Here is a 57,671-nt window from a genome sequence, read left to right on the forward strand (position 1 = left end):
TCCAGTTTTCCATACGAATTGGTTTTGGATGATTGTCTGGGAAGTTTCTAAATCTTTGTTTTGTATCCTCTAGCATTTCTGGATACTTTGTAATCATTGCTTTTGAAAGTATACCCATATCGCGAGCTGACATAGAGTTTTCTGCATTTGGATCAGTACCCTCGGGATGTTTCCCTTTTAAGTCAGCGTTATTTAAACCAGTAGCGTTTACAAATTTATATTTCTTTAATCCTAGCTTTTTTGCATGTTCATTTGCAAGATTTAAGAAGTTTTTCTCACTTCCTGCAAGAAGTTCTGCTAAAGCAATACTAGATCCATTTGCAGAGAATATAACAATAGAATGATATAATTCTCTTACAGTATATTGACGTCCTTTTTCGAACGGTACATTAGAGAATTCATTATTACGAGAGACTTCATAAGCGTAATCGGAAATATTTACTTTCGTATCCCAAGTAATTTTCCCTTCTTTAATTGCTTCTAAAACAGCGTAAACAACAATTAATTTTGACATACTAGCAATAGCTAGCAGTTCGTCTGGGTTTTGTTCATGCAGTATTTTCCCTGTATCTGCATCAAATAGAAGTGCAGCAGCAGCTTCTATTTGTATTTTTTCTTCCGCATGGGATGTTGTTACTTCTAAGGAAGAAATTGACAACAGAAGCGCTAGTAAAATAGACAAGATTTTCTTCATATAAATTATCACCTTCGCATCGTTATTAGCATATAGCTCGTACCATTTTAGCATGAATTTGGATATAGAAAAGTTACAATTTTGTAAGGAATTTGTCGGTTTTTGTTCGAATTTGCGGGAAAAAGGAGTTTTTTGAGGAGAAATATAGAGGGAAATAAAAAAAGGGACGAATTTCGTCCCTTTTTCAATATTATATGTGTAAAAATTTCTCTACTTTTTCGTCTGGTAAGATGTTTCCAACGAAGAATGTTCCGAATTCACCATAACGAGCACTTACTTCATCAAATCGCATTTCATATATAAGTTTCTTAAATTGAAGAACATCGTCAGCGAATAATGTTACGCCCCACTCGAAATCATCGAATCCAACAGATCCTGAAATAACTTGGCGTACTTTCCCTGCGTATTGGCGACCAATCTTGCTGTGACTGTACATCATTTTTTTACGCTCTTCCATAGGAAGCATGTACCAGTTGTCATCACCTTGGCGACGCTTATCCATTGGATAGAAGCAAATATGATTTGCTTTCGGTAATTCAGGATATAAGCGAGCTAAAATTTGTGGATTTTGATATGGATCCTCATCAGCTGGAAGGTAGTTGCTTAGTTCAACAACAGATACGTAAGAATATGCAGGAACCATATATTCAGCTAATGTTGTTTTATTCAATTCTGTCTCAATTTCATTTAACTCTTCCATTGTTGGACGTAAAATCATAAGCATAATATCAGCTTTTTGACCAACAACTGTATACATTGCGTGACTACCTTTTTTCGCAGTAGCTACTTCGTTCCATTTTTCAACGACATTTAAAAATTCAGACACTGCTTGTCCGCGTTCGTCGCTAGATAATGTTTTCCATGCAGCCCAATCAATAGAACGTAAATCATGTAAACAATACCAGCCATCTAACGTTGTTGTTGCTTCACTCATTCTATTCACCTCAGTTAATGATAGTTTTACACGTTAACTATAGCATATATAGTTTTAAAATCATCTATATAAAACCTTGGCGCATAAAATTGTCACATTTAAGTGTTTAAGCGAGGTGAATTTAACGGCTGAATTTTATGAAAATATAATCATTTTTATTTTATCTATTTTTTGGGAGCTATAAGTTTAAAATATAGAAGAAAAGCAGTATTCTTAAAGATAGAGTTTTTTAACATATGTAGGAGGGTTTATTCGTGAGCAACTTATTTACAACAGTAAAAGAAAAAGTTCAAGGAAAAGGCATTTCTATCGTACTTCCTGAAGGAACTGATGAAAGAATTTTAGGCGCTGCAGAGCGTTTAGCAAAAGAAGAGTTAGTAAAACCAATCTTAGTTGGTAATAAGGAAGAAATTAGCGCAAAAGCTGCTAGCATGAATTTAACATTAGCAGGCGTTGATATTTACGACCCAGCTACATACGAAGAAATGGATGCAATGGTAGCATCTTTCGTTGAACGCCGTAAAGGTAAAGCAACTGAAGAAGACGCTCGCAAAATCCTTAAAGACGAAAACTACTTCGGTACAATGCTTGTATACATGGGCAAAGCACACGGTTTAGTAAGTGGTGCAGCTCACTCTACAGCTGATACAGTTCGTCCGGCACTTCAAATTATTAAAACAAAACCAGGCGTTACAAAAACTTCTGGCGTATTCATCATGGTACGTGAAGAAGAGAAATATGTATTCGCTGATTGCGCAATTAACATTGCACCAAACAGCCAAGATTTAGCTGAAATCGGTATCGAAAGTGCGAAAACTGCTGAGTTATTCGGCATTGATCCACGTGTTGCTATGTTAAGCTTCTCTACAAAAGGTTCTGCGAAATCTCCAGAAACAGAAAAAGTTGGAGAAGCAACTCGCATTGCAAAAGAAATGGCTCCTGAGTTAACTTTAGATGGAGAATTCCAATTCGATGCTGCATTCGTACCATCTGTAGCTGAGAAAAAAGCTCCAGGTTCTACAATTAAAGGTGATGCTAACGTATTCGTATTCCCAAGCTTAGAAGCTGGTAATATCGGCTACAAAATCGCTCAACGTTTAGGTAACTTCGAAGCAGTAGGACCAATCTTACAAGGTTTAAACATGCCTGTAAATGACCTGTCTCGTGGATGTAACGAAGAAGAAGTGTACAAGTTAGCTTTAATTACAGCAGCTCAAGCACTTTAATTCTAAAATGAATTAGTATGGAAAATGACCACCCTTAGGGTGGTCATTTTTATTTTTCTAAGCCAAGTGCTTTATTATTACGATCAATAATACGTTGTAAATTCGTCTCATATAAAGGAATCTCATCTATTGTTAATTGAGATGGTGTTAACTTTGGAGCGAATTGCTGCAATGTTTTTAAAAGACGCATCATTAAATCTTGTACTGTAATGGTTTCGCCAAGTAATTCTGAGAGTGAGGCCATCGTACTTGGTACAATTTCAGGGTACGTAAAGCGTGTTTCTTTTCCTTGAATTGCTAGGTTGTAGAAATCACGAACGAGTGCGGCACGCTCAGAGCCACTTCCGGTAGCACAGAGATAAATTTGGACAGCGACACCGCCGCGAATACGACGTTGTGAAATACCAGCGAATTTTTGATTGCGAATACTTAAGTCATAACTACCAGGACAGTAAGAGCCAACAATTTCTTTTGCCTCGATAGTAACGTTGTAATCCTTTAACATCTCCTTAATTAAATGCCACATCGTATCGTATCCAAGATCAATATCGATACCTTTTTCTGTTTCTTGGAATAAAAGTGATACGTTTAAAACACCTTCATCAAGCACGACTGCAAGCCCGCCAGAATTACGAACAATAACATTGAAGTTGTGTTGTTTTAAAAAAGAAATACCTTCTTCTAAATGCGGAAGGCGTGAATCTTGAATGCCAAGGACAATTGTATTGTGATGAACCCAAGAACGCATTGTTGCGGCTGAATTGCCATTTCCAATGCTTGTGCATAATGTGTCATCCATTGCGAATGACTGAAGTGCGTGGAATGTTGGTCCCAAACTAGACTGATCTACAATGCGCCACTCTGGCTGAGATAAAATGGAACGGGAATTGCTCATATAACTAACCCCTTATCTTTAAAATGACAATCTCTATTATAGCAAAAAATGAAGAATGGAGTTTTCTCACATATAAAGGGGGAGCTTAAAGGTGAAATAATAAAAAGGATGCATTACATGCATCCTTTTTATTCTGCAATTTTTTCTAAATTACCGTTTCGGTCCATTCGGAAAGATGTTTGAGAACGTTCTTCGTCATCCATGACTGCCAATTTACGAGCTCGGTTCATAATGTTCATAAGTGTTTCGTAATCTTCTTGTACAGTATGAGATTGCTTTTCTAACTTTTCTAGTTTCTTTTCTAGTTCCTCATTCCGAAGGATTTGTGCTTTAATTTCTTGTTTCAATCTCGTATTCTCGTTTTCAAGAGCTGTCACTTTTATATTTGAAGATCCGACTGTTTGTAAAAAATAAATAACATCTTGCATTGTCATAGAGCTTCTTGCAGCAGGAGCAGTAGATTCTTGATATGGAATAGCTTCTTTATATTGTACGATTGATTCCTCTTGTACTAATTCTTCATAATCAGTTATCGAATCTGAAGCTGGTGGTGTATAAAGTAAACGTTTTTTCGCTTGTTCACCGCTTGCAGCACGCATTTTATCTTTACGATGTTTTTTTGCTAGTTGAAGAGCTTGTTCATAGCTATAGCGAACGACAGCATTCCAGCGGAAACCACAAGCAGCAGATGTACGATTTAACTGATCTCCTACTTCCTCAAATGCATTTAATTGCGTACTTCCTTCTCGAACATGACGAAGTACCGTTTCAGCAAGTAATAAATCATCCTCATCTGTCCAAGCATCTTGTCTTACTTTCATAGATTCAACTCCCTTTCTTTTTATGAACTTCCTATTTTTATAATGGGCAAAAAAATAAACTTTTATACAAAGCTTTTAAAAATATGGTAGATTTCGATGAAAGGTAAAAATTTTCCCATGAATGGTGAGCGCTTCTGTAGGAGAGCATATAAATATGTAGCATTATGTAGAGAATAGGCTTTGTAGGGAAACTTGCAACGAGCTTCAAAGAGCGGTAAAATACCATTTAGTGTTTATTTTTAAACGAACTTGAGAAAAGTTTAAAATAGAGGAAGTGTTATATAATGGGAAACGAATTTCGCGTGTGCGATGACTGTCAGGCAACGAACGTTAAAACGTTAGTTCCGAAGTTAAAAAAAGTAGATTCATGTGCAACGATTGAAGTTGGATGTCAGTCTTACTGTGGTCCTGGTCGTAAAAAATCATTCGCATTTGTAAATAACCGTCCAGTTGCGGCTCCAACAGAAGATGAGTTAATCGTAAAAATTGAAGCAAAGTTAAATAAGTAAGAAAAAGAAGAGTGAAAAGATTACTCTTCTTTTTTTATGCCCATAAGAGGAAAGATTTATTCTGCGAAAGTACTCTTGTGTGGACGAACGTTTTCTAAAGGATGGATATAACTTTTGTATTAAAGTTCCAATTTATATAAATTTATATTTCAAAATAATGGTTGACAGTCTTTTAAAGCGATAGGTAGAATAGAAGTGTCTGATTCTGAGAATCATTATCAGGAAAATAACAATTCACCTAATTTTTTTATTGCTATTTGAGAATAAATTTCATTTTAATAAATATATGTTGTTGGTTAGGATGGTTGAGGGATGGAAGCGAGCGCAAGCAGTATAGAACAGCAAGAAGAGAATGTTAAAGAGATTAAGAGCAGACCGCTCATCGCTTCTATTATTTTAGTAGCGGGTACAGTTTTGTTAGCTTTAAGCATGGCAGTTTCTATTTCTTTTGGGGCTGCAGATATTAGTTTAAAGACTGTATGGCAAGCTGTATTTCAGTTTGATGGATCTATTACACATCATAACGTAATTCAAGAGCTTCGCATGCCTAGAGCAATAGGGGGCGTAGTTGCAGGTGCCTTTTTAGCGGTATCAGGAGCAATTATGCAAGGCATGACGCGAAATCCACTTGCTTCACCATCGTTAATGGGAATTACAGATGGGGCTGTATTTGGAATTGCAATTATGTATGCATTTTTCCCTAATTCACCTTATTTAATGTTTGTTATCGCATCTTTTATTGGAGCTGCGTTTGGTGCAAGCATTGTATATGGAATTGGGTCTTCTTCACCAGGTGGATTAACACCTGTGAAATTAGCTTTAGCAGGTGCAGCTATTAGTGCTTTATTAGGGGCAATTTCATCTGGAATCGCATTGTATTTTAATCTTGCCCAAGAGGTGAGCATGTGGAATGCAGGCGGAGTTGCTGGAGTGAAATGGCAAAGTATTAATATGTTAGTGCCAATTGGCCTTGTTTGTCTTTTTATCGCAATTATGATGTCGAGATATATTACAATTTTGAGCTTCGGTGAAGAAATTGCAATTGGACTTGGTCAAAATACGACATTAATTAAATTTATCGGAACAGTACTTGTTCTTGTTTTAACGGGTTCCGCAGTTTCCATGGCAGGATCAGTAGGGTTTGTTGGTCTTGTAATCCCGCATATGACTCGTTTCCTTGTAGGCTCGGACTATAGATGGGTTATTCCATGTTCTGCGGTCTTAGGCGGGCTGTTAATTGAATGTGCAGATATGTTATCTCGCGTTATTAACCCGCCATTTGAAACGCCAATTGGAGCAATTACAGCGCTAATTGGGGTTCCATTCTTCCTCTACTTAGCACGTAATGAAGGGAGAGGAAAGATGTGAGGACGAGTGTCTTAACAAAAAAGAACATTTCTATATTAACGATTTTAGTAGGACTAATCGTTTCTATATTTCTTATTAGTTTAAATACAGGAACTTTTAAAATACCCCCAATGGACGTATTAAAGTCATTGGTTGGACTAGGGGCTGAAGATCAGTCTGTTATTTTATTTGAATTCCGTATGCCGCGTATGGTAATTGCTATACTAGTCGGATCTGCTTTAGCTATGTCAGGTGCGATTTTGCAAGGTTTATCACGAAATCCACTTGCTGATCCAGGTATTATAGGGATTAATGCTGGAGCGGGATTAACAGTTGTTATATTCGTCTACTTCTTCTTCGGGAAAGTAGGGACTGGTACATTTTTATCTGTATTCATTCTTCCATTTTTCGCACTAGTTGGAGCGATATTAGCAGCGGTAATTATTTATTTATTAGCATGGAAAGACGGCGTTTCATCGACTCGATTAATACTAGTCGGTATTGCCGTTGCAGCTGGATTTGGAGCTGTTAGTTTAATTTTCTCTATGAAGATGACATCTAACGATTTTCGTTTTGCTACGATTTGGCTGGCGGGAAGTCTGTGGGGTACAGATTGGAAATTCGTATTAAGTGTACTTCCATGGATGGTTATTTTCTTACCGCTTGCTATAAGTAAAGCACACATATTAAATGTAATGAACCTAGGCGATTCTACAGCAGTTGGCCTTGGTGTAAATGTAGAAAAAGAAAGACGTAAATTATTATTTATTGCAGTTTGTTTAGCGGGTGCATCTGTTGCTGTTGCCGGTGGAATTGGCTTTATCGGTTTAATGGCCCCGCATTTAGCAAGGCGCCTTGTTGGTGGCAAACATCAAATCATGTTGCCCACAGCTGCGCTAATAGGAACGTTTTTACTTTTATTCGCAGACGTAATTTCAAGAAGTGTACTAACAACTTCAGAAATACCAGTCGGTCTTGTTATTTCTGTAATTGGTGCACCGTATTTCATTTATTTACTTATGAGGACAAAATAAAGGGAGGCTTTTCGTATGGCAACTTTAGCGGTTGATGCGGTATCTGTTGGCTATAATGAAGGTTTAATTATTGATGGATTAACAGTTGAAATTCCGGAAGGGAAAATTACAACAATTATTGGGCCAAATGGTTGTGGGAAGTCCACATTATTAAAAACGGCGTCTCGTATTTTGAAGGCAAAACAAGGTACTGTTTATCTTGACGGAAAAGCAATTGAGAAACAGCCAACGAAAGAAATTGCAAAGAAAATGGCGATTTTACCACAAACTGCAGAAGTACCAACGGGTCTTACTGTATTTGAGCTTGTGTCATACGGAAGATTCCCTCATCAAAAAGGGTTTGGCACGTTGAAAGAAGAGGATTATCGCTACATTAACTGGGCACTTGAAGTGACAGGAATGAAAGAATTTGCGAATCGTCCAGCAGAAGCGCTATCTGGTGGTCAACGTCAACGTGTTTGGATTGCAATGGCTCTTGCACAAGGAACAGAATTACTTGTATTGGATGAACCAACAACGTACTTAGATATGGCTCATCAATTAGAAGTATTAAACTTATTGAAAAAGTTAAATGAAGAAGAAGGTAGAACGATTGTTATGGTTATCCATGACTTAAACCACGCTTCTCGTTTCTCAGATCATATGATTGCATTAAAAGCAGGTAAGTTAATGAAACAAGGAACACCAGATGAAGTTATGACAAGTGAAACACTTCGTAACGTATTTGAGATTGAAGCTCAAATCGTTCCATGTCCAGTAAACTGTAAGCCAATTTGCTTAACATATGATTTAGCGATGATTAGTAATCAATTGCGTAAAAAAGCTTAAGTAGAACCCCCTCGTGAAGAGGGGGGACTTCTAATGGACGTTGAGCTTCTTATATAAGAATGGGAAGTTGAACGCCCGTTAGAATGGGGTATTAACAACAATTAATAAAAATATATTGATTAATTGTTATCTTCGTTTCTTATAGTTCATTGCAACTTATAAGATAAATACAGCTAGAAGGAGTGGGAACATGAAGAATTTTAAAATGGCACTATTAGCAATGGTATTAGTTGTGACTTCTGTACTATTTGCTGCTTGTTCTAACAAAGAAGAAGAAAAGAAAGCAGATGCAAAGACTGAAGAGCGCACTGTAAAACATGCAAAAGGGGAAATTAAAATTCCTGCAAACCCAAAGAAAATTGCTGACCTTAGTGGTTCAACAGAAGAATTATTAATTTTCGGTATGAAACCGGTTATTACTGCTAATACATCTCAAGAAAAAATTGATGCACATATTGAAAAGAAACTAAAAGACGTTAAACCAGTTGGTTCTGCTTGGGGCGATAAAATTAACATCGAAGCAGTAGCTGCTGCAAAACCAGATTTAATTCTTGTAAATAATCGTCAAGAAAAGATTTATGATCAATTATCTAAAATTGCACCAACAGTTATGTTAAACACTCCATTAGATCAATGGCGTCCAAAATTCGAAGAAGTAGGTCAAATCTTCGGTAAAGAAAAAGAAACAAAAGAATGGTTCAAAAAGTATGATGAAAAAGCAAGCAAATTACATGACAAAATCGTCGCTAAAACTGGTGAAGCAACATTCATGAAAATGGCTGCGTATCCAAATGCTTTCCGCGTATACGGTGACTACGGTTACGGTAGCGTAATCTTTAATGATTTAAAACTACCAGCAGTTAAAGGTACACCAACTGATAAACCACTAGTACAAGTACAAAAAGAAGCTTTAATCGATTACAACCCAGATTACTTATTCGTATTTACAACTGGTGACGGTTCTCAGCGCTTAAAAGAATTCCAAGAAGAATCAATTTGGAAAAACATGAACGCTGTTAAAAACAACCACGTATTCACAATTAAAAATGAAGACTTAAACAAAGGTTACTTCCCATTAGGGAAAGATATGATCTTAGACGAAGTTGCTGAATTCGTTTTAGGTAAATAATGTATAAAGGAAATCACTTTTACTTCGGTAAAGGTGATTTTTTCTTTTTATAAAGGTAATTAATACAGTCTTTCATTTCTTTCTGTTTCTCATTTCGTTTATAATATAAAGTAAGAATGTAGTAAAGAAAGGGGGATGTCGGAAAGTGGTATATTTAAACGACAAACTCAGCGAAACAAAAGTGTTTAAAGACCCAGTACATAAATATGTGCACGTGCGTGATCGTGTTATTTGGGATTTAATCGGAACGAAAGAATTTCAACGCTTGCGCCGTATTAAGCAGCTTGGAACGACATTTTTTACATTTCACGGTGCAGAGCATAGTCGCTTTACTCATTCGTTAGGTGTATACGAAATTATTCGTCGTATGATTGATGATGTGTTTGATGGCAGACCAAATTGGAATGCTGAAGATAGATTGTTATGTTTATGTGCGGCATTACTTCATGATGTCGGTCACGGCCCATTTTCTCACTCGTTTGAAAAAGTATTTTCATTAGATCATGAGAAATTTACGCAAAAGATTATTGTTGGCAATACGGAGATTAATGATGTATTAAGTCGTGTTGATAAGGAGTTTCCACAAAAGGTAGCAGATGTAATTGCAAAAACGTCTACTAATAAATTAGCAATTAGTATGATTTCGAGCCAAATTGATGCGGATCGTATGGATTATTTATTAAGAGATGCTTATTTTACAGGCGTAAAGTATGGAAACTTCGATATGGAACGTATACTGCGTGTAATGCGCCCGTATGGGGATCAAGTAGTCATTAAAAATAGTGGTATGCATGCTGTTGAGCATTACATTATGAGTCGTTATCAAATGTATTGGCAAGTATATTTCCATCCGGTAACGCGAAGTGCAGAAGTTATTTTAACGAAGATTTTACACCGTGCTAAATCATTGCACGAGAAGTATTATACATTTAAAAATCATCCTGTTCATTTCTATTCTTTATTTGAAGAAGAAGTAACAGTAGAGGATTATTTAAAGTTAGACGAGAACGTTATGTATTACTACTTCCAAGTATGGCAGGAAGAAGAAGATCCAATTTTAAGCGATCTATGCCGCCGTTTTATGAATCGAAATCTATTTAAATATGTAGAGTTTACAGATAAACACGGTTTAGATAATTGGATGGAATTAAGTAGTTTATTTAAAAAGATTGGACTTGATCCGGAGTATTATTTAGTAGTTGATTCAACATCAGACTTACCGTATGACTTTTATCGTGCAGGAGAAGAAGAAGAGCGTTTGCCAATCCTACTTCTTATGCCAAACGGAGAGCTTAGAGAGCTTTCACGTGAATCGGATATTGTTGAGGCGATTACAGGTAAGAAAAGAACGGACCAAAAGCTATTCTATCCACATGATTTAATCTATGAAGATGGAAGAAAAGGAAAATATAAAGAGAGAATTATTGAGTTGTTAGAAGGAAAGAAATAAGAAGCAGCTAGTGGCTGCTTCTTATGAAAAACTTGAAATTATTTGTCGCTTAAGCGTTTTCCGCCAACTGCATAATGATTCTTAGACATTTCTTCGATGAAAACAACGATGTTTTCTTCAGGAGCACCAGTTGTTTCGCTTACTGCTGCTGTTACTTTCTCAGCAAGAGCTTTCTTTTGTTCTTCTGTGCGTCCTTCTAGCATTTTCACTGTTACGTATGGCATGTACAATCGCTCCTTTTATGTAAGTTACACTCTTATTATAGCGGATTATGGGGAAGAACAATCGAAAAAACAAATAATTTCTTTTTTTGACATATGGAAGAGGAGATGAAGTATGGATCAGTTATTTAGATATCCATTGCACGAAATTCCGTTGGTAGCAATGGCGATTATTATTGCATTATCCGTTCATGAATTTGCACATGCATATGTTGCATATAAATTTGGGGACGATACAGCAAAGAGACAAGGGCGTTTAACGCTATCACCGATGGCTCATTTAGACCCTATCGGTTTGATTGCAGTATTAATTCTTGGATTCGGTTGGGCCAGACCGGTTCCTGTTAACCCATATAACTTTAAAAGACCGCGTCTTGCAGGCATATTAGTTTCAATTGCAGGGCCGATTAGTAACTTAATTTTAAGTGCAATTGGTTTAATTATTTTGTATAGCTTAGCAGTATTTGGAGTGTTAGATGCAGTTCCAGTTGCAGTAGCTGAAACATTAGGAAAGTTTTTTGAGCTCTTTATTATGTTAAATATTGTTTTACTTGTATTTAATTTATTACCGATCCCGCCACTTGATGGGTATCGTGTAGTGGAAGATTTAGCACCAGCAAATATTCGCGCGAAAATGACACAGTATGAAAAATATGGAGCGATTGCGTTATTAATTCTCGTTATTACACCGCTTAGTAATTACACAATTCAACCTATTTTCCAGGTAGTTATTCCGCATGTATTAATGTTTTTACAAAGTATCATTGCGCCTATTTTTGGCCTTTTATAATTTTTAAGTGAGGAGGATTTTACATATGACAGAGAAAAAGAAAAAAATCGGTTTTAATATTGTGAAAAATGATTCAACAGATGGACATGGTGGATTTGGTGTTGGGGCATTAAGCCTAGAAAACATTTCACCTGTATTTGTTGATGTACTAGAGAAAACCGCATTCGTTGATATCGGTGCGATGCATGCGCGTAGTACAGTAGAAAAAGGTATTAAGTTTTTAACAAATAAAGATGAAGTTCCAAACGGAAAACCATTTTGGCTTGTTTGGGTAACGATTGAAAGAACTGCAACTGGTGCTTATTACGCAGGTGTAACAGCTTGTGAAATGACAGTAGACCGTGAAATTCGTCGCGGATATAAATCACTTCCAGAACACGTAAACAAAATGGATAAATCAATGAAGCGTCACATTATGGTTGACCATATGGATGAATCATCTAAAAAAGTACTTGGTACGTTCTTGAAAGAACATAATGAAGCGATTTGGAACGAATCTAGTGAAGAATTGCGTCGTGCATTATTAAGTGAATAAAAAATAGCTGACGGATGCCCGTCAGCTATTTTTTTTACCAAGGAAGATATTTTTTCCACCAACTTGTTTTTTTCTTTTCTTCAGTCGTTTTTTCAAATTCTTCTTTATCATCGACGTGATCCATACAATATTCAGTCGGTTCGGTACCTTTAGCGAAATACATTTTCACAGAAATAGGACAATTTTTTGTAGCAATTTTACCGTTCTCTGGGTTGATATTAACCGCTACGACGTCACCTGGTTGTTTAAATTCTTTTTTGGGCTGTCCATCTAAGCCTTTCTCCATCGTATCAGTCCATATTTTCTTCGCATATCCTTGTTCTGCTACGTTTGAAATAGATTTAGGTTGATCATATCCGACCCATACACCTGTTACGATTTGCGGAGTAAATCCGATCATCCAACTATCCGTTTCAGTAGAACCAGATTTTCCGGCATATGTTCTTGATAATTTTGATAACATCGATTGGCCAGTTACAGCAGCATAACTGCTTAGTTTCTTATTAAACATACCGGTCATCATTTCTTCCATTACAAACGCTTTGCTCTTGTCGAGAACTTGTTTACTCTCTAAATGAGCATCGTATAATATATTTCCTTCATGATCCATAATGCGGCGAATGAAAGTAGGTTTTACTTCTTTTCCACCGTTTGCGAACATGCTATAAGCGTTAACCATTTCAATTGGTTTTACGGGTGATGTGCCGAGAGCTAGAGAAGGCACATCTTTTAATGCACTTGTAATTCCAAATTGTTTTGCTGTTTTTGCGAGTGCGTCATCTCCTAAAAATAAATTCGTTTTTACAGCATATATGTTATCAGAGACTGCGAGAGCTTGTGCCATCGTTACAAAATCATCTGCATAATAATCTTTATAGTTTTTTGGTTTATACTTTGAAACGCCGTCACCTAAAGTAAATACAGTATATTCGCTTTTTAAGCGCGTAGCAGGCGTGAATCCTCGTTCTAATGCTGCATAATATAGAAATGGCTTAAATGTAGAACCAGGCTGACGAACGGCTTGTGTAGCCCTGTTAAATTGACTCGTAGTATAATCAGTTCCGCCAACAAGAGCAGCCACTTCACCTGTCGTTGGATTCATAGAGACGAGAGCAGTTTGTATGTTTGTTGTGTCAGGTATATGATCTTTTACAGCTTGCTCTGCTACAGCTTGTAGTTTAGGGTCTAGCGTTGTATAAATTCGCAAGCCACCCCGTTGTAAAGCTTGTTCGTCTAATCCAACATCACGAAGAAGCGAAGCTTGTACAGCATCTTGGAAATATGGTGCGACCTCTGCTACTTTTTTCGTATCTAATGAGGCAAAAGTTAGTGGCTCTTTCTTCGCTAAGGCTGCTTGTTGCTTCGTAATATATCCTTGTTCGACCATTTCATCTAATATGAGAGCTTGTCGTCCTTTAGCACGATCCTCTTTCAAAAAGGGAGAATAGACACTTGGCCCTTTCGGGATACCTGCGAGCATACTAGCTTCTGCTAATGTTAAATCTTTTGCTGTTTTATCGAAATATAGACGGGACGCAGCTTCGATTCCATAAGCGCCATGTCCGTAATAAATTGTATTTAAATATCCTTCTAAAATATGATTTTTATTATAGTTTACTTCAAGGCGGACAGTGTACATTGCCTCTAATAATTTCCGTTTCCACGTTTTATCATGATCTAAATACAGATTACGCGCGTATTGTTGTGTAATTGTACTAGCTCCTTGTACCTTTGCCATCGCTTTTAAATCAGCAACAATTGCACCTGCAATCCGTTTCACATCGAAGCCGTGATGTTTATAAAATCTTTGATCTTCAATAGAAAGGGTCGCTTCTTTTACATAAGGTGAAATTTCATTAAGAGAGACATTGTAACGTTTTTGAATTTCATTACTTTGTCCAATAACAGTATCATCGTTTGCGTAAAAGACGCTTGTTTGTGGGACCGCAACAGGAGGAGGTCCCATAATTTTTGCAACTATAATAATAACAAAAAAAGAAAAAACGAAGAAAAGGACGCAAGAAAACATTGCGGTGAAGAAAAGACGTTTATATTTTTTAAGTTTTGGATTCATAGTTTGATCCATCTTTTTTCAGCCCCTCATTAATACAAGCGTTATTGTATTAGTATTGAGGGTTTTCATTTATTTTAAACAATGAAATTTCGAAAATAAAAAGCTCCTTCCATTAAGAAAGGAGCTCAAAGGCACGTGCTGGCCAATCGGTAATGATGACATCTACACCATAATCAATCATAGTTTGTAAATCTTTGTATTCGTTAATTGTATATGGACGGAAAACATATCCTTGCTCTTGTGCTAATTGCACAAATTCTTTCGTTAATAGCTGGAAGTTTGGATGTAATCCACTTGCTTTTCTCTGTTTTGCTTCGGCAATTGGATCAGCAATCGTTGTATCATATAAAATTGCTCTTGGGATTTCAGGAGCAATTTCTGCTAATAATGAAACAGAGTCATGGTTAAATGATGAAAATACAATTTGATTAGAAAGATGATATTCGCGCACAAGTGCAACAGCTTTTTCCTCAATATTTGGGTAATGAATAACATCTGTCTTTAATTCAATATTTAGTTGTAAGTTCGTTGTGGAAAGCCAAATGAAAATCTCACGCAACGTTGGGATTTTTGCTTCATGGAAAGAAGGGTCTTTATAGCTACCAGCGTCCAATGATTGTAGTTCCTCTACCGTTTTTTCCGAAACAAGTCCAACGCCATTTGTTGTACGATCGACGGTTTCATCGTGAATTACGACAAGTTCACCATCTTTTGATAAGTGGACATCGAGTTCAATTCCGTGAGCGCCAATGCGTTCTGCTTCTTGGAAGGCAATCATCGTATTTTCGGGATGTGTACCTTTTACTCCGCGGTGAGCGAAAATAAGTGGTTTACTCATGTGAAATTCTCCTTATTATCTCTTTTCTTTCATTATGAAACTGCTTTAGGGAAAATACAATTGAATATGATAAACATTTACAAAAGTCTAACAGTTGCAGAAAAGTTAACGTTAACGTAAAATGTAATAATCAAGTGAAGGGAGGAATAAACATGTATAAAATTGATGAAGTAACAAAGCAAGTCGGTTTAACAAAACGTACACTTCGTTATTATGAGGAAATTGGTTTAATTCATCCCCCAGAACGTAGTGAGGGGAATATTCGTCTGTATACGGATGAGGATATTGCCAGAATTAAAAGAATTGTAGAAGCGAAAGAAGTGCTAGGAATCACACTTCAAGAAATGCAGCATTTCTTATCACTAAAAGAAAGAATGGAGCAAAGAAGAAATAGCGAGAACCCTCGTGATCGTGAAGTGATTCAAGAAATTAAAGATATGCTTGAAAAACAAGTGCAAACGTTAGACGAAAAAATGGAGCAAATGCAACGTGTAAAGGCAGAACTTGAAGATAGTTTACATCGTGCAGTAACATTTTTAGAGAGCACAAAAGGAGAGTAATCAAAATGGAGAGCAAACAAAAACTAGGGAGATTGATTACAGTGGTGGCTACCTTCCTGGCCTTTTCGGGTATAGGAGTAGTCGACCCAATTTTGCCGATTATTGCAGAGAAAATTGGTGCAACGCATTGGCAAGTTGAAATGTTATTTACTGCTTATATTTTAACGATGGCAATCATGATGTTACCAGCTGGTATATTTGCATCAAGATTTGGTGATAAACGGATGATGACAATCGGTCTTGCGATTGTGACTGTATTTGCGTTTATATGTGGTATATCGCAAACGATTGCTCAATTATCTCTTTTCCGTGCTGGATGGGGATTAGGAAATGCGATGTTTTTTGCTACAGCGATGACGCTGTTAATAGCATTAAGTAAAGAAGTTCATGAAGCAGTAGGATTATACGAAGCAGCGATCGGCTTAGGTATGGCTGGGGGGCCGTTATTGGGTGGAATATTAGGTGGACATTCTTGGCGTTATCCATTTTTCGCGACGAGTATTTTAATTTTCTTAGCATTTATTTTAGTATTCTTTTTTGTAAAAGAACCGGAGCGAAAAGTGAAGCGTAAGGCTGCTGGCGTAGGAGAATTACTTAACCTGGTGAAGTATAAACCGTTTATGCAAGGTGCGATTTCAGGAATGTTATACTACTACGGATTTTTCGTTGTGTTAGCATATTCACCACTTATTATGCATTTATCAGCTATTCAATTAGGCTTTGTATTTTGCGGATGGGGATTAGCGTTAGCTTACGGTTCTGCAATTTTAGCACATAAGCTAGAAGGGAAATATGAACCAAAAACATTATTGAAGGGTAGTTTACTTGTATTTGCGATTTTCTTAATTGCACTATTCTTTGTGAAAATTATGTGGTTACAAATTACCCTTATCGTTTTATCAGGATTAGCATCGGGCTTAAACAATGCATTATATACAAGTTATGTAATGGATATTTCACCTTATGAAAGATCTGTTACGTCAGGTGTTTATAACTTTGTTCGTTGGTTAGGGGGTGCAATTGCTCCGATTTTATCAGGAATTATCGGTCATACTGTTTCACCACAAAGTCCGTTTTTAGTAGGTGGAATTGTGGTGTTAGTTGGTTGTATTATGATCCTAATTCCAATTCGTAAACCAGTAGAAATAGAGACAAAAGCCCTTTCTTAAGAAAGGGTTTTCTTTATACATATATGTTAGAACCCTCTGACTAAAATATATTTTCGGTATTTTTGTACTTTTAACTATACATTTTGGATGTTTTGTTTTATTTTTGTTAGGGGACATTAATGATGTCCCTATTATAAATTTGCATTGAAAGGCGTGATTGTACGATGGAACTATGGTTCACTGAAAAACAAACAAAACATTTTGGGATTACGGCGCGTATTAACCGCACATTACATACGGAGCAAACAGAATTCCAAAAACTTGATATGGTTGAAACGGAAGAGTTCGGAAACATGCTTATTTTAGATGGCATGGTTATGACAACAGAAAAAGATGAGTTCGTTTATCATGAAATGGTAGCGCACGTACCTTTATTTACACATCCAAACCCTGAAAACGTATTAGTTGTTGGTGGCGGTGATGGTGGTGTTATTCGTGAAGTGTTAAAACACCCAAGTGTAAAGAAAGCAACTCTTGTTGAAATCGATGGAAAAGTAATTGAGTACTCTAAACAATACTTACCATCAATTGCAGGCGCATTAGATAATGAGCGTGTAGAAGTAAAAGTAGGAGATGGTTTCCTACATATCGCAGAAAGCGAAAATGAATACGATGTAATTATGGTAGATTCTACTGAGCCAGTAGGACCAGCAGTAAATCTATTTACAAAAGGCTTCTATGCTGGAATTTCAAAAGCGTTAAAAGAAGATGGTATTTTCGTTGCACAAACGGACAACCCTTGGTTCACACCAGAGTTAATTACGACTGTGTTTAAAGATGTAAAAGAAATTTTCCCAATTACTCGTTTATACACAGCTAATATTCCAACATACCCAAGTGGTCTTTGGACGTTCACAATTGGATCTAAAAAACATGATCCATTAGAAGTAAGTGAAGAGCGTTTCCACGAAATCGAAACGAAATACTACACAAAAGAATTACACAACGCAGCATTCGCATTACCGAAATTTGTTGGCGATTTAATTAAGTAAGAAAATCGAGCTTGAACAAATAAAGTGTGAATAGCTCATTTAAGGTGTTTGTCCAGAAGACTTGAACATGCTAGCTACTTACACTTCTGTAGAGAAAATCGTCTTCTTGTTGTTAAAAAGAAGACCCGGTAAATCGAGAAAGAGGAGCAATTCGCTCCAAATTTGAGAAATAGTGAAAGGTTGGGATACCTTAAGTTCCACATAAGGAGGAAAAGAATATGCGTTTTGATGAAGCTTATTCAGGTAAAGTATTTATTAAAAGTCATCCAAGTTTTGAAGAGTCAAAGGTAGTTATTTATGGGATGCCTATGGATTGGACAGTAAGTTACCGTCCAGGATCTCGTTTTGGCCCTGCACGTATTCGTGAAGTATCAATCGGTCTTGAAGAATATAGTCCGTATTTAGATCGTGAATTAGAAGAGGTAAAATATTTTGATGCGGGTGATATCCCATTACCATTCGGAAACGCACAACGCAGCTTAGACATGATTGAAGAGTATGTATCAAAACTTTTAGATGCCGATAAGTTTCCACTAGGTCTCGGCGGTGAGCACCTAGTGTCTTGGCCAATTTTTAAGGCAATGGCAAAAAAATATCCGGATTTAGCAATCATCCACATGGATGCTCATACTGATTTACGTGAATCGTATGAAGGGGAGCCTTTATCCCACTCTACACCAATTCGTAAAGTGTGTGATTTAATTGGTCCGGAAAACGTATATTCTTTCGGAATTCGTTCTGGAATGAAGGAAGAATTTGAATGGGCGAAAGAAGTAGGTATGAACTTATATAAATTTGACGTATTAGAACCGTTAAAAGAAGTATTACCGAAACTTGCTGGACGCCCAGTCTATGTCACAATCGACATTGATGTATTAGACCCAGCTCACGCTCCAGGGACAGGAACGTTAGAAGCTGGTGGTATCACATCTAAAGAATTATTAGATTCCATCGTAGCAATTGCAAATTCAAATATAAATGTAGTTGGAGCAGACTTAGTAGAAGTAGCCCCAGTCTACGACCATAGTGATCAAACACCAGTCGCAGCAAGCAAATTCGTGCGGGAAATGCTGCTCGGTTGGGTAAAATAAAAGCGGAAGCCGACTGTTTAGACCCGGTGACTAAGGTTCTTTCCTGCAAAAGGTGCTTTTTACCTTTTTGCAGGGAAGGTTCTTAGACGCAAGGGTCTAGGAGGCGTAACTGGATAGAAATAAAAGCGGAAGCCAGCCGCTGCAGCTAGATAAAGTAAGAGCCCTCTATATGATTAGAGGGCTCTTATTTTGTCGTTATGTGTCGGTAAGTCGATATATTAAAAAAATCGCCGATATAATTTCATTTACCGTTATGCAACACAAAAAAAGCTATTCTCAAACGATGGGAATAGCTCTTTTTCTTATGCAACCTTCTCTTCCGAAGTAACTCCACGAATTTCATCAGCAGAGCGGATCGGATATTTACGGAACACAATAGACCCGATGTATCCGACAATAGTGGTAACGATTCCACATAGTACAGCAGCAATCGTTACTTTTATAACGTCATTAAATCCGAATAGGACAAGAAGACCTGGAATTGGTGATGCTGTTCCTGGTGCATTATTAACAAGCTGGAATAGCGATGTAATAATACCGGCAAGTGCACCGCCAACGAAGTTTGTTGCATAAATTGGAATTGGATTTGCTGAAACAACATCTGCTTGTGTTAAAGGCTCGATTGCTACAGCGATTGTGTCTTTCTTTGAGCAAATTTTTAGTCGCTTAAAGAAAATAAAGTTCATCGGGGCTGAGGCTGCTACGGCAAGACTACCAATTGCCATTGGTAAACCTGTTAATCCAAGCATTGCAGTTAGTGCCATAGAACTCAGTGGAGAGGTAGAAATAACTGTTATTAATCCACCAAGCATAATACCCATAATGATAGGACTTTCTGTAGTTGCAACTGATATCATAGAACCGATTTTACCAAGTGTTGCGTTAACGAGCGGATCCATAAGCATTGCCATTCCACGTGAGATTGGTGCAGCGATAAATAGGATTGCTAAAAATTCCACACCAGCCGGTAATTTCTTTTCGAGAAATTTCACGACGAAGGCACAAACGTATCCGGCGAAAAATCCTGGTAAAATACCGAATCCACTAGTAGCGATACCAATTAAAACAGCGTATACGGGGGAAACACCGATTGCTAATGCGACTAAAATCGCTGCTGCGACACCGCTCATACTACCAGAAGCTTCTCCTACTGATTGTAAAAAGTCATTATGAAACATTTCTCCACCTATATAACGGTGAAATGCTTCAATAAGAAAACTTGCGATTGCTGCATTAGCTAAAGCGCCCATCGCCTTCATTCCGTAAGGCGCACGGTAACTGAAAAGTGTAAATAGACAAAGTACAACAAGTAATAGTGCTAAACCTTGCAAGATAGCCATTTGAAAACTGTCTCCTTTGATTTTTGTAATAAAAATTCGTATCATTCAATAATAATATAAAAGTGTATGAAACGGAAAAATTTTTTCTTGGGAACTTGCTTTAAGAAAAAATCCCTTACAATAATGTAAGGAAAGTGTAAGACTTTTAGATAGAGTATAGTATGCTCTTTTCCGTATAATACAAGTATAGATATAATACTAGTGAGAAAGAAGTGCAAACAGGAGGCGCATGTATGAAATTGGTAATTAAAGTTTTAGCTGTATTCGCCATCATTTTAGGGGGAACAGCATATTATTTAAACACAAAAACAGAAGGTGTACATGCTTTTGTAGACAACTTCTTTTCGAATAAAGAAATACAAGATTATTATGCGGTTGTAGATAAAGGTGAGAAAAAAGACGGTGAATATTTGTATACATTTAAAGGGTATACAGAGGACGGAAAGCAACAAATTATTAAAAGAATGGTAAATCGTGAATTGCATGCAGGTGCTTTTATAAAAATTTATGCAAAAGGTATGCAAGGAAAAGGATGGGCTGAAATAACGAAAGAGTCAATCCCGCAAAAAGCGTTGCAAAAAATAGAAAAATCATAAAAGGAGCGAATCGTTCGCTCCTTTTTTAGTGCGTTAAAATAGTGATAGATGTATTTTCTTTGTTAGAAATGATTTTGGCATGTCCACCAATTGGAAAAGTAAAAATTGGAGTTGTATGTCCAAAATTTGCATTTGCAATGATAGGAATATGTGCAAGTTCAGGTTTTGAAGAAATCATTTCTTGAATGTCCGCTATCGTACATTCTGCTTCTTTTTGCATTCTTCCTATTACAATACCTGTTATATGTTCAAAATCAGGTTGCTGCATAAGGGAATGTAGATAGCGATCAAAAGTTTTAAGCGTTGATTTTCCTGTTAAACTGTCTTCTTCAAGGAATAAAATTTTGCCCTTTAAGTTTGGCATATATGGTGTGCCTTGTAGTAAATTAAGTGTGCTCATATTGCCACCGATAATTTCTCCTGTCGCTTCCCCCTCTTGAATTGGAACATACCCTTCATTTTTTATAAATTCTCGATTTTCCTGATCCATATACCAAGAATCATCGCTCCACGTTTCCGCCGGAATAATTTCAATAGGCTCATTAGTGGTTAAGCATTGTAAAAAGTAATCGTTTGTATACTCGAGCCCTTTCTCCATTCCAAATGAAGAGAAGTGGGGACCCGAATATGTAACAAGCCCTGTTTTTGTGTAAATTGCATTATTTAAGGCAGTAATATCAGAATAACCACAGAAAAATTTCGGGTTTTTACGAATTAGATCATAATCGAGATGTTTCAATAAACCATTGGAGTTGTATCCGCCAAGTGTCGTCAAAATAGCTTTTACATTAGGGTCTCCAAATGCTTCATGGAGGTCTTGAATGCGGGAAGAAATAGAAGAGGAAGCAAATTGATCTATCTCATCGGCATATTTTGAGAATGTAACTTGAAAGCCCATGTCAGTTAATCTTTTTGTAGCAAGTTTTCTATTTTCATTTGAAACAATACTTAAACTACACGATGGTGAAATCACGCGTATTTCATCACCCTTTTTTAACTTTGTTGGTATCACTGAATTCACCTCTATAATTAAAAGAATATTTAGATTTAAAAAATATTTTATCACATGAAATAAAGTAGAAGTGAATTATTTTTTGAAATGGAGTTTTCCTGATTTTTCAGCAGACAGACAGCGTCTTTTTTTGATATGATAGGAAAAGTGATTTATTATAAGTAGTATTTAATATCTATAACATTTGAAAGGTGTGCAAGACGTGAAGAAACAACTTGCAGGCTTGCCGGTACACGTTCATTTCGTAACAGAAATCCGTGAAGGGGCGAGGAAGGAAACCGTTGCTTTTGAAGCAAATGGTCAATACTATGTAAAAGGTCAAGGTACATATGTAACATTCCAGGAGCCGAACGAACAAGGCGAAGTGAAAACAATTATTAAAATTCAAGATGAACAAGTTCTCATTATGCGTTCAGGTGCTATTTCTATGCGTCAGACGCATGTGAAAGGTGAATGGACAACGGGTACGTATACGAGTGAACTTGGTACGTTTGCACTGCAAACGAAAACTGATAACGTTCTTTTTAAATGGTCGGATGAAAAGAAAAAAGGACAACTCTTCTTAACGTACGCATTGCTTCTAAGTGAACAAGAAGCTGGCAGATATACAATTACAATTAATTTGAAGGAGGCAAAATAATGAATTCCTTAGAACAGGTAAAAGGATTGATTAAAGAAGAAATTCAAGCTGCTGTATTAAAGGCAGAATTAGCGACAGAAGAACAGATTCCAAACGTTGTATTAGAATCTCCAAAAGATAAAACAAATGGTGACTTCTCTACAAATATGGCAATGCAACTTGCACGCGTTGCGAAAAAAGCACCTCGTATGATTGCAGAAGAACTAGTTGCAAACTTCGATAAAGCAAAAGCTTCTATTGAAAAAATCGAAATCGCTGGTCCTGGTTTTATTAACTTCTATATGGATAATAGCTACTTAACAGATTTAATTCCAACAATCGTAAACGCTGGTGAAGCTTACGGTGAAACGAACACTGGTAAAGGTGAAAAAGTACAAGTTGAGTTCGTATCTGCGAATCCAACAGGTGACCTTCACTTAGGACATGCACGTGGTGCGGCAGTAGGTGACACTTTATGTAACGTATTAGCAAAAGCAGGATACGATGTATCTCGTGAGTACTATATTAATGATGCTGGTAACCAAATTCATAACTTAGCTCTTTCTGTTGAAGCTCGTTACATGCAAGCATTAGGTTTAGAGAAAGAAATGCCAGAAGACGGTTACCATGGTGCGGATATCATTGGAATCGGTAAACGTTTAGCTGAAGAGTTTGGTGATCGTTACGCAAAAGCTGATGAAAAAGAAAGCTATGAATTCTACCGTGAATATGGTTTGAAATATGAGTTAGCAAAACTTCAAAAAGACTTAGAGAGCTTCCGTGTTAAATTTGATGTATGGTTCTCAGAAACATCATTATACAAAAACGGAAAAATTGATGCTGCACTTGCTGTATTAAAAGAGCGTGATGAAATCTTTGAAGAAGGCGGAGCAACTTGGTTCCGTTCAATGACTTACGGTGACGACAAAAACCGTGTATTAATTAAAAATGACGGTTCTTACACATACTTAACGCCAGATATCGCTTATCACCGTGATAAATTAGAGCGTGGTTTCGATAAGTTAATCAACATTTGGGGTGCTGACCACCACGGTTACATTCCTCGTATGAAAGCTGCTATTCAAGCGCTAGGTTACGATAAAGAAACACTTGAAGTAGAAATCATCCAAATGGTACAACTGTACCAAAATGGTGAAAAAATGAAAATGAGTAAGCGTACAGGTAAAGCAGTTACACTTCGTGAGCTTATGGAAGAAGTAGGCGTGGACGCAATGAGATACTTCTTCGCGATGCGTAGCGGTGATTCTCATTTAGACTTCGATATGGACTTAGCTGTATCAAAATCTAATGAAAACCCAGTATACTATGCACAATATGCTCATGCTCGTGTATGCAGTATCCTTCGTCAAGGTGAAGAGTTAGGATTAGCTGCAGATGGAGACGTGAATTACAAACTTGTTACTTCTGAGAAAGAAGTAGAGTTACTGAAAAAACTTGGTGAATTCCCAGCTGTAGTTGCGGATGCAGCACAAAAACGTCTGCCACACCGCATTACAAGCTATGCATTTGAATTAGCAGCAGCATTACACAGCTTCTACAATGCAGAAAAAGTATTGAACCAAGATAACTTAGAATTAAGTAAAGCTCGTTACGAGTTAATGAAAGCAGTACGCACTACACTTCAAAATGCATTAGCAATCGTAGGAGTATTTGCACCAGAAAAAATGTAATTAAGAAAAGCGAAAGCGGCTCGTTTAGAATAGGAGGGGGATGGAGCTCCTGACAGAGAGGCTTATGATGGAAGAAAAGGTAGAAGAATTAATTGATATATATAAGCAGCAAATATATTCCTTATGCTATAAGTTAGCGAAAACGAAAGAAGATGCGGAAGATATTTTTCAAGAGACGTGGATAAAGGTTTTTTCATCAAGGCACCAACTTTCTTATGTGGATAATTATAAAAAGTGGATTACTGCAATTTGTGTTCGTACGTTTTATGATTTTTATCGTAAGAAAAAAAGGTGGAAAGATCGAATATTGGATTTGTTTCATAAAGAAGATGGTGGAGAAATAGATTTCGCAGATGAAGTGAATATATCAGGAGAATTTATTCGAAAAGTGGAAGCGGAAATGATATGGGAAGTAATACAGTTATTAAATGAAAAATATAAAACGGTACTCGTACTCTATTACTATGAACAATATTCTTACAAGGAAATGAGTGAAATATTAAATATACTGATTGGTACGGTGAAGTATCGTCTCAATTATGCGAAAAAGAAAATGCGAGAACATTTGGAGGGTTTCGTGCATGAAGGAAGATAAATTTGAACAGAAAATAAAGAGCAGTTTAGCGGGAGAGATGATTCCTAGCGAAGAGCTGATAAATCATACGAAACAGAGCGTGCGAAATGCTCGGAAATTAGAAAAGAGATGGGTTGTTTTCATTCATGCTATTTGGATGATTGTATTAACAGTCACCCTAGAGCAGTTTGTTAGTCATTTGGATCATAAAATATCTGTCATTATAACGATAGTTATTATGATGCACCTATACATTCCTATATACGTTGTCATACAGTCATTTTTAAAGAAGGAGTATAAATTACATGATAGAGTTCGCTAATCCATTTGTAGTATTTGAGATAGCTGGGATTACAATATTTTTGGCTTTTATAGCACTTTTAGTATGTGTAGCATCATGGGTGTATACAGATGCGAAAACGTGTGGAATAAGTAAGTGGTGGAGTGTTATAGCGATTGTATTGCCATTTTTTATTGGAGTTTTGTTATATATGATACGAAGAAGTAACAAGAAAATAGAAGGCGAACATACGATGAAGGTTATGAAAAAACAAAAGATAACATTAGTTGTCATATTTGCAAGTGCGATGTTTGTATTACTTAGCGGCTTTGCTTTTGTTCAAACGCTAGATGATATGTGGAGAGCTGGTGATATATATTTAGAAAATGAGAAGCGAGGGGAGACAAGTTACGAGGCAAAATTCTCATCATGGGATATTGCTGGGAAAGGTATTGAACTTGAGTATGCAAAAGATACAGAAGTAACATTTTCTTATGAAACAGATGCAAAACGTGGTAATTTATGCTTTAGCTTATATGAAAGGAAAGGAGAAGGTATAATAGAGTTAAAAGAAATCTGTGAATCGAAAAAAGGTACTTTTAAAGCTACATTAAAAGCAAATGAAAAGTATGTATTTAATATAAGTGGTTTAATGGTGAAAGATGGTTTTGTAAAAGTGAATTGGGAAGCAAAATAAAGGGCCCTTGAGAAAGGCCCTTTATTTTATTGGATTGTATAAGTAACAGAAAAACTAACAGGACTATAGTAAACGTAAGGTGCATGAAATTGAACGTACATATTTCCATCTGTTTTTGCAGTGAAAATTCGGCCGTAACCATCAGAATAACGTCCAATAAGGTTATGATTTGAGTCATAAACACTGTAACTAGGAGTTTTGCTGTTAGGTTGAATTGTTAACTCTTGTCCCTTTTGAAGGAAAACAGGTTCTTGTTCAGAACTACCTCCAGTTTGCAAAGAATAAAATTTTGTAAAGCTTTGTTCTTGAGCGGCAGCAGCGACTTTTGTTTCAGGAATAAACGCGGTAGCGCCGGTAATTCCTGCTAAAGTTAACGCACCTGCTAAAATCATTTTTTTCATAATAGAAAAAGCCTCCTTATAAGTTGTAATCGATATTGTTACAGTTAATATTGTATACGATAATGAGTAGGATAAAATATGCTTTTATTGATTAAGCAGCTTTCTGCTCAGTTTGAGTAACAGGTTTTTGAAGCGAGTTATAAACCCCTGTTCCGATAACGTCTAATGCCATTTTCATTCGTTCAGGTGAAATGTTTTCTAATACGTTATCTTGAGGTGTATGGTATACCTTCTCAATATGATAGATTAATGGATTCCAACTATCGACACCCATCCAAATAAATAGAGCAGCAGGAATACCAGCTTCAGCAAATGGAACATGATCACTAGAACCGAATTTACCTTGTAGGACGAGGTCATTATTTAGTTGTTTACCTGCTTGCAAGGCAGCATCTGTTACAAAGTTTGTAGAGCCATCAGGTGTCATAGCGTATAAATTCTTTGCTTTATCATAATTTGTTGCAACCATGTCTGCGTTAAAGACACCTAAAATTCGATTGCGTTCTTTTTGGGATAGACTATTAACGTAATAATCGGAGCCAAGTAAGCCAGTCTCTTCAGAACCAAAGGTAATAAACCGAATTTCCTTATCAGTTTCTACATTTTGAAAAGCACGAGCTAGTTCTAATACTAATCCAGTTCCAGAAGCATTATCATTTGCGCCAGGTGCTCCGACAACACTATCATAGTGCGAACTTACAACGACTGCTTTTTCATTACCGGTACTCTTTTTTGGTTTCTTTGTGGCGATAACATTTAGAGATGTTAATTTAGATTCATGTCTCGCTTTTAGGGAAAGAATTGTTGTCCCTTTTTTAGCGATTTCTTCTTTAAATGCATTTCCTTGCGCATAAGCAAGACCAAAGACAGGGATAGATTGCTTTTTCGTTAGGCGGGGATTGAAGGTTTGTCCATAATTTCCGCGTCCGCCAATTAAACTGTATAAAAGAACACCTTTTACACCTTTGCTAACAGCATTTTCAACTTGTTTATTATAGTCTGTAATTGTCGTTCCTCTTTCAAATAAAACAATTTTACCGTTTACTTCATTTGGAATATCTTCTAATTTTGTCCCACCTTGAACAAAGATAAGGGGAGCTGTAACAGCTTCTGTAGAAATTAGTGAATTAGGAGCAGCACCAGCTTGCCAATTACGTTTTATTGATAGTGGTGATTCAATGAATCCAACGTACTGATCGGGCACCTGAAATGGCTGATATTCTACTTCATAGCCCATCGATTTAAGCTGCATACCAATGTAACGAGAAGCCCATTCTTCGGATTTTGTTCCACCGGGTCGAGGACCAATTGTTTCAGATAAGAAACGAACATGTTCAATTGCGCGGTTTGGATCAATCTGTTTTGTAATAGATGGAGTTTGTGTAACCTCTGACGTGGAATCCGCTTTTGCTTGCCCAATTGGAGCTAAGCTAACAGCGAGTGATACAGCAAGCAAAGAGCTTACTATTTTTTGTTTCAATGATTTTCTCATTTTTTCCTCTCCTATTCTTCTATTCTCTGTGACTGACAAAAGAAGACGGATAATGATTTTATTTTACCTTCGCGTCTTTTATTTTTCAATATTCTGATATTGAGAAATAAAAACAATATATGCATATTTGCATATTTTTGAGGAAGATATGTATGCTATCATTTTAAACGAAGGTTCGCTTTCTACTCTGAAAGCTCCTACATTGCATGAATCTAGTGTACCCAAACTTTAGATTATGTAGAGAAATGGAACCACTGTAGGGTTTCATTTCTCATGTTTGAATCAGTTGATGGTAATTATGTTTCCGCATTTCATAATTATTATCAGTGATATATGTAAGGCATCCATATGAAAATAAGAGGCTGTTCAAAGGTTTTCCGTACTTTTGGGCAGCCTCACCCCGTTAAAAGGACGATACTTTATGTATCGTCCTTTTTGTATAAAAAAACATCCAATCAATTGAGAGATTGATTGGATGTAAAAACATTATTAATAATGTTTTTTGCGTTTTGTAGCTAAAATACTTAATAATCCAGCTAGTAGAAGGACGATACCTACTGTTTGTGTAGGGTCTTCTTTATGACCTGTATTTGGAAGGTGTTTATCCGTATTTCGATCATCTTGTTGTTTGTTATCTGTTTCATTTGATGTTTCTTCGGAAGTTCCGTTTTTGTGTTTCTCAGATGTTTCATTGCCTTTGTTTTCTTCTTTATTTGGAGGAGTAACTGGCTTGTCATCTCCACCTGACGAAGATTCAATCTTTTTATTTGAAACTGTAATTTGTAGTGGTGTAGCTTGGGCTTTATCAATTGTAAAGTTTATTGGTGATGCATCTAATTGATAGCCTTTAGGAGCCTGTGTTTCTACTAATTGATAATTACCAGGTTTCAAATCATTTACGATTACTTTTCCGTGTTGGTCTGTTTTTAAACTCTCTCGGATGATTTTTCCATCTTGGTCTAAAATATTGAAAATGGCACCTTCAAGTGTTCCATGGTGATCAATATCAACTTTAGTTAACTCAATTGAACCTGTTGTTAAACTATTTAAAGCTGTAACAGAGGTAACCTGAGATTGTCCTTTCGTAATTGTGAAAGGAATTGGTTTAATGTTTAAATCATAGCCAGTTGGAGCTTTCGTTTCAATAAACTGATAATCTCCTGGACGTAAATCAGAAACAGAAATCTTCCCATCTTTATCAGTAGTTAAATCAGAACGAATATCCTTGCCGTCCATATCTACAATTTTAAAGATTGCTCCTTCAAGAGTAGTACCATCGATGTCATCAACTTTAGTTAATTCAACGGCGCCTTTAGTTAAGCTATTCGTAGCAGTAACAGAGGCGATTTTTTCTTGGCCTTTTTTAACTGTGAACTTAATAGGTGTTTTGTTTAAGTCATAGTGTTCAGGAGCTTTTGTTTCGATAAACTCATAGTCTCCTGGCGGTAATTCATCCACAACTAAACGGCCGTTTTTATCAGTAGTTAAATCGGTACGAACATCGTGTCCATCCTTATTAACAATTTTAAATACTGCACCTTCAAGTGTTGTGTTTTGCTTGGCATCATCAACTTTAATTAACTTAACACTACCTTTCGTTAAGCTATTAATAGCTGTAACGAAGACATGCTTTGTTTGACTTCTTTCGATTGTGAACTTAATTGGTTCTTCATTTAAGTCGTAATGTTTAGGAGCTTTTGTTTCAATAAATTGATAGTCTCCTGGTTGTAAGTCTTTAGCGGTGATTTTTCCGTCTTTATTGGTAACTAAATTCGTACGAATGTCGTTACCGTTCAGATCAGTAATTTTAAATACCGCACCTTCTAGCATTTCTTTCTTATCTATAGAGTCAACTTTCGTTAATTCCACGCCACCTTTTGTTAGGCCATTCTTAGCAGTAACAGAAGCGTGAGTTAGTTGACTTCTCTCGATAGTGAAGCTAATAGGTGTTTTATTTAAATCGTAATGCTTAGGAGCTTTCGTTTCAATGAATTGATAGTCTCCTGGGCGTAAGTTCGTAGCAGTAATCTTACCATCTTTATCAGTAGTTAAATCAGTGCGAACAATTTTACCTTTCGCATCGATGATGTTAAACACTGCATCAGAAAGTTTTGTATCTGGATTTATATCATCCACTTTTATTAATTCTACAGCACCCTCAGTTAAGCTATTTGTAGCAGTAACTTGGAGCTTTTCTTTTTGGCTTTTCTTAATTGTAAACTTAATAGGTGTACTATCTAATTTATAGTGTTCAGGAGCTTTCGTTTCAACAAACTGATAGTCCCCAGGACGTAAATCAGAAACAGAAATTTTTCCATGTACATCTGTTGTAAGCTCAGTACGAATCTCGTTACCATTCAGATCAGTAATTTTAAATACCGCATCTTTAAGAGCAGTACCATCTACATCATCCACTTTAGAAAGTTCCACAGCGCCTTTCGTTAAGCTATTTGTAGCTGTAACGGAGATAGGATCAGCTTGGCTCTTTGTAATTGTGAATGGAATTGGCTCTTTGCTTAAATCGTAGTGTTTCGGAGCCGTTGTCTCGATGAATTGATAATCACCAGGACGTAGGTCAGAAACGCTAATTTTACCTTGTTGATTAGTAACAAGATTTTTGCGAATTACAGTACCATTCATATCCACAATTTTAAATACTGCGCCTTCAAGAGTAGTGCCATCGACGTCATCCACTTTAGAAAGTTCCACGCCGCCTTTTGTTAAACTATTTTTCATAGTAACGGTAGCAATATCTTTTTGGCTTTTTTTAATTGTAAATATAATTGGTTTTTTGTCTAAATCATAGTGTTCAGGAGCCGTTATTTCAACGAATTGATACGTACCAGGACGTAAGTTTTCGATAACGATTTTACCTTCACTGTTTGTTTTTAAATCTGTTTTAAGTACTTTGCTATCTTGATCCAGTAAATTAAATACCGCATCAGCAAGTTTTGTTTGAGTGTTTAAATCATCAACTTTAAGTAATTCGATACTACCTTGTTTTAAGCTATTTGTAGCAGTTAAAGAAATAGCTTTCTTCTGTCCTTTTTCAATAGTGAATTTGATTGGTGTTTCATCTAAAACGTAATGCTTAGGAGCTTTCGTTTCGATAAATTGGTAATCACCAGGACGTAGGTTGTTAATTTCGATTATTCCTTGTTCATTTGTAACAAGGTCTTTATGAACTACATCACCGTTCATATTAACAATTTTAAATACTGCATCTTTAAGAACAGTGCCGTCAACATCGTCTACTTTAGAAAGTTTAACTGCACCCTTTGTTAAAGCATTTGTAGCAGTGATATGAAGAGTTTCAGTTTGGCTCTTTTTAATTGTAAATACGATAGGTTTTTTATCTAAATCGTAATGTTCAGGAGCAATTGTTTCAACGAATTGATACGTACCAGGACGTAGGTTTTCAACAACAATTTTACCTTCATCATTTGTTTTTAAGCCTTCTTTAACTAGCTCTCCGTCTGCATCTAATAAATTAAATACGGCGTTAGCAAGTTTTGTAGTTATATCAATATCGTCAATCTTTGTTAGTTCAACGCTACCTTTTTTCAAAGCATTTTTGCCTGTAACATTGATCTCTTTCGTTTGACTTCTTTCAATTGTAAATGGAATCGTTGTTTCATCTAATACATAGTGCTCAGGAGCTTTTGTTTCAATGAACTGATAGTCTCCAGGGCGTAAATCAGAAACAGAAATTTTACCGTTTTTATCTGTAACAAGATTCGTATGAACTTCCTTACCATTCATATCCACAATCTTAAAGATTGCACCTTCGAGCATCGTACGATCGATGTCATCAATTTTTGTTAATGTTACTGCACCTTTCTTTAAACTGTTAGTAGCAGTAACAGTAATATTCTCTTTTTGACTTTTTTCGATAGTGAACGGAATAGGGTCTTTGCTTAAGGTATAGTCTTTTGGAGCTTTTACTTCAATAAATTGATAGTCTCCAGGACGTAAATCAGAAGCAGTAATTTTACCGTTTTTATCAGTTGTTAAACCTTTTCGAATTACCTTTTTAGTATCATGAGCGTCAACGATTATAAATTCTGCACCTTCAAGAGTAGTGCCATCAACATCATCAACTTTTGTTAAAGTGACGCCACCTGTAAGTAAACTATTTTTTACAGTAACAGGGATAGGAAGATCTTCCTTACTACCTTTTTTAATTGTGAACTTAATAGGTGTTTTGTCTAATTTATAATGTTCAGGGGCTTTTGTTTCGATAAATTGATAATCCCCTGGTGCTAAATCAGGAATAACTAATACTCCGTAATCATCTGTTGTTAAATCTTTCATAATTTCTTTGCCAGTTGCGTCTTGCAAGGTGAATACAGCGCCGGCAAGAGCTTTACTACTTTCCACATCATCTTCTTTAATAAGTTTAACTTTTCCTTTCGTTAAACTATTTTTAAATGTAAGTGGAAGGAGTTTTTGTTGTCCTTTTTCGATTGTAAATTCAATTGGTTCTACATTTACATCGTAATAAGTTGGAGCCTTTGTTTCGATAAGCTTATAGTTACCAGGACGTAAGTCATCTACAACTAGCATTCCTTTACTATTCGTAACAAGGTCCGTACGAACATCTTCATTAGTATCTCTATTAACGATTTTAAATACTGCACCTTCAAGTGTTTCCTTTTCATCTGCAGCATTCACTTTTGTTAACTCAATACCGCCTTTTGTTAAGCTGTTTTTAGCGGTAACAGTAGCCTGAGTTGTTTGACTTTCTGTAATCGTAAATTTAATTGGTTTTGTATTTTTGTCGTAATACTTCGGTGCTGTTACTTCAATAAATTTATAATCGCCAGGGCGTAAGCCAGTAGCGATAGCTTTACCATCCGCACCAGTTTTTACATTTTCGCGAATGACTTTCTTTTCATCATTTGCATCAACAATTTTAAATACAGCACCTTCAAGAGCTGTACCATCGATATCATCAACTTTTGTTAATTCAACATCTCCTGGTTTTAAAGCATTTTCAGCTTTCACAAGTAGAGTTTCTTTCTGACTTCTATCGATTGTAAATTCAATAGGTTCTTCTCGTAAAACGTAATGTTCAGGAGCAGCTATTTCAATAAATTTATACGTACCAGGACGTAGGTTACTAACTTTAACTTTACCGTGTTTATCAGTAGTTAAGTTAGTGTGAGGGGAAACGTCATTATTATTTGTATCGACAAGTTTGAATACAGCACCTTCTAGTGGTTTTTTCTCACCAAACTCATCAACTTTTAATAATTCAACCTCGCCCGTTTTTAAGCTGTTATTTGCCGTAACAGTAGCAAGAGCTTGTTGGCTTTTATCAATTGTAAACTCGATAGGGTTTGTACTTAACGTATAATCCTTAGGAGCTTCTGTTTCGATAAATTTATAAGCACCAGGCTCTAAATCTTTAACGGTAACTTTTCCATCTGAACCTGTTTTTATATTTTCACGAATTACTTGTTTCTCGTCATTCGCATCGACAATTTTAAATACAGCACCTTCAAGGGCAGTGCCATCGACATCATCGACTTTCGTTAAAGTGACACCACCTTTAATGAGGTGATTTGTCGCTGTAACAGTAAGTGCTTTCTTTTGACTTTTTATAATTGTAAACTCAATTGGTTTTTTATCTATGTCGTAATCTTTAGGTGCTTTTTCTTCGACAAATTGATAGTCTCCAGGGCGTAAATCTTTTGCTTCGATTTGTCCTTGATCATTTGTCGTTAATTTTTCATATCCACGAATTACTTTGTTATATCGATCGCGTACACTGAACTCCGCACCTGCTAAAGTTTTTCCATCTTTATCGAATTTTGTTAAAATGGCCGATCCTGGAATCAAACTGTTTGTTGCAGTTCGGTTTATTACTGTTGTTTGATCTTCTTTGATTGTGAATTGAATAGGTGTACTGTCTAATTTATAATGCTCAGGAGCAGTTGTTTCTTGTAAGTAGTAAGTTCCTGGTTTTAAATTATCTACAGTAATTTGTCCTTGATCATTTGTTGTTAATTTTTCGTGTTCTGAAATTATTTTTTTGTCTTTATCAAGTAGTGTGAAAACGGCACCTTGCAGTGTGACGTTTTTATTCAGGTCATCAGACTTTGTTAAAACTACTTTACCGACAAACTTCTTATTTGCAAGTTTATATGTTGTAGTCTCTTGTGTACCAAGTTCAACAATTTTCCCTTGTTTTAAATCCCAGCTAATTACATAGCCTTCAGGAGCCTTTGTTTCTTTTAATAAATATTTATCGCGCTTTAAATTATTAAATTTAGCGATACCGTCTTTGTCTGTTGTAATTTTACGGATAACAGTTTTACCTGTACGATCGTATAAAGTAAATTCTGCCCCAGCTAATAGTGCGTTCTTATTGTCGTTATCTACCTTTATAATTTCAAGGTTTCCACGGCCTTTAGTAGCAGATCCTCCGCCTGAACCAGAAGACATTCTCACTTCAATCGTTTCAGTAGTTTCTGTGTTTTTAACTGTCAACTTATTGCCTGTGATTTTCGCTTTATTACTTACTTTTTCTTTATCGTCTGCATTAATAAGTGAGCGATATTCTAAAATATAAGCTCGATCAATTTTTTTCAAGAAGGCAATTTCGAAATGTTGCTTTCCGGTATTATTGTCTGTTGTTATTTTGAGTTTATAGTCTGTTCCTTCTTTTAATTCGTTTACTGTATCTTTTGTTAAATTTCCATATGGATCAACAGTTGTAGGATATAAGTGGAATGAATCTTTCACAATTACCTGATTTTCGGTTGGGTCATCTGTTACAACGGCATCTGCAATGGTTGATTGGCTTTCGTTAATTGCGATACTCCAATTAATATAGTTGTCGTCTTGCACAGCTTTTTTAGTAACGAAGCTGCCACCTTTATTTACTTGAGTGTCACCTGTAAGGGTGTTTACGATTTTAGAACCATCTTTTAAATCTGCCTCGTTTTTGTAGGTGCCTTGGATAAGTTCACCATCAAGGCTTGTTTTAAAGATAATATAGTAAGGTGAATTAATTGATTGTTTGAAATGAACCTTTAGGGTGTTTTTATTTTTCTCTGTAGGTTCTTCAAGTTCATATTTCTCAGTTGGTACAGCATTACCAGGTTGTGCATTATCAGGATTTCCATTTAGAATCATATCGCGCACTTCAATGGATCCAGGCACTAATTTTTGTTTATCTTGTATTACGTCTATAACATAAGGATCTTTAATCTCAACATTATTATAGTTAAAGCCTATTATCCAAGTAATTTCCTTCGTTTGGGCGTTATAAGAACCGTATTTATAACCATTTGCCTTTGTGAAAGTATCAGGATCGAAATTAGCTTCAACTTTATTTGATTGTGGATTAGAATCCGTATCTATCCAAGAAAGGTTACCTGTATTTTTAAATGAATTTTTACCACTTTCTAGCTTTGTATAATCAAAGTCTGTCGTATATTTTACGACTAATGTCTTTGTCATATTAGACTGATACGTGCCTATAAGAGTAATTTTGAAGCCTTTATCTGTTACATCTAAAACATAGTCAGTCCCAGCTTGAAGGGTATAATTTCCGTCTTTAATTTCTAGTTTCTTATCTTTTAATTGTAATCCACCATGATCAAAGGTGTCCGTAATAATCGCGTTGCTTAATGGATAGTTGTTATTATTTACTATAATTGTCCAAGTTGTTGTTTTGTCTTTATAATTTGTTTCAGCTTTATTATTAGATTTAATAATATTTTGCTGCTTGAAGCTAGCTTCATTTTCTTTACTTGAATCATTATCAGCTGTAACTTTATTTTTTACTTTTCCATCTTCTATAACTTTATTGGTTGGCTTGGTTTTATAGGTAATCACATAAGCACTATTAATATCATCATTAAACTGTAAATCGAATCCATTCTTCTTGTTACTTACATTGTAATTATTAACAGCGTCTCCTGTTACAAGCGTTCCTTTTTCATTATATGAAGCGTTTTTTACAACAATAGAATTTGCATCTAGTTCGTGTGTATCGTCAAAAATATCTTTTAAAATCGCATCTGCTTTTTTGATCTCTCTTTGATCACCATTGTAAGTAATTGTCCACTCAATTGTTTGCGTCTTTGGATCATATTTACTTGTTTTATTTAAGTGTGTACCACGAGAAACCGTTACAGTAGAACTTGCGTTTTGTTGCTTTTGATTATCACTCGTTATCGTAACGTTATTTCGGAAACTTTTAATATTTTCATCAGTAATCTTTGTGGCATATTCGATTTGATATGCTTTATTGATAGAGTCTTTGAAAGCAATCTCCAATTTTGAGCCATCTGATGAAATAATATTGTAATCTGTTGGCTCAGCTTCTGCACCACGCGTTACATTCCCATTAACATCAACTTCTAAATAATAAACTTTAATAGAATCTTTATTTAAGCTTGTACCTTGTGGAATGTTATCTTTAAAAACAGCGTTTTTAAGGGTGTCTTTCGTTTTGTTCATCTCTACTTTCCAATTAATTTCATTTGTATTAATTGGTCTATCAGGTAAACCCTTTTTATTCGTAGCTGTTTGTACATTAGGCTTAAAATCAACTGTAATAGAAACATCCTTATCTTTAATCGGGAAAGGAATTTCTTGTGTTGTTGTACCTTTAATTTCAGCTTTATTAAATTCTGTCTTTAATTGTAGGTTACCAGCAACATCTGGATGCTCTTCAACATAATCGTTGAATGTCATCGTGACTTTTCCATCTTTTGTAACAGTGAAATTACCAATTTGATGGTTTTCACTATCATATAAAGGACTGTTAATTGTATTGTAAATCTTAAAATGTTTAGGAAGATCAAAAATATAGTAATCTCCATTTTTCACATTCATTGATTTTAAAAGTTCCCATGTAAACTCAATATTGGCAGGGGAATCTGTACTTGGACGGTTATCCTCTGTAAATGGTTTTCCGTCTTTATCCGTCAACTTTACACTGGTTAAAATGTTTGTTGTTATTTGCTTTGGACCTGAATTTGTATTCTCAGCAGGGGCGCTTGCTAGCTTTTGTTCTGGATTGTCAGTAGCAATTTTAGCTGCTGGGTTTTGTTCCGGATTATCAGTGGCAGTTTTAGCTGCTGGGTTTTGTTCCGGATTATCGGTAACAGTTTTAGTTGTTGGGTTTTGTTTCGGATTATCAGTAACAGTTTTAGTTGCTGGGTTTTGTTCCGGATTATCAGTAACAGTTTTAGTTGCTGGATCTTGCTCCGGATTGTCAGTAACAGGTTTAGCTACTGGATCTTGCGCTTGTTTATTAGTATCCTGTTTGGTGCCATCTTCTTTAGAGTTTTCTACTTGAACAGGAACTGATATAGGCTGAACCATTGTTCCTAAAGGAAAAGCGATTTGAAGTGATTTTTCCCCAGTTTTTAAAGTTGAGTTAAACACGGTATCAACTTTAATTTTTCCTTTAGCGTCTTTCAAATTTTCTACTTGATTATTAAATATTAATTTTAATTTATTATCTTTAGCTGTTATAAAATATTGACCAATATTTTTTTGATCTGTTACTAAATCCCCTTGCAAATCTTTAGATACTTTTAATGCAAGTGGTATTTGAACTACTGCTGTATCATTTGCGTGTGCAGCTTGTTGATCCTTTATTGACCAAGCGTATTCTACTTGAATGGTTGATCCTATCTTTATTAAATTGTTAGGATTTTTTGCTTCGTCAATAATATGATTCGTTGCATCCTTCATTTCAACAGTGTCAAATAAGGAATCTCCTGTTAAGGTTTCCGCTTTTACTTGATTGTATGGAAAACTAGCAAGTTGCGAAAATAGTACGAATACAATTAAACATACATTAAAAAGTTTTTTCATTTTTCCTCCTCTGAACATTCATTTGTCCATTGGGGACTTATTCCACATGAACAAATGGAATATTAAAAGTATTTTTTATAAGCTATTTATTTTTGTTATCCCTCCGTTTCTATACGCTTTCTCAGACAAACAGAATTATGTTCAAAGTAATATTATTTAACGTAAAACAAAATGTATATTTACACATTTCTGCGGAAATATACACAATTCGACAAAAAATGTCGAAAAAAATACTGATATAAAGAATGATATCAGACCTTTATATGTGAGATAGTTTTCATGTATATCTAGTAAAAAAGAATGGTTATAAAGGTAAGTTTTACGATACATACTAACCAATGTAGTGTATCCCTTTGGAAGGCTTATTTTTGCCTTAAAGTTATGTGGAAATAAAAATCTAGATAGGGTTGGTTTTGGTCAGAATGAAGACAATATGTACTTTGAAAATAGTCATCTATTTTGTCTAAAGAGAGTTGTGCGATTAGTGGACCGAAGTTGAAAGATGATAGTTTCTTACATTGTTAGAGAAATATAAGAATTACAGAATATTCGACTAACACGTTACTACGGTCATTTTTGAGACTGTTTAAACAATAAGAAAGAAGGTGTTTTACTCCGTAGTCACAATATCTTTTTAGTAAAGATAAGCTGAAGTAACCTCCGCTAAAGATTATATACTTAAATGATAAAGAGTTCAACAATAGTTCACATATTTTCCCAAAAATAAAAACGGCTGTTTTATGTGGAATAAATCTACAAAACAGCCGTTTTTGGTATTAGATTTCTGTTAAGATTATTGGTTCACCGCGTGTTACGACAACGGTATGTTCACATTGTGCAACAAGACTTTTATCAGGTGTAACGAATGTCCAACCGTCGTCACCACGTTCAATAATATGATCAGCTTTCATAGAGATGAACGGTTCTACAGCGATAACAAGACCGTCTTTTAGAAGCGCATTATCCATTGGATCATAGTAACTTAAAATGTGATTTGGTGCTTCATGTAAGCTAAGACCAATGCCGTGACCAGTTAAGTTTTGAATAACATTGTATCCACTTTTATGTGCGAAGTTTGAAACAGCACGACCAATTTGATTTTGTTTTGAGCCAGCTCTAACCTTTTTCATTGCTGCCCAAAATGCATCAACCGCTGCTTGGCAAAGCTTTTCTTTTGCTTCGTCTTCTCCAAGAACAAATGAGATACCTGTATCTGCATAATAGCCATCAAGTGCAGCAGATACATCGACATTTACTAAGTCGCCTTCTTTTAATACACGATCTCCTGGAATACCATGAGCAACTTCCTCATTTACACTAATGCAAGTTACACCTGGGAAATCATATTCTTTTTCAGGTGCAGAAATAGCACCATGCTCATCTAATACTTTTTTACCGATCAAATCAAGCTCTTTCGTTGTCATACCTGGCTTCGCTTGTTTTTTCATTTCTTCACGTGCAAGCGCAACGATGCGGCCGATTTTTCGTAAGCCTTCTAAATCTTGTTCATTACGAATAATCATGAAAACCACTGTCCTTCCTCGAATGTATATCTTATCCGATTGTATCATGTTTATTTTCGTCCTGCTACTCGCTTGCGGTATGCGGGTTGATTCCTCTCATAAAGAATACATGACAATTGTCATATCGAGGTCATGACGTATCATACTGTTTCCTAAGTTTTCCAAGTAATACAATGTAAATATAAGAAACAGCGGGGGTGGAGAGTTGGAAAAGATTATTGAAGTAAATGGTGTTTCTAAAACATTTAAACATAAAAACGCAGTAAATAATGTTTCATTTTATGTAAATAAAGGAGAAATCGTAGCATTGCTTGGACCGAATGGTGCGGGTAAAACAACGACGATGTCGATGATGCTTGGATTAAAGGACCCAACGGAAGGTAAGGTCTCTATATTTGGAAAGAGTCCAAAGCATAGAGATGTTCGTAATAGCCTCGGTGCGATGCTACAAGAAGTAAGTGTCATTGATAGTATTACGGTGGAAGAGGCAATCGAGTTATTCCGTAGTTATTATACGAATCCTATAGCGAAAGAAATGTTACTGCAGGTATCAAATTTAGAATCAGAGCGAAAGCAAAGATGTGAGAAGTTATCAGGTGGGCAAAAAAGAAGGTTGAATTTTGCGCTTGCACTTGCGGGAAATCCAGATTTGTTATTTTTAGATGAGCCGACAGTCGGAATGGATATTACGTCTCGAAGAATGTTTTGGGAAACGATTCGAAAGTTAGCAAGTGAAGGGAAAACAATTATTTTAACGACGCATTATTTAGAAGAAGCAGATGCTTTAGCAAATCGTATCTTATTATTTGCGAACGGAAAGATTATCGCAGATGGTACACCAGACGAAATGAAAGCGACGATTTCGCGAAAAACAATCACATTTTACTCGAAGGAAAGCATTCCTACAAAATTACTAAAGGAATTACCAAATGTAACAGAAGTAAAGTCAAGAGAAGGACGCTTCATTTTAACAACGGAGGATACGGATGCAACTTTAAAAGCCATTTATCAAAGGAATTTACCTGTAACAGATGTTTCAGTTGAACGTGGAAGTCTTGATGAAGCATTCGAACAGTTTGTCGCAAATCAGAAGGAGGAAATCGCATGAGAGCATTATGGATGCAATGCAAAATAGAAATTTTACGTACATTCCGCAATAAATTATTTATCTTTTTCTCATTATTAATGCCTGTTATGTTTTACTACATTTTTACAAATGTTGTTCAAGTACCACAAAACGGAGATGCGTGGAAAGCACACTATTTAATTTCGATGGCAACTTTCAGTATTGTAGGGACTGCACTCTTTAGCTTCGGTGTGAGACTTTCTCAGGAAAGAGGGCAAGGATGGACACATCTTCTAAAAATTACACCGCTTCCAGAGGGAGCATATTTAACAGCAAAAATTATCGCTCAAACAGTAGTAAATGCTTTTTCAATATTAGTTATTTTTATTGCAGGGATACTAATTAATCATGTTGAGTTAACGGTAGGGCAATGGATTGGTGCGGGATTATGGTTATTGTTAGGGGTAACACCATTTTTAGCGTTAGGAACAGTAATAGGTTCCATTAAGAAGGCGGACGCAGCTGCTGGCTTAGCAAATATTTTAAATATGAGTTTAGCTATAGTTGGCGGGTTGTGGATGCCGATTGAAGTATTCCCAAAAATATTAAGAACGATTGGTGAATGGACACCGACATACCATTTCGGAAGTGGTGCGTGGGATATTGTAGCTGGAAAATCAATTGGATGGGAAAATATCGCGGTATTAGGAGGTTATTTCCTTATATTTGTTGTAGTATCAATATATATAAGAAAAAGACAGGAAGCGGTATAAATGATAGAGAAGAAGAGGATTGAGATTTTTCCGAAACATATGGGATTTTTTCCATACATGTGGTTTGTTTATCTATTATTTCCAATTTATCACTTAGCACAAGCATCAGGATGGAAGCTTGTGCTAGGAAGCAGTATGTTGATAATTTTTATCGTCACATACCGTCAGCTTTATTTTGTTCAGAGGACGTTTGTTTTTTGGGCGTGTATTCAAATGGTACTCATCTTTTTATTTGCTTTATTTTATAATCCTTTTATGATATTTTTTGGCTTTTTCACAGCAAGTGCGATGGGATTTGCGCCAAATAAGAAAGTATTTCGAGTGCTGTTATGTTCGTTAGTTATAATGCTTGGAGCATTTTTATTTGTAAATATGAATCAACTAACAACTACAAGTTTAGTAAATATTGTTCCGATGTTTATTTTAATGCTTCTTACGCCATTTGGTATGCGCAATTTTAATCAGAAAAAGATGTTGAAGAACCAACTGAATGAAGCAAACGAGCAAATTAAAGACTTAGTAAAACGTGAAGAACGGCAGCGGATTGCAAGAGATCTTCATGACACATTAGGGCATACGTTATCTCTTATTACTTTGAAAAGCCAGCTTGTAGAGAAGTTAATTGTGAAAAATCCAGAGCGTGCAAGTGCGGAAGCGAAGGAAATTACACAAACGTCTCGTACAGCCTTAAAACAGCTGAGAGAATTAATTTCTGATATGCGTATGATTACGGTAGAAGAAGAGCTAGAGCAAATAAAAGCGATCTTACAAGCAGCTAATATTGAATTAGAAGTGAGGCAAGAAGCCAGCTCGAGTTCGTTATCACCAATTGAACAAAATATTGTCGGGATGTGTTTACGTGAGGCTGTTACGAATGTTGTAAAACATAGCAAGGCAACGCGGTGCACAGTTTCTATATTAGAATCGCAAGGTGAGCTGATTTTGAAAGTAAAAGATAACGGAATCGGTTTAACAGATCAAAATCATGATGGAAATGGTATCCGCGGCATGAAAGAACGAATTGCTCTTATTGATGGTTTTGTTGAACTAGGTACAATCAATCCAGGGACGTTGTTAACAGTAAAAGTTCCAGTTGTTATTAGAACAGGAAAAGATGAGGTGAGGGCATGATTCGAATTATTATTGCAGAAGATCAACGGATGCTTCGTGGTGCATTAGGGGCCCTACTTGATTTAGAAGATGATATCGAAGTAATTGGGCAAGCGGCAAACGGGGAAGAGGCACTAAAATTAATTGAATCGTTAAAACCGGATATAAGTATTATGGATATTGAAATGCCGATTCAAAGTGGATTAGATGTTGCTGAAGCGTTAAAAAAAGAAAAATCATTATGTAAAGTAATGATTTTAACAACATTTGCACGGCCGGGATATTTTGAAAGAGCAATGAAAGCTGGTGTGCACGGCTATTTATTAAAGGATAGCCCAAGTGAAGATTTAGCGGCAGCAATTCGTAATGTAATGAAGGGGAAACGAGAGGTCTCCCAAGATTTAATGTTCGGCCTATGGCAGGAGCAAAATCCGTTGTCAGATCGCGAAAAGGAAGTATTGTTGCTTGCGAAAGAAGGAAAGACGGCAAACGAAATTGCGAAGGTACTTTATCTTTCACCGGGTACAGTACGTAATTATATTTCTGAAGTATTAACGAAGCTCGATGCGAAAAATAGAATTGAGGCAATTACAATTGCGGAAGAAAAGGGTTGGATGTAAAAAGAAGGTTACCTATGAGAGGTGACCTTCTTTTTATACTTATTTTACTTCTATTACTTGATTTACTTTTTGTAATGACTTGTAACCATGTGCTTCAAATGCCTTTGCAAATTCATTTGATACGGCAGTGCCATATAGATCCTTTGCAGCTTGTACGATGTGAGATTGAAGTGATTCAAAGTCTTCAGCGGAAGTTGCGTAATTTTGCAATGCACGCATAACAACTTTACTTACTTTTTCATTACCTTGTTTTTGAACAGCAACACCGTTATATGTTTTACCTTCAGCTAATTGATATAATACGTGACTAATAATACCAGAATTTACGTGTGATTCTTGATTATTACCATCGTTATAGAAATCTTGTAAATTTGTATATAGTTTATGGCCGCCGTCACCAATTTCCCTTGGGATATCACGAATTGTTAGGCCACCTAATGTATCGCCCATAATCCAGTTTCCTTTATCTTTCTTTACGTAATATTCGATTTGTGTACCCCAGAAATCTGCTAATCCCTCGTTTAGTGCAGATGTTTCAGCGCTTGGATATCTCACGACTTTATTTTTTGTCGTGCCACTGAATACAGCATGTCCAAATTCATGAGCTGTTACATCAAGAGCTGATGTTAGTTTTCCGTCTAAACCATCACCAAATACCATTTGGTTCCAAGCAGGATGCCAAAATGCATTTACATAGTCTTCTTTTAAACCATCACTAACTTCAGTAGAATCAAAACCGTGTACACTAGCAACAACTTTTGAATCTTTATTGTCGTAACTTTTTAGATTATGTTCTTTCTTAAAGTAATCATAAATATCACTCATGTTCTTCATAGCGCCCGCGGCTTCTTTATCTGCAAAATTAGGAGTGCTACTTGAAATTAGTGTCCCTGGATAACCAGCTTGACTATATCCCCCGAGGGAATCGGCGTAGTTTGCATTATAAATATAAATACCATTTCCGCGTGATAAATCGGCTAAATAAAATTTTCCATCAGTTCCTTTGGCAATATTGAAAGAGATGTTTTCTTGAAGTGCATTTTTCCCAGTTCCTTGCTCACTTGCAGGGGATAATCTAGGTGATGTTCCTTGATTTATAGTCTTATTCTCTTTGTTTTTAATGAATTTTTCTTGGAAAAGTACTTCGCCAGTTTTTAGATCAACGATAGCATTGCCGTTTATAATTTGTTCATTGTTTTCATAAGTAAATGTAATAACAGTTGCGAATGTATAATAGCCATCTTTTTTCTTATAAACAACGGTTTCGCTAGAGAATTCCGTCTCAGCTGCATCACTTGGAATTTGAACTATATCGCGTAATTTAGATTTTACTTCATTTTTCGACAAAAAATTTGTTATAGTAAGATTAGGTTGTTGATTTAAATTTTGAACAACTTTACCACTAACAGTTGTGATCACTCCATTTTTATCTACTTTTACAATGAGATCTTGGCCATATACTTTATAGTTTTTATATGTTTGTGCAAGGCGAACTTCGGTTTGATTTTCTTTGGTTTCTTTATTTGTAGGTTGGAAATCTACATTTTTTTCAGTAGTGACTTGTTCTTGTTGAGCTTTAGCCCCGTTTACCTCACCTTTTAAATACTTTTTAGCAATATTTTCTTTCGTATCATTTTGAGGTTGTGTTAATTTCCCGATTGTTAAACCAGGCTGAGCGATTTCAACTTTTACTTCACTTTTGTCCAATTTTTGAGCATGAATAGCTTCTGTTGATAAAGGATAAAGAAGACCGAATGTAACGAAAGCACTGGCAAGTTTTCTATAATTCATCTATAACACTCCTAATCTATTATTATATGTGAGATGAATTGTATGAAAAATTTGCCGAATTTTATATATATTATGCATTATTTCATATCAAAAATTGTCGAATTCACATTATTGTAGTGGTATGACAACTTAAAAAATTAGATTGTTATAATGGGATGGTGAGTAAGTATGCAAGCAGAGAAATTAGGAAGTGAAATTAAGAAAATTAGAGTGTTGAGAGGATTAACACAAAAACAGTTATCCGAGAACATATGTCATCAATCGGAAGTAAGCAGAATTGAATCGGGTGCAGTATACCCAAGTATGGATATATTGCAAGGTATTGCAGCAAAATTACAAATTCCCATTATTCATTTTTATGAGGTACTCATTTATTCGGATATTGAAAGAAAAAAACAGTTTAAAGATCAAGTCATTATGCTTTGTAAGCAAAAAAGATATAAAGAAATTTATAATAAAGTATGGAATGAGCTGAAAAAGGAAGAATATCATCCTGAATTCCAGCAATTTCTTCAATGGCAATATTATGTAGCTGCTTACGTATTGAAAAAAGTCGATTACGAATATTGTATTTTAGAATTAAAGAAATTGCTCAATCAACAATTGACAGGAATAGATGTATATCAGAATCTTTATATTGAAAACGCAATTGCAAACATTTATGCTGAAAATGGCTATTTGAAGAAGGGTATTGATTTATTTGAACAAATATTAAAACAATTAGAGGCATTGCATGATAATGAAGAATTTGACGTGAAGGTAAGGTATAATCATGCAAAAGCATTATACTTAGATAGTCGATATGAAGAATCACTTTATCAAGTAAATAAAGCAATTGAAATATCATGCCGAATTAATAGTATGGCATTAATTGGACAGCTATATTATCAAAGAGGTGAATGCCTAAGGAAGTTGGAGTATGAAGAGGCAGAGATTGAAGATGCATATAAGAAGGCAAGTTTCTTTTTTGATATATTAGAAATGCATGCATATAAAGAAGCGCTTGTAAATAAAATCAGCAGATAAACAACCTAAAAAGTGGATATGCATAATTGCATACAATGTGAATAAATTTTCATGATATATTAAAAGTAAAAAATGTGGGTGATGGAATATGAAGAAATTACTTATTGGTAGTTTATTAACGTTAGCAATGGCATGGGGTATTTCATTAGGTGATACAGCATTAGAGAAAAGTCAAATAATTTCTCATAATGATCAAGAGGTACAAGTAGCTGCAGATTTACCTTTTGAGTTTTAAAAAACAACCGCCTTATTTAGTCGGTTGTTTTTTTATGGAGTAACATCCAAACGTCTTTACTAGAAACAGGTTTGCTAATAAAGAATCCTTGAATGTGATCACAATTTTGTCTATGTAAAAATTCCCATTCTTCTTCCGTTTCTACACCTTCTGCAATCACTTCTAAATTTAGTTCTTTTGATAGTGTAATAATTGAAGAGACAATTGCTTCTTCTAAAGGGCTAGTTGTAATTCCACAAATAAACTCTCGAGCAATTTTTAATGTGTTAATTGGATATTTTGTTAAATAAGCTAAAGAACTATAACCAGTTCCAAAGTCATCGATTGAAATTTGAATGCCGAGATTTTGAAGCTGTTCTAGTTTTGCAACTACAGATTGATTTTGATTAATTGCGATGCTTTCCGTAATTTCAATATCTAGTGCTTCTGGTTTCAGTTCTGTTTCTTCCAACACCTTTGAAATAGTTGAGATTAAATCTGCATGGTTAAATTGAACAACAGATAAATTCACACCAACTTTTAAGTGAGAAAAACCTTGATTATGCCATCTTTTTGCCTCTAAACAGGCAGTACGTAAAATCCAATTACCAAGTTCAATAATAAAACCAGTTTCCTCTGCTAGAGGGATAAATTGGGCTGGAGATACGATGCCGAGTTTTGGATGCTTCCAACGTATTAATGCTTCAAAACCGATAATTTGTTTTGTTTTTGTGCTTACTTGTGGCTGGTATTCAAGGAAAAATTCATTTTGTTGTAATGCTTTTGAAAGTTCACCTTCTAAGAATTGAATTTCATTTTGAGCGATACTCATTTCTTTTGAGAAGAAAACAAATCTGTTTTTTCCATTTGCCTTCGCACGGTACATAGCCATATCAGCATTTTTCATTAACTCATTTACATCAGTTCCGTAATCAGGATACATCGCAATTCCGATACTTGGTGTAATAGAGAGTTCTTCGCCTTGAATGAAGAATGGTTTGTTTAAAATAGTTAAAATCTGTTCAGCTATAAAAATTGCACTTTTTTCTGAGTACATTTCTGGTAATAGAATGGTAAATTCATCTCCACCTTGGCGAGCGACGACATCTTTTGAACGCAAGCAACCGCGTAATCTTTTTGCTACTTCAATTAATAATAAATCTCCGACGTCATGACCAAGTCTATCGTTAATTTTTTTAAATCGATCTAAATCAAGGAATATGACGGCGACATCATTTGCGCTAGTTTGGGCTGTATTTAAAATGGCTTTTAAATCTTTTTCGAACTTTCGGCGATTTGGTAATCCAGTAAGTGCATCGTGAAAGGCTAAATGTTCTACTTGTTTTTGTTTTTCATATAAAGTGGTAATATCACGCGCTATCCCAAACATTCCGACCACTTCTTTGTTTATAAAAGTAGGGATAAGTGTAATATGGAGATAATAATAATAGCCTTCTTGTTCTTTTGTACGAACTTCTAACGTTTGTGGCCTACCTTCCTTTGTAATTTGTAAAGCCTTCTTTAGTAGTTCGTGGTCTTTTGAATCAATGAAGTGTACCAGAGAATAGCTTGCCACTTCGCAATAATAGGCAGTAAATAAGCTTTCGCATGCCTTATTAGAGTGTTGAAAAATGCCATTCATATTTAAAGAGAAAACGGCATCGGGATGATCTTCGAATAAAGATTTATAACGTTGTTCACTTTTTGATAATGCAAATGCACCTTCTTCAACTTCATCCTCTAGTTGTGTAGTCAACTGTTCATATGTATGGATTAGTGCTTGATTATCTTTCCACATGTAAAGTTGCCGCAAGAATAACAAAATAAGTGATAATACGAGACCGATTAACATGAACTTATCATCCCAAGGTTGAATGATAATAAAAGAAAAAGTAATAATTATACTAAAATAAGGTAGTATAAAACGTACATAATCGAATCGATAATATTTTGTTTTCGTTTCATGCTGCATTGGTTTATCTAAAATATATAGTATGGAAGAAAGTCCAATTAATAAAATAGAAGCAGTGTGTATTAAATAATTAATTTCAGCAGAAGTTTTCATCCCAAAGTTCAATTGAAACAGATGAATATAACCGTATATGAGTATAATAGTGAAGCCGATAATTAATGCGATTCTACTAGAAGAATATTGTTCTCTTCTATATAGGCTAATAACGGCGTAAATTACTAATGATTGTGCAATGAAATACCCAATTAAAATCCAAGTATCCTTTGTTAACATGCGGAAACTTGAAAGATCTAAGATAAAAGTTAAGGTGAAATAAATGTTCATAATAATAATAAAGATGCTATCGAATGAAAATTCCGAAAGCCCCTTAATAGAGTAATTCTTTATAAACTTTATAGCAAATCCAACAAAGAGCAAAATATATTGTATGATAAAAAAAGGCAATGCTTTATATGAAAATATAGATTGATCATGTATGGAAAGTGAACTAAGAAATAGGGTTATCTCCATAATTAATCCACATAGGCAAGTACATAGTAATAAAATCCAAAATAGTTTATCACTGCGTTTCATTTTCTTAATAGCTTTATATAAACAGTGGCAAGAAAAAAGTGCAGCGAAACAGAATAAGAAAAGAATCCCAATTTCCTTTATATGCGACTCATTTGGAATAAATAGTATCCAAAGAGCGAATATAGATATGTATATTATAACAAATTGTACATACTTTTTTTGACTAATCATATTATGACTCCGTTTCAATAAAGTTGAATCTCGGGGGAATGCTAATTTAAATAATAGCATATAAAATAGGATGTTTTTTACTATAAAAATTACTTTTTTGAAAAAATGGTGCAAAGTTACAATTTACCACTGTAACTTTGCACCACTTATTCTTTTAATTCCTCTTATAGCAGAAAGTTCATCTATTAATTGGAATAGTGCTAAGTCTTTTTGTTTACTTTCAATCATAATATCGAAATTATGATTGTTTTTTTTTGCAACGTGTAAGAAGGGCTTGATAAACTCTAAATCGATATATTCAGCATGAGCCCTAAATTCTTTTTCCGATCTCGGAGAGGAAATGTGAACTTTAGGAGAGATATTTGTATGTGACCAAGTTTCAAAAATTGCAGGAAGCAACTCTTCTAGTGGTTCCTCGCAAAGATTGGCCATATGATGATGATAATCAAATACAAATGGGATATTTTCTTTTTGGCAAATTGATAAAGTTTCAGAAGTTGTATATGTTTTATCATCGTTTTCAAGAGTCATTTGTTTTTTTATATGTGCAGGAAGTTTTTTTATGTTTTCATGGAAGCGCTCAATTGCCTTTTCTTTATTTCCATAGGCTCCACCTACATGAATATTAATGTAAGAGGAATCTGCAATGCCTATAGCATCTAATACTTTATAATGATAAGTCATATCCGTAATAGCGTTAGTAGTAATATGTGGCTTGTCGCTTGTAAATAGCGTAAATTGATTTGGATGAAAACTTATTCGTAAATTGTGTTCTTTAATTAAAGCTCCTATTTTACGCCAAAGTGGTGTGAATACCCCAATATAGTCAAACTCGACTTCGGGATGTGTTGCAAGTGGGACGATTGAAGACGATAGGCGATATAGTGGGATTTCATGCGCTATATTGTAATGTAGGATACGTATTGTGTGCTCTAAATTTTGCCTTATAACATGGTACAGTTTGTCTTCTCGCTCTTGCTTGCTGAGTTTCTTAAAGCTTGTAAACGTCATTGTTTTGGCAGGAGAACAGTCCCAGAGTGCCATTGCATGTGAGACATATCCAAACCGCATAATCATATAAGATACACCTCTTTTATTCATTGTCTTTCCTATAAAAAGAAAGCAAGCATTGTTCCAATCCATTCCTTTCCTCTATCGATAAGAGAAGTTGGGTTTACATCGCTATAGGAAAGTATGGATGCATTCTTTAGGTCTTCATGGAATTTATTTTTTACTGTTTGAACGAAATGTTTACTATATAACAGGCAGTTTATTTCATGGTTAATATATAAACTTCTCATATCAAAGTTTGCTGTTCCGATATCACAAATATCATCATCCACTATAATAATTTTGGCGTGAAAAAAACCTTGTTGAAATGCATAAATATTGCAACCAGCCTGTATTAATTTTCGGCAGTATGGGAATTTTGCTTCTCGAACGAGAGGGTGATCAGCTTTTTCTGGAACAAGAATTGTGATTTGAACCCCTCTTTCTCTTGCTTTTAATAAGGCATTCATAATTTTTTTTCCAGGAATGAAATATGGTGTACCGATACAGATTTCTTTTTTTGCTCCGTTAATTAAATGTAAAAAAGTATGCTGTAAATAAGCACCATCAGTCGGAATAAATTGATGCAGTATGGTACCTGGGTTTTGTTTTGGAAAATAAAGAGAAGCATTCAATAAATCCTGTTTCGTATCATCAAACCAGTCATGCAAAAATTGCTTTTGTAAATCTTGAACCCCTTCTCCTGTAAGACGTAAATGATAGTCTCGCCATAATCCTAAATATTCATTATGCCCCAGATACTCTTCGCCGATATTAAATCCCCCGATATAGCCAGTTTTCCCATCAATCACTGTAATTTTTCTATGGTTTCTTTGATTGGCAGAAAAGAAAAGCAGAGGAAATTTTACCTTATGACAAAATGAAAAAGATACACCATGTTTTCGGAGGGAGCGAATAGCTTCGTTTGATAAAGAATGGCTGCCAAATCGATCAAGTAAAAGTCGTACTTCAATTCCTTCCTGAGCCTTATCAATCAGCAAATTTAAAAATTCACGACTGATTTTATCGTTTTTTACAATGAAGAATAAAATATGAATGTGGTGCTGTGCTTGTTTTATATCAGTAAATAAAGCGTCATACAAATCTTTCCCGTATGTATAAAGGTGAAAATCACTTTGACGTAAAGGGAAAGTGCGAGAGCTTACCCGTTTTAAATGAAGAAATCTCCCGTATGAAAAATCAATTGTAATCCAAAGAGCAACGGATATTAACAAAAGAGATAAGTAGAGCATCAGTGAATTCCCTCCTTCGCATTCTTTTCACCTTCAGTGTGTTACAAATGATACGGGTAGCACGGCTGTTATTATAAATTTCATCAGATGATAGTATGTTGCACTGATTAAAGTTTCACTTTATCCCGTTTTAACGGGCAGTAAGCCTCCACCTCAAAAACTGGTGGATAAGTAGAAGTTAGTTTGGAAATCAACTGTCCGTAAAAGCCCTACTGATTAAAGTTTCACTTTATAGTTTCACCGAAATAAACAGCTTTATGAAAAAATGTGTTGTTCTATAACAAAAAACTGTTGACTGAATGCTCACTCATTATATAATGGGATAGGGGATATAATTCAGAAAATTATATATTTTTGAAGATTCAAAAAAGAAAGAGGGCTTACAAAGAGAGGGGTAGCATAAAAATGAATAGCTTACTGATCATTAATTGGCTGGCTGCCATTGCTGTTATTGCTTATGCAGGATATTTGTTTGTATATCTTATACGGACGAGAATGGCCTACATACAATTAGGAAAAAAAATTGAATTTGACCGTCGTTTTAAAGAGCGTTGGGATCTCCTTAAGGTCAATGTTTTCGGTCAGAAAAAGCTGCTGAAAGATAAGAAAAGCGGCATCATTCACGTTATGTTCTTTTACGGATTTATTCTTGTCCAATTTGGAGCAATTGACTTCGTTTGGAAAGGACTCGCACCAGGATCACATCTTCCACTTGGACCACTATACCCTGCATTTACATTCTTCCAGGAAATTGTCACACTTGTTATTTTAATTGCAGTATTTTGGGCTTTTCATAGACGTTATGTAGAAAAGCTTGTTCGTTTAAAACGTAACTTCAAATCAGGTCTTGTTCTTATCTTTATCGGTGGCTTAATGATTTCTGTGCTACTTGGTAACGGTATGGGACTTATATGGCATGGCGAGGAGCTTTCATGGAGTGAACCAATCGCTTCTGCAATCGCTTACGTTTTTAGCGGGATAAATGAAACCGTAGCTATTTCAGTGTTCTATTTTTCTTGGTGGGTGCATTTACTAATTTTGTTAACATTTTTAGTCTATGTTCCACAATCAAAACATGCGCATTTAATTGCGGGACCAGCTAATGTATTCTTCGGTCGTCTTTCAAACCCAGGAAAGCTTGAAAAGATTGATTTTGAAGATGAAACACAAGAAACATTTGGTGTTGGTAAAATTGAAGACTTTAGACAAAATCAACTTATTGACTTATACGCTTGTGTAGAGTGTGGTCGTTGTACAAATATGTGTCCGGCAACAGGAACAGGAAAAATGTTATCGCCGATGGACTTAATTTTAAAACTTCGTGATCATTTAACTGATAAAGGAGCTGCGGTAACATCAAAAGCACCGTGGGTTCCAGTAGTTGCCTTCAATAATACACAAGGAAATCAGTTAGCGATGATGGCAGCTGGAAAAGGACAACAAGAATCAGCGGCTACAACTCTCGCTTACGATCCGAGTTTAATCGGAGATGTTATTACAGAAGAAGAGATTTGGGCATGTACAACGTGTCGTAACTGTGAAGATCAATGTCCAGTTATGAATGAGCATGTTGACAAAATTATTGATTTACGTCGATATCTCGTTTTAACAGAAGGGAAAATGGACGCGGAAGCACAACGCGCGATGACAAATATCGAGCGTCAAGGGAATCCGTGGGGTCTGAACCGTAAAGAGCGTGAAACATGGCGCCAAGGTGATGACGAAGTAACAGTTCCAACTGTAAAAGAAAAATCAAAAGCTGGGGAGGAATTCGAGTATTTATTCTGGGTTGGTTCAATGGGATCATACGACAATCGTAGTCAGAAGATTGCGATATCGTTTGCGAAGTTAATGAACGAAGCAGGCATTTCATTCGCAATTCTCGGTAATAAAGAAAAGAATTCTGGAGATACACCACGCCGCCTTGGAAATGAATTTGTATTCCAAGAGATGGCGACAAAGAATATCGAAGAATTTGAAAAGGCAGGAGTGAAGAAAATCGTTACGATTGATCCTCATGCTTATAACACATTTAAAAATGAGTATCCGGACTTTGGCTTGCAAGCAGAAGTCTATCATCATACAGAATTGTTAGCTCAGTGGGTGAAAGAAGGACGCTTAAAGCCTGTTCACGCTATTGAAGAAACAGTTACGTACCATGATTCCTGTTATTTAGGAAGATACAACGAAGTGTACGAAGCGCCACGTGATATTTTGAAAGCGATTCCTGGAGTGAATCTTGTAGAAATGGCACGTAACCGTGAAACTGGAATGTGCTGTGGCGCAGGTGGTGGCTTAATGTGGATGGAAGAAACAACAGGTTCTCGTATTAACGTTGCTCGTACAGAACAAGCATTAGCTGTACAGCCATCCATTATCGGTACAGGTTGTCCATATTGCTTAACGATGATCAGTGATGGAACGAAAGCGAAAGAGGTAGAAGAGAAAGTTCAAACTCTTGATGTGACAGAGATTTTAGAACGATCTGTTATCGGACAGAAAAAAGAAGCGATGTAGTTTATAAGAATGTATACAACTTTAGAAAGAGGTGCAATGATTGCACCTCTTCTCAACGTAGGGATACCGAGCGAGCGCTCAGTGTTAAAAAAAGAAATGGGGGAAAGAAACATGAGTAAAACAGTTATTTTAAGTGCTGCAAGAACACCAGTTGGAAAATTTGGAGGATCTTTAAAAGATGTAAAAGCGACGGAACTTGGAGGAATTGCAATTAAAGCAGCGCTTGAAAGAGCAAATGTTGCGGCTAGTGATGTTGAAGAAGTTATATTTGGAACGGTTATTCAGGGGGGACAGGGGCAAATTCCATCGCGTCAAGCTGCAAGGGCTGCTGGAATCCCTTGGGAAGTGCAGACGGAAACAGTGAATAAAGTTTGTGCATCAGGACTTCGTGCGGTTACGTTAGCGGATCAAATTATTCGTACTGGCGATCAATCACTGATTGTAGCTGGCGGTATGGAGTCGATGAGTAACAGTCCTTACATTTTACGCGGAGCAAGATGGGGATACAGAATGGGCAACAACGAAGTTATTGATTTAAACGTTGCTGACGGTTTAACATGCGCATTTTCAGGTACACACATGGGTGTTTATGGCGGAGAAGTTGCGAAGGAAGATGGAATTTCTCGCGAAGCACAAGATGAATGGGCATATCGTAGCCATCAGCGTGCGGTTTCAGCGCATAAAGAAGGACGTTTTGAAGAGGAGATCGTGCCAGTAACGATCCCGCAAAGAAAAGGCGATCCTATTGTCGTTGCAAAGGATGAGGCGCCACGTGAAGATACAACGATTGAAAAGTTAGCAAAGTTAAAACCTGTATTTGATAAGGAAGCGGCAGTGACAGCTGGTAATGCGCCAGGACTAAACGATGGTGGTGCCGCACTTGTGTTAATGAGCGAAGACAGAGCGAAGCAAGAAGGAAGAAAGCCATTAGCGACAATTTTGGCGCATACAGCAATTGCAGTGGAATCTAAAGATTTCCCAAGAACGCCAGGTTATGCAATTAACGCATTGCTTGAAAAAACAGGCAAGACAATTGAAGACATAGATTTATTCGAGATTAATGAAGCATTTGCAGCAGTAGCAATTGCAAGTACAGAAATCGCAGGAATCGATCCAGAAAAATTGAATGTAAATGGCGGCGCAGTGGCGATGGGACATCCAATTGGAGCAAGCGGAGCGCGTATTATCGTAACACTAATCCATGCACTTAAGCAGCGCGGCGGCGGAATTGGAATTGCTTCGATTTGTAGCGGTGGCGGTCAAGGAGACGCAGTGATGATTGAAGTTCACTAATTAAAGTTCGAGGGTATAAAATTTATTAACAATTAAGGGGGAAGAAAAAATGGGTGTACAAAACATTGTTGTAATTGGTGCAGGGCAAATGGGATCAGGAATTGCACAAGTATGTGCAATGGCAGGGTATGACGTGAAGGTACAAGATTTAAAACAAGAGCAATTAGATAGAGGATTGGCTATCATTACGAAAAATTTAGCGCGCCAAGTAGAAAAAGGACGCATGAAGGAAGAAGAGAAGGAAGCGACATTAAATCGTCTTACAGTAACGCTTGATTTAGATTGTGTGAAAGAAGCGGATCTTATTATTGAAGCAGCTGTTGAGAAAATGGATATTAAAAAGAAAATCTTTGCGAATCTAGATGAAATTGCTCCAGAACACGCAATTTTAGCGACAAATACGTCATCTCTGCCAATTACAGAAATTGCAGCGGTAACGAAGCGTCCGGAAAAAGTAATCGGCATGCACTTTATGAATCCAGTTCCAGTTATGAAGCTTGTTGAGATTATTCGTGGTTTGGCTACAGATGATGCAGTATATGAAGCAATTGAAGATATTACGAAAAAAATTGGGAAAGTACCAGTTGAAGTAAATGATTTCCCAGGTTTTGTATCAAACCGCATTTTGCTACCGATGATTAACGAAGCAATTTATACGTTATATGAAGGTGTAGCGACGAAAGAAGCAATTGATGAGGTCATGAAGCTTGGTATGAACCATCCGATGGGGCCTTTGACACTCGCTGATTTTATCGGTTTAGATACGTGTTTATACATTATGGAAGTGTTGCATGAAGGATTAGGAGATAGTAAATATCGCCCATGTCCGTTATTACGTAAGTATGTGAATGCAGGATGGTTAGGGCGTAAAACAGGTCGTGGATTCTACGTTTACGAATAAATGCCCCTTTTGTTACAAAATAGTGGTCTTACCAAATTATTTAAAGGATATATAGCAAATGGAGGCGGAATATATGAACTTTCGTTTTAATGAAGAGCAGCAAATGATGAGGAAAATGGTTCGGGATTTTGCACAGAAGGAAATAGCTCCCTTTGTTCCTAGTATGGAACAAGGGGTGTTCCCGAAAGAGATTTTGCAAAAGATGGGTGATCTTGGATTAATGGGTATTCCAGCACCTGCAAAATACGGCGGGGCAGAAATGGATTTTATTTCTTATATTCTAGCAATTGAGGAAATCTCAAAGGTAAGTGCAACAGTTGGTGTAATTTTAGCTGTACATACGTCAGTTGGAATGAATCCGATTTTATATTTCGGAACAGAAGAACAGAAGAAAAAATATGTTTCTAAACTTGCAACCGGGGAATATTTAGGCGCATTTGCTTTAACAGAGCCAAATGCAGGATCAGATGCAGGGAGTTTGAAATCAAGAGCTGTCAAAAAAGGCGATCATTATATTATTAATGGATCGAAAGTGTTTATTACAAATGGTGGTGAAGCAAGTACATACATTGTATTCGCTTCTACAAATCCAGAGGCAGGGAAAAGTGGTATTTCTGCATTTATAGTAGAGAAAGATACACCTGGTTTAATCATCGGAAAAGATGAACATAAGATGGGGCTCCTTGGTTCTCGTACAGTACAACTTACTTTTGAAGATATGAAAGTGTCAGCGGAGAATTTACTTGGGGAAGAAGGACAAGGATTCAAGGTGGCGATGGCGAATTTAGATGTTGGGCGAATTGGAATCGGTGCACAGGCGTTAGGAATTGCTGAAGCGGCGCTTGCATGTGCGATTGATTATGCAAAAGAACGAGAACAATTTGGGAAACCAATTGCGGCGCAGCAAGGGATTGGCTTCAAGCTTGCAGATATGGCAACAAGTGTCGAAGCAGCAAGGTTACTCGTATATAGAGCGGCGTCTCTTAGGGCACAAGGATTACCATGCGGTAAAGAAGCATCTATTGCGAAATTATTTGCTTCTAAGACAGCGGTTGAAGTCGCGATTGAGGCGGTGCAAGTATTTGGTGGTTACGGTTATACGAAAGAATATCCAGTAGAACGATTTTTCCGTGATGCGAAAATCACGCAAATATATGAAGGAACAAGTGAAATACAGAAACTTGTTATTAGCCGTGCTTTATAAAAGGGCGAGGGGGAGACGGAGATGCATTTTAAACTATCAGAAGAACATGAAATGATAAGAAAAATGGTTCGAGATTTTGCTAAAAATGAAGTAGCACCAACAGCAGCTGAGCGTGATGAGGAAGAGCGATTTGATCGAGAGTTATTTGATCAAATGGCAGAGCTTGGTTTAACCGGTATTCCATGGCCTGAAGAGTACGGCGGAATTGGAAGCGATTACTTAGCGTACGTAATTGCGATTGAAGAATTATCTCGAGTTTGTGCTTCAACAGGTGTAACACTATCTGCGCATACTTCACTTGCAGGATGGCCAATTTTTAAATTTGGGACAGAAGAACAAAAGCAAAAGTTTTTACGACCGATGGCTGAAGGGAAGAAAATTGGTGCATACGGCTTAACGGAGCCAGCATCTGGATCGGATGCTGGTGGAATGAAGACAATCGCAAAGAGAGATGGCGACCATTATATTTTAAATGGATCAAAAATTTTCATTACAAATGGCGGTATTGCTGATATTTATGTTGTTTTTGCGCTAACTGATCCTGAATCGAAGCAGCGCGGTACGAGTGCATTTATTGTAGAAAGTGATACACCGGGATTTTCAGTTGGGAAGAAGGAGAGCAAGCTAGGGATTCGCTCTTCACCAACGACTGAAATTATGTTTGAAGATTGCCGTATTCCGGTAGAGAATCTACTTGGAGAAGAGGGGCAAGGATTTAAAGTTGCGATGCAAACATTAGATGGAGGTCGTAACGGTATTGCGGCGCAAGCTGTTGGTATTGCACAAGGGGCTTTAGATGCTTCTGTAGAATATGCAAGGGAGCGCCATCAATTTGGAAAACCAATTGCGGCGCAGCAAGGGATTGGCTTTAAACTTGCGGATATGGCAACAGATGTAGAAGCGGCACGCCTTTTGACATATCAAGCGGCTTG

General features: G+C 36.1%; 47 protein-coding genes (2 of these 47 cut by a window edge). 30 read left to right on the forward strand and 17 right to left on the reverse strand.

What is annotated here, in order from left to right:
- Positions 1-694, reverse strand: the 5' portion of a protein-coding gene (locus tag ACQRBL_RS26880; RefSeq protein WP_065485967.1) for a serine hydrolase. It extends 578 nt beyond the left edge of the window; only the first 694 of its 1,272 coding nucleotides appear in the window; it begins with the start codon at positions 692-694; the stop codon falls past the left edge of the window.
- Between the two features lie 190 nt (positions 695-884).
- Positions 885-1,628: a hydrogen peroxide-dependent heme synthase gene (gene hemQ / locus ACQRBL_RS26885; protein ID WP_001287595.1), complete on the reverse strand. Its 744-nt coding sequence runs from the start codon at positions 1,626-1,628 to the stop codon at positions 885-887.
- Positions 1,629-1,882: 254 nt separating this feature from the next.
- Here hemQ and pta point away from each other — a divergent pair, with 254 nt between their 5' ends.
- The gene (gene pta, locus ACQRBL_RS26890; RefSeq protein ID WP_411995847.1) at positions 1,883-2,854 is read left to right on the forward strand and encodes a phosphate acetyltransferase; all 972 of its coding nucleotides are present in this window, start codon (positions 1,883-1,885) and stop codon (positions 2,852-2,854) included.
- Between the two features lie 49 nt (positions 2,855-2,903).
- Here pta and ACQRBL_RS26895 read toward each other — a convergent pair whose 3' ends face one another.
- On the reverse strand, positions 2,904-3,749 hold the full coding sequence (locus tag ACQRBL_RS26895; RefSeq protein WP_000071953.1) for a lipoate--protein ligase family protein: 846 nt from the start codon (positions 3,747-3,749) through the stop codon (positions 2,904-2,906).
- A gap of 128 nt (positions 3,750-3,877) precedes the next feature.
- Positions 3,878-4,570 carry an RsfA family transcriptional regulator gene (locus tag ACQRBL_RS26900; RefSeq protein WP_000868358.1) on the reverse strand — a complete coding sequence of 231 codons (693 nt, stop codon included), beginning with the start codon at positions 4,568-4,570 and terminating at the stop codon, positions 3,878-3,880.
- Between the two features lie 284 nt (positions 4,571-4,854).
- Here ACQRBL_RS26900 and ACQRBL_RS26905 point away from each other — a divergent pair, with 284 nt between their 5' ends.
- The 6 genes from ACQRBL_RS26905 to ACQRBL_RS26930 all read left to right on the forward strand — a co-directional run bounded on the left by ACQRBL_RS26905 (position 4,855) and on the right by ACQRBL_RS26930 (position 10,867).
- Entirely contained in the window at positions 4,855-5,079 is a 225-nt protein-coding gene (locus tag ACQRBL_RS26905; protein ID WP_000526079.1) for a DUF1450 domain-containing protein, read from the forward strand.
- Positions 5,080-5,391: 312 nt separating this feature from the next.
- A complete protein-coding gene (locus ACQRBL_RS26910) occupies positions 5,392-6,447 on the forward strand; it encodes a FecCD family ABC transporter permease (protein ID WP_000388296.1) in 1,056 nt (351 codons plus the stop codon).
- Complete coding sequence (locus ACQRBL_RS26915; RefSeq protein WP_001260757.1) at positions 6,444-7,460, forward strand: FecCD family ABC transporter permease; 1,017 nt, start codon at positions 6,444-6,446, stop codon at positions 7,458-7,460. Before ACQRBL_RS26910 ends, ACQRBL_RS26915 begins: the two co-directional genes overlap by 4 nt.
- 15 nt (positions 7,461-7,475) lie before the next feature.
- On the forward strand, positions 7,476-8,288 hold the full coding sequence (locus ACQRBL_RS26920; RefSeq protein ID WP_000212068.1) for an ABC transporter ATP-binding protein: 813 nt from the start codon (positions 7,476-7,478) through the stop codon (positions 8,286-8,288).
- Between the two features lie 190 nt (positions 8,289-8,478).
- Positions 8,479-9,417, forward strand: a complete 939-nt coding sequence (locus ACQRBL_RS26925) for an ABC transporter substrate-binding protein (protein ID WP_000787724.1) — start codon at positions 8,479-8,481, stop codon at positions 9,415-9,417.
- A gap of 145 nt (positions 9,418-9,562) precedes the next feature.
- Positions 9,563-10,867 carry an HD domain-containing protein gene (locus ACQRBL_RS26930; protein WP_000262741.1) on the forward strand — a complete coding sequence of 435 codons (1,305 nt, stop codon included), beginning with the start codon at positions 9,563-9,565 and terminating at the stop codon, positions 10,865-10,867.
- Between the two features lie 38 nt (positions 10,868-10,905).
- Here ACQRBL_RS26930 and ACQRBL_RS26935 read toward each other — a convergent pair whose 3' ends face one another.
- On the reverse strand, positions 10,906-11,091 hold the full coding sequence (locus tag ACQRBL_RS26935; RefSeq protein WP_001147171.1) for a 2-hydroxymuconate tautomerase: 186 nt from the start codon (positions 11,089-11,091) through the stop codon (positions 10,906-10,908).
- Between the two features lie 112 nt (positions 11,092-11,203).
- On the opposite strand from ACQRBL_RS26935, the gene ACQRBL_RS26940 reads away from it, so the two are divergent.
- Complete coding sequence (locus tag ACQRBL_RS26940) at positions 11,204-11,878, forward strand: site-2 protease family protein (protein WP_000372443.1); 675 nt, start codon at positions 11,204-11,206, stop codon at positions 11,876-11,878.
- 25 nt (positions 11,879-11,903) lie between these two features.
- Complete coding sequence (locus tag ACQRBL_RS26945; protein WP_000136683.1) at positions 11,904-12,413, forward strand: YwhD family protein; 510 nt, start codon at positions 11,904-11,906, stop codon at positions 12,411-12,413.
- A 34-nt stretch (positions 12,414-12,447) separates the two neighbouring features.
- Here the strand turns inward: ACQRBL_RS26945 and ACQRBL_RS26950 are convergent, their stop codons facing one another.
- Both ACQRBL_RS26950 and ACQRBL_RS26955 read right to left on the reverse strand, forming a co-directional pair.
- Positions 12,448-14,499: a transglycosylase domain-containing protein gene (locus ACQRBL_RS26950; RefSeq protein WP_000372960.1), complete on the reverse strand. Its 2,052-nt coding sequence runs from the start codon at positions 14,497-14,499 to the stop codon at positions 12,448-12,450.
- A gap of 100 nt (positions 14,500-14,599) precedes the next feature.
- Entirely contained in the window at positions 14,600-15,325 is a 726-nt protein-coding gene (locus ACQRBL_RS26955; RefSeq protein ID WP_000042784.1) for a glycerophosphodiester phosphodiesterase, read from the reverse strand.
- A gap of 152 nt (positions 15,326-15,477) precedes the next feature.
- Here ACQRBL_RS26955 and ACQRBL_RS26960 point away from each other — a divergent pair, with 152 nt between their 5' ends.
- The 4 genes from ACQRBL_RS26960 (at position 15,478) to speB (ending at position 19,137) form a co-directional block, all read left to right on the forward strand.
- On the forward strand, positions 15,478-15,885 hold the full coding sequence (locus tag ACQRBL_RS26960) for a MerR family transcriptional regulator (RefSeq protein ID WP_000276560.1): 408 nt from the start codon (positions 15,478-15,480) through the stop codon (positions 15,883-15,885).
- 5 nt (positions 15,886-15,890) lie between these two features.
- Complete coding sequence (locus ACQRBL_RS26965) at positions 15,891-17,054, forward strand: MFS transporter (protein ID WP_000444233.1); 1,164 nt, start codon at positions 15,891-15,893, stop codon at positions 17,052-17,054.
- Positions 17,055-17,218: 164 nt separating this feature from the next.
- On the forward strand, positions 17,219-18,046 hold the full coding sequence (gene speE / locus ACQRBL_RS26970; protein WP_000424696.1) for a polyamine aminopropyltransferase: 828 nt from the start codon (positions 17,219-17,221) through the stop codon (positions 18,044-18,046).
- Between the two features lie 218 nt (positions 18,047-18,264).
- The gene (speB, locus tag ACQRBL_RS26975; RefSeq protein ID WP_001209831.1) at positions 18,265-19,137 is read left to right on the forward strand and encodes an agmatinase; all 873 of its coding nucleotides are present in this window, start codon (positions 18,265-18,267) and stop codon (positions 19,135-19,137) included.
- 302 nt (positions 19,138-19,439) lie between these two features.
- Here speB and ACQRBL_RS26980 read toward each other — a convergent pair whose 3' ends face one another.
- Entirely contained in the window at positions 19,440-20,477 is a 1,038-nt protein-coding gene (locus tag ACQRBL_RS26980; protein ID WP_000996313.1) for a PTS sugar transporter subunit IIC, read from the reverse strand.
- 233 nt (positions 20,478-20,710) lie between these two features.
- Here ACQRBL_RS26980 and ACQRBL_RS26985 point away from each other — a divergent pair, with 233 nt between their 5' ends.
- Positions 20,711-21,073: a YxeA family protein gene (locus ACQRBL_RS26985; protein ID WP_000779932.1), complete on the forward strand. Its 363-nt coding sequence runs from the start codon at positions 20,711-20,713 to the stop codon at positions 21,071-21,073.
- 25 nt (positions 21,074-21,098) lie between these two features.
- On the opposite strand, the gene ACQRBL_RS26990 is transcribed toward ACQRBL_RS26985, so the two are convergent.
- A complete protein-coding gene (locus tag ACQRBL_RS26990) occupies positions 21,099-22,085 on the reverse strand; it encodes a S66 family peptidase (protein WP_000613238.1) in 987 nt (328 codons plus the stop codon).
- A 202-nt stretch (positions 22,086-22,287) separates the two neighbouring features.
- Here ACQRBL_RS26990 and ACQRBL_RS26995 point away from each other — a divergent pair, with 202 nt between their 5' ends.
- The 5 genes from ACQRBL_RS26995 (at position 22,288) to ACQRBL_RS27015 (ending at position 25,946) form a co-directional block, all read left to right on the forward strand.
- Positions 22,288-22,725, forward strand: coding sequence for a DUF1934 domain-containing protein (locus tag ACQRBL_RS26995; RefSeq protein ID WP_000744343.1), 438 nt, complete (start codon positions 22,288-22,290; stop codon positions 22,723-22,725).
- A complete protein-coding gene (gene argS / locus ACQRBL_RS27000; RefSeq protein ID WP_411995846.1) occupies positions 22,725-24,395 on the forward strand; it encodes an arginine--tRNA ligase in 1,671 nt (556 codons plus the stop codon). The genes ACQRBL_RS26995 and argS overlap by 1 nt, the downstream gene beginning before the upstream one ends.
- Before the next feature lie 67 nt (positions 24,396-24,462).
- On the forward strand, positions 24,463-24,990 hold the full coding sequence (locus ACQRBL_RS27005) for an RNA polymerase sigma factor (RefSeq protein WP_411995868.1): 528 nt from the start codon (positions 24,463-24,465) through the stop codon (positions 24,988-24,990).
- Positions 24,977-25,291, forward strand: a complete 315-nt coding sequence (locus ACQRBL_RS27010; protein WP_000656690.1) for a hypothetical protein — start codon at positions 24,977-24,979, stop codon at positions 25,289-25,291. Before ACQRBL_RS27005 ends, ACQRBL_RS27010 begins: the two co-directional genes overlap by 14 nt.
- Positions 25,275-25,946 (forward strand): anti-sigma factor, encoded by a 672-nt coding sequence (locus tag ACQRBL_RS27015; RefSeq protein ID WP_411995845.1) that lies wholly within the window; start codon positions 25,275-25,277, stop codon positions 25,944-25,946. The genes ACQRBL_RS27010 and ACQRBL_RS27015 overlap by 17 nt, the downstream gene beginning before the upstream one ends.
- Positions 25,947-25,972: 26 nt before the next feature.
- On the opposite strand, the gene ACQRBL_RS27020 is transcribed toward ACQRBL_RS27015, so the two are convergent.
- From ACQRBL_RS27020 to map, 4 genes are all read right to left on the reverse strand, one after another.
- Entirely contained in the window at positions 25,973-26,347 is a 375-nt protein-coding gene (locus tag ACQRBL_RS27020) for a hypothetical protein (RefSeq protein WP_000738223.1), read from the reverse strand.
- A 91-nt stretch (positions 26,348-26,438) separates the two neighbouring features.
- A complete protein-coding gene (locus ACQRBL_RS27025) occupies positions 26,439-27,839 on the reverse strand; it encodes a M28 family metallopeptidase (RefSeq protein WP_411995844.1) in 1,401 nt (466 codons plus the stop codon).
- Positions 27,840-28,328: 489 nt separating this feature from the next.
- Positions 28,329-37,682, reverse strand: a complete 9,354-nt coding sequence (locus ACQRBL_RS27030) for a SpaA isopeptide-forming pilin-related protein (RefSeq protein WP_411995843.1) — start codon at positions 37,680-37,682, stop codon at positions 28,329-28,331.
- 776 nt (positions 37,683-38,458) lie between these two features.
- A complete protein-coding gene (gene map, locus ACQRBL_RS27035; protein WP_003313889.1) occupies positions 38,459-39,253 on the reverse strand; it encodes a type I methionyl aminopeptidase in 795 nt (264 codons plus the stop codon).
- A 157-nt stretch (positions 39,254-39,410) separates the two neighbouring features.
- On the opposite strand from map, the gene ACQRBL_RS27040 reads away from it, so the two are divergent.
- The 4 genes from ACQRBL_RS27040 to ACQRBL_RS27055 are packed head-to-tail and all read left to right on the forward strand — an operon-like array spanning position 39,411 to position 42,774.
- On the forward strand, positions 39,411-40,313 hold the full coding sequence (locus ACQRBL_RS27040) for an ABC transporter ATP-binding protein (protein WP_411995842.1): 903 nt from the start codon (positions 39,411-39,413) through the stop codon (positions 40,311-40,313).
- Positions 40,310-41,044 (forward strand): ABC transporter permease, encoded by a 735-nt coding sequence (locus ACQRBL_RS27045; RefSeq protein ID WP_001202431.1) that lies wholly within the window; start codon positions 40,310-40,312, stop codon positions 41,042-41,044. Before ACQRBL_RS27040 ends, ACQRBL_RS27045 begins: the two co-directional genes overlap by 4 nt.
- Positions 41,045-42,175, forward strand: a complete 1,131-nt coding sequence (locus tag ACQRBL_RS27050) for a sensor histidine kinase (protein WP_411995841.1) — start codon at positions 41,045-41,047, stop codon at positions 42,173-42,175. It abuts the gene before it with no gap.
- A complete protein-coding gene (locus ACQRBL_RS27055; protein ID WP_000619242.1) occupies positions 42,172-42,774 on the forward strand; it encodes a response regulator transcription factor in 603 nt (200 codons plus the stop codon). Before ACQRBL_RS27050 ends, ACQRBL_RS27055 begins: the two co-directional genes overlap by 4 nt.
- Before the next feature lie 39 nt (positions 42,775-42,813).
- On the opposite strand, the gene ACQRBL_RS27060 is transcribed toward ACQRBL_RS27055, so the two are convergent.
- Positions 42,814-44,565, reverse strand: a complete 1,752-nt coding sequence (locus ACQRBL_RS27060) for a M4 family metallopeptidase (RefSeq protein WP_078994092.1) — start codon at positions 44,563-44,565, stop codon at positions 42,814-42,816.
- Positions 44,566-44,733: 168 nt separating this feature from the next.
- Between ACQRBL_RS27060 and ACQRBL_RS27065 the strand changes: the two genes are divergently transcribed.
- Together ACQRBL_RS27065 and ACQRBL_RS27070 are read left to right on the forward strand one after the other, a co-directional pair.
- Positions 44,734-45,591 (forward strand): helix-turn-helix domain-containing protein, encoded by an 858-nt coding sequence (locus ACQRBL_RS27065; protein ID WP_001147494.1) that lies wholly within the window; start codon positions 44,734-44,736, stop codon positions 45,589-45,591.
- Positions 45,592-45,679: 88 nt separating this feature from the next.
- On the forward strand, positions 45,680-45,826 hold the full coding sequence (locus ACQRBL_RS27070; RefSeq protein ID WP_016079631.1) for a quorum-sensing peptide PapR: 147 nt from the start codon (positions 45,680-45,682) through the stop codon (positions 45,824-45,826).
- Positions 45,827-45,842: 16 nt separating this feature from the next.
- Here the strand turns inward: ACQRBL_RS27070 and ACQRBL_RS27075 are convergent, their stop codons facing one another.
- The 3 genes from ACQRBL_RS27075 to cls form a co-directional block, all read right to left on the reverse strand.
- Positions 45,843-48,521 (reverse strand): DUF4084 domain-containing protein, encoded by a 2,679-nt coding sequence (locus ACQRBL_RS27075; protein ID WP_411995840.1) that lies wholly within the window; start codon positions 48,519-48,521, stop codon positions 45,843-45,845.
- Between the two features lie 123 nt (positions 48,522-48,644).
- Positions 48,645-49,598, reverse strand: coding sequence for a UV DNA damage repair endonuclease UvsE (gene uvsE, locus ACQRBL_RS27080; protein ID WP_100910598.1), 954 nt, complete (start codon positions 49,596-49,598; stop codon positions 48,645-48,647).
- A 32-nt stretch (positions 49,599-49,630) separates the two neighbouring features.
- Positions 49,631-50,824: a cardiolipin synthase gene (gene cls / locus ACQRBL_RS27085; RefSeq protein WP_097961430.1), complete on the reverse strand. Its 1,194-nt coding sequence runs from the start codon at positions 50,822-50,824 to the stop codon at positions 49,631-49,633.
- Positions 50,825-51,229: 405 nt separating this feature from the next.
- On the opposite strand from cls, the gene ACQRBL_RS27090 reads away from it, so the two are divergent.
- The 5 genes from ACQRBL_RS27090 to acdA form a co-directional block, all read left to right on the forward strand.
- Positions 51,230-53,341: a heterodisulfide reductase-related iron-sulfur binding cluster gene (locus tag ACQRBL_RS27090; protein ID WP_001086772.1), complete on the forward strand. Its 2,112-nt coding sequence runs from the start codon at positions 51,230-51,232 to the stop codon at positions 53,339-53,341.
- Positions 53,342-53,350: 9 nt separating this feature from the next.
- Complete coding sequence (locus ACQRBL_RS27095; protein ID WP_120459809.1) at positions 53,351-54,634, forward strand: acetyl-CoA C-acetyltransferase; 1,284 nt, start codon at positions 53,351-53,353, stop codon at positions 54,632-54,634.
- A 49-nt stretch (positions 54,635-54,683) separates the two neighbouring features.
- Complete coding sequence (locus tag ACQRBL_RS27100; protein ID WP_000538874.1) at positions 54,684-55,535, forward strand: 3-hydroxybutyryl-CoA dehydrogenase; 852 nt, start codon at positions 54,684-54,686, stop codon at positions 55,533-55,535.
- 73 nt (positions 55,536-55,608) lie between these two features.
- Complete coding sequence (locus ACQRBL_RS27105) at positions 55,609-56,739, forward strand: acyl-CoA dehydrogenase (protein WP_411995839.1); 1,131 nt, start codon at positions 55,609-55,611, stop codon at positions 56,737-56,739.
- Positions 56,740-56,760: 21 nt separating this feature from the next.
- Positions 56,761-57,671, forward strand: the 5' portion of a protein-coding gene (acdA, locus tag ACQRBL_RS27110; RefSeq protein ID WP_000545539.1) for an acyl-CoA dehydrogenase AcdA. The gene runs 229 nt beyond the window's last position; only the first 911 of its 1,140 coding nucleotides appear in the window; the start codon lies at positions 56,761-56,763; its stop codon lies off the right edge, out of view.

The organism is Bacillus sp. AF62 (genome assembly GCF_050312695.1).
In the GTDB taxonomy this organism is placed as follows: domain Bacteria; phylum Bacillota; class Bacilli; order Bacillales; family Bacillaceae_G; genus Bacillus_A; species Bacillus_A cereus.

Excerpts from the sequence above, each read along its gene's own strand:
- hemQ (WP_001287595.1), bottom strand. The coding sequence starts at position 1,628 with ATGAGTGAAGCAACAACAACGTTAGATGGCTGGTATTGTTTACATGAT.
- ACQRBL_RS26895 (WP_000071953.1), bottom strand. The coding sequence starts at position 3,749 with ATGAGCAATTCCCGTTCCATTTTATCTCAGCCAGAGTGGCGCATTGTA.
- ACQRBL_RS26900 (WP_000868358.1), bottom strand. The coding sequence starts at position 4,570 with ATGAAAGTAAGACAAGATGCTTGGACAGATGAGGATGATTTATTACTT.
- ACQRBL_RS26905 (WP_000526079.1), top strand. The coding sequence starts at position 4,855 with ATGGGAAACGAATTTCGCGTGTGCGATGACTGTCAGGCAACGAACGTT.
- ACQRBL_RS26910 (WP_000388296.1), top strand. The coding sequence starts at position 5,392 with ATGGAAGCGAGCGCAAGCAGTATAGAACAGCAAGAAGAGAATGTTAAA.
- ACQRBL_RS26920 (WP_000212068.1), top strand. The coding sequence starts at position 7,476 with ATGGCAACTTTAGCGGTTGATGCGGTATCTGTTGGCTATAATGAAGGT.
- ACQRBL_RS26925 (WP_000787724.1), top strand. The coding sequence starts at position 8,479 with ATGAAGAATTTTAAAATGGCACTATTAGCAATGGTATTAGTTGTGACT.
- ACQRBL_RS26935 (WP_001147171.1), bottom strand. The coding sequence starts at position 11,091 with ATGCCATACGTAACAGTGAAAATGCTAGAAGGACGCACAGAAGAACAA.
- ACQRBL_RS26940 (WP_000372443.1), top strand. The coding sequence starts at position 11,204 with ATGGATCAGTTATTTAGATATCCATTGCACGAAATTCCGTTGGTAGCA.
- ACQRBL_RS26945 (WP_000136683.1), top strand. The coding sequence starts at position 11,904 with ATGACAGAGAAAAAGAAAAAAATCGGTTTTAATATTGTGAAAAATGAT.
- ACQRBL_RS26950 (WP_000372960.1), bottom strand. The coding sequence starts at position 14,499 with ATGGATCAAACTATGAATCCAAAACTTAAAAAATATAAACGTCTTTTC.
- ACQRBL_RS26955 (WP_000042784.1), bottom strand. The coding sequence starts at position 15,325 with ATGAGTAAACCACTTATTTTCGCTCACCGCGGAGTAAAAGGTACACAT.
- ACQRBL_RS26960 (WP_000276560.1), top strand. The coding sequence starts at position 15,478 with ATGTATAAAATTGATGAAGTAACAAAGCAAGTCGGTTTAACAAAACGT.
- ACQRBL_RS26965 (WP_000444233.1), top strand. The coding sequence starts at position 15,891 with ATGGAGAGCAAACAAAAACTAGGGAGATTGATTACAGTGGTGGCTACC.
- speE (WP_000424696.1), top strand. The coding sequence starts at position 17,219 with ATGGAACTATGGTTCACTGAAAAACAAACAAAACATTTTGGGATTACG.
- speB (WP_001209831.1), top strand. The coding sequence starts at position 18,265 with ATGCGTTTTGATGAAGCTTATTCAGGTAAAGTATTTATTAAAAGTCAT.
- ACQRBL_RS26980 (WP_000996313.1), bottom strand. The coding sequence starts at position 20,477 with ATGGCTATCTTGCAAGGTTTAGCACTATTACTTGTTGTACTTTGTCTA.
- ACQRBL_RS26985 (WP_000779932.1), top strand. The coding sequence starts at position 20,711 with ATGAAATTGGTAATTAAAGTTTTAGCTGTATTCGCCATCATTTTAGGG.
- argS (WP_411995846.1), top strand. The coding sequence starts at position 22,725 with ATGAATTCCTTAGAACAGGTAAAAGGATTGATTAAAGAAGAAATTCAA.
- ACQRBL_RS27005 (WP_411995868.1), top strand. The coding sequence starts at position 24,463 with ATGGAAGAAAAGGTAGAAGAATTAATTGATATATATAAGCAGCAAATA.
- ACQRBL_RS27010 (WP_000656690.1), top strand. The coding sequence starts at position 24,977 with ATGAAGGAAGATAAATTTGAACAGAAAATAAAGAGCAGTTTAGCGGGA.
- ACQRBL_RS27015 (WP_411995845.1), top strand. The coding sequence starts at position 25,275 with ATGATAGAGTTCGCTAATCCATTTGTAGTATTTGAGATAGCTGGGATT.
- ACQRBL_RS27020 (WP_000738223.1), bottom strand. The coding sequence starts at position 26,347 with ATGAAAAAAATGATTTTAGCAGGTGCGTTAACTTTAGCAGGAATTACC.
- ACQRBL_RS27025 (WP_411995844.1), bottom strand. The coding sequence starts at position 27,839 with ATGAGAAAATCATTGAAACAAAAAATAGTAAGCTCTTTGCTTGCTGTA.
- ACQRBL_RS27030 (WP_411995843.1), bottom strand. The coding sequence starts at position 37,682 with ATGAAAAAACTTTTTAATGTATGTTTAATTGTATTCGTACTATTTTCG.
- map (WP_003313889.1), bottom strand. The coding sequence starts at position 39,253 with ATGATACAATCGGATAAGATATACATTCGAGGAAGGACAGTGGTTTTC.
- ACQRBL_RS27045 (WP_001202431.1), top strand. The coding sequence starts at position 40,310 with ATGAGAGCATTATGGATGCAATGCAAAATAGAAATTTTACGTACATTC.
- ACQRBL_RS27050 (WP_411995841.1), top strand. The coding sequence starts at position 41,045 with ATGATAGAGAAGAAGAGGATTGAGATTTTTCCGAAACATATGGGATTT.
- ACQRBL_RS27055 (WP_000619242.1), top strand. The coding sequence starts at position 42,172 with ATGATTCGAATTATTATTGCAGAAGATCAACGGATGCTTCGTGGTGCA.
- ACQRBL_RS27060 (WP_078994092.1), bottom strand. The coding sequence starts at position 44,565 with ATGAATTATAGAAAACTTGCCAGTGCTTTCGTTACATTCGGTCTTCTT.
- ACQRBL_RS27065 (WP_001147494.1), top strand. The coding sequence starts at position 44,734 with ATGCAAGCAGAGAAATTAGGAAGTGAAATTAAGAAAATTAGAGTGTTG.
- ACQRBL_RS27070 (WP_016079631.1), top strand. The coding sequence starts at position 45,680 with ATGAAGAAATTACTTATTGGTAGTTTATTAACGTTAGCAATGGCATGG.
- ACQRBL_RS27075 (WP_411995840.1), bottom strand. The coding sequence starts at position 48,521 with ATGATTAGTCAAAAAAAGTATGTACAATTTGTTATAATATACATATCT.
- uvsE (WP_100910598.1), bottom strand. The coding sequence starts at position 49,598 with ATGATTATGCGGTTTGGATATGTCTCACATGCAATGGCACTCTGGGAC.
- cls (WP_097961430.1), bottom strand. The coding sequence starts at position 50,824 with ATGCTCTACTTATCTCTTTTGTTAATATCCGTTGCTCTTTGGATTACA.
- ACQRBL_RS27090 (WP_001086772.1), top strand. The coding sequence starts at position 51,230 with ATGAATAGCTTACTGATCATTAATTGGCTGGCTGCCATTGCTGTTATT.
- ACQRBL_RS27095 (WP_120459809.1), top strand. The coding sequence starts at position 53,351 with ATGTATACAACTTTAGAAAGAGGTGCAATGATTGCACCTCTTCTCAAC.
- ACQRBL_RS27100 (WP_000538874.1), top strand. The coding sequence starts at position 54,684 with ATGGGTGTACAAAACATTGTTGTAATTGGTGCAGGGCAAATGGGATCA.
- ACQRBL_RS27105 (WP_411995839.1), top strand. The coding sequence starts at position 55,609 with ATGAACTTTCGTTTTAATGAAGAGCAGCAAATGATGAGGAAAATGGTT.